Raw genomic sequence first — 50,640 nt, 5'->3', positions numbered from 1 at the left:
CGGCCGCCAGGGCGCGCCACGGCAGGCGGCGCGCGGGGGGCGACAGCGGCAGGCGCAGGGGCAGGGGTTCGTCCAGCACCGGATCGAGCAGGGCGTGCAGGGCGCGGCGCTGGGCCTGCCAGGCGTGGACGCGGGCCAGGTCCTGCGGGTGGGCGGCGAGGAAGGCGTCGACCTCGGCGTGGCGGCCGGGCGGCAGCTGGCCGTCGGCGTAGGCGTGCAGGTCGGCTTCGGTGATCGGGTTGCCGGCGTTGGGGACGGCGTGGAGGCGTTTGTCGTTCATGTCATTTCACGCGATGGAGCCGGCTGGCGGGTTCCTGGCCTTGCATCAGGGCGCCCAGCCGTTCGCGGGCGCGCGACAGGCGCGACATGACCGTGCCGATCGGCACGCCCAGCACCTGCGCGGTTTCCTGGTACGACAGGTCTTCCACGCACACCAGCAGCAGCACTTCGCGCTGCTCGGCCGGCAGGCCTTGCAGGCAGCGGTCCAGGTCGCGCACCTCCAGGTGGTCGGTCTGCGTGGCGCGCACCGGCACGTCGGGCAGGTCGCCCGCGCCGGCCTGTTCGGCCTGCCGGTGGTTGGCGCGCACGCCGTCGATGAAATGGTTATGCATGATGCCGAACATCCAGGCCCGCAGCTCGCCGCGGCGCTGCCAGCGCGAATAGCGGCTCCAGGCGCGTTCGAGCGTGTCCTGCACCAGGTCGTCGGCCCGGTGCGGGTCGCCCGTCAGCCCGCGGGCGTAGCGCCGCAGGCTGGGGATGCAGGCCAGGATCGCGGCTTCGTCGTCGGCGCGCATGGTCGGGCGTGGATGGGCGGCGCGGCCGGATCAGGGCTTGATGACGTGCCAGACGTCCTTGAAGTTGTCGCCGGTCTTGTCGCCCGGCTTGGCGTCCTTGGCGTACAGGTAGACGGGCTTGCCCTTGTAGGCCCACTGCTTGGACCCGTCGTCGCGGGTGATGATGCTGAGGTCGCCCGAGGCCTTGGCGTCGGCGGCGGCGGTGACCGGGGGCCAGATCTTGGCGCACTGGTCGTTGCAGGCGCTCTTGCCGCCGGCATCCTTGTCGAAGGTGTACAGGGTCATGCCGGCGCTGTTGACCAGGACGCCGTCCTGGGTCTTGACGGCCTGGGCGTGGGCGCCGGCCGAGAACAGGGCGGCGGAGGAGAGAACCAGGGCTGCGGCGATTTGAGTACGCATGTCGTGCCTCGTAGATGGGAAAGTGGGGGACTGCCCTCTACAGACGCCGGGCGGAACGGGAATATTCCGCCGCGGGACAAAAAATTGTGGAGGGCCGGGGATGACGATCCAACCGAGCCTCGCGCGGGCCCTGGGCAACGGCCGCCGTCAGGCGTGGCCGCTGGCGGGCGGGGCGGGTTCGTAGCGCATTTCTATTTCCAGGGCGGTCTCCTCCACGGGGGTGAAGCCCAGCGACTCGTAGAGCCGGCGGGCGGGGTTGCCCTTCAGGACGGACAGGGTGACCGGGGCGCCTTCGTCGTCCGCCTGCCGCAGCAGGCTCGCCAGCAGGCGCCGGCCCAGCCCCTGGCCCTGGAAGGCCGGGTCGATCTGGATCTGCACGACGCGCCAGCCGGCCGGGTCGCGGAAGGTCTTGAACAGGCCGGCCGGGCGGCCGTGCAGCCAGACGATCTGGGCGTCGTCGAAGTGGTAGCGGATGCGCGCCAGGTGATGCGCATCGTCCTGCGGCGCGCCGGCGCGCGCCAGGTGTTCGGTCATGGTCGCCTTGCGCAGCGACAGCAGGAACGGCAGGTCGTCTTCGGTGGCGGCTTGCAGCGCCAGGGAATGGGGGCTCATGGTGCGGCTTCAGGGTTGCTTGAGGGGACCACGCTTGGCGCTTTTGCCGGCCTGGTGGATGAGGTTATAGAGCTGTTGCGCCGCCGGCGCCAGGGGGCGGCCCCTGCGCGAGATCAAACCCAGGCTGCGGGTGACGCGCGGATGCTCCAGTTTGATGCCCGCCAGGGTGGGGTGGCCGGCCGGCGGCATCGCCAGCTGGGGCACCGCCGCCACGCCCAGGCCGGCTTCCACCAGGCCCAGCAGGGTCATGACGTGGCTGACCTCGAAGGCGCTGACGGTGCGCTTGCCGCTCTTGGCTAGGGCGTCGTCGATCAGCAGGCGGTTGCCGCTTTCCTTGGCCACGGTCATGAAGCGTTCCTGCGACAGCTCCTCCCACGATACGCTGCGGCGCGCGGCCAGCGGATGGTCGCGGCGCACCGCCAGCACGAAATCCTCGCGCAGCACCGCCTTGAAATCCACGTCCGGCTCCTGGGTGCCGAAAAAGCTGATGCCGAAGTCGGCGCGGCCGGTCACCACGCTGTTGAGCACGGTGTGGGCGGTCTCGTCGATGATGCGGACCCGTATCCGCGGAAAGCGCTCGGCGTAGTCGTGAATGATGGCGGGCAGGAAGTAATAGGCCACCGACGGCACGCAGGCCACGGTCACCAGTCCGCCGCGCTGCGCCGCCAGGTCGCCGATGCTGAGCACCGCGCGCTCCAGTTCGTCGATGGCGCCGCGGGCCCGTTCCAGGAAGATGCGGCCTACGTGCGTCAGCGCCACGCGGCGCGTGGTGCGTTCCAGCAGGCGCGCGCCCAGCAGGTCCTCCAGCTTGTCGATGCGGCGGCTCAGCGCCGGCTGCGACAGGTTCAGGTCTTCGGCCGCGGCGCGGAAACTGGCGCGTTCGGCCACGGCCACGAAGGCCTGCAATTCCTGCAAATCGAAATTGATGCGTGCCATGCATTAATCCATCCGTAAGTTGCAATTCAAATAATAGCCGCGCCGTCGCAGAATGCACCGCATGGAAACGATCATCCCTTGCGTACTGATGCGCGGCGGCACCTCCCGCGGCCCCTTCTTCCTCAGCGACTGGCTGCCCGCCGATCCCGCCGAGCGCGACCGGCTGCTGCTGCAGGCCATGGGCTCGCCCCACGCGCTGCAGGTCGACGGCCTGGGCGGCGGCAACTCGCTGACCAGCAAGGTCGCGATCGTGTCGCGCTCGACCCGGCCGGACTGCGACATCGACTATCTGTTCGCGCAGGTCTCGGTGGACCGCGCCAGCGTCGACACCCGTCCCAACTGCGGCAACATGCTGTCGGGCGCCGCGCCCTTCGCCATCGACGAGGGCCTGATCGCCGCCGCCGACGGCGAAACCGCGGTGCGGGTGCACAACGTCAACACCGGCGCCGTGATCGAGGCGGTGGTGCAGACGCCGGGCGGCCGCCTGACCTACGAAGGCGAGGCGCGCATCGACGGCGTGCCGGGCGTGGCCGCGCCGGTGCGCCTGAACTTCCTGGACGCCTGGGGCGCGGTCACCGGCCGCCTGTTCCCCTCCGGCCAACGGCAGGAAATCGTGGACGGCGTGGCCGTCACGCTGATCGACGCGGCCATGCCGATGGTGTTGCTGCGCGCCGCCGACTTCGGCCTGCGCGGCGACGAGTCGCCGGCCGAGCTGGACGCCGCCCCGGCGCTGCTGGCGCGCCTGGAGCGCATCCGCCGCGAGGCCGGCGCCCGCATGGGGCTGGGGGACGTATCGAACAGCGTCATTCCCAAGCCGGTGCTGCTGGCGCCCGGCGGCGATCCGGCCATCCTGTCCGTGCGCTCGCGCTATTTCACGCCGCACGCCTGCCACCGCGCCCACGCCGCCACCGGCGCCGTCGGCGTGGCGGCGGCCTTCCTCATGCCGGGCACCGTGGCGCATGATTGCGGCGGGCCCGCGCCCAGGGCGGGCTATCGCGGCGTGCGCATCGAGCACCCGTCGGGCGGCATGGACATCGACGTGAACCTGGATGCGGCCAGCGGCGAAGTGCGCGCCGCCGGCCTGGTGCGCACCGCGCGCAAGATCATGAAGGGCCTGCTGTACGTGCCGGGGCGCTATGGCGCGGCGCGGCAGGAGCAGGACGCCCGCCACCGGCTGGCCGCGCGCCAGCCGGTGGCGGCATAGACCGACACAAGACCCAGCGGTCCGCAGAGACCGCCCACAGAACCCTCTGGAGACATGACATGGCTTTCCCCACCCGCAGCACCCTGTGCGCCGCCGCCCTTTGCCTGGCCCTGGGCAGCCCGGCCGCGCACGCCGAATTTCCCGAACGCGCCATCACCATGGTGGTGCCCACCGCCGCCGGCGGCGGCAACGACACCCTGGCCCGCGTGATCGGGCAGAAGATGGGCGAACTGCTGGGCCAGACCGTCATCGTGGTCAACAAGCCCGGCGCGCAGGGCGCCATCGCCGCCGACTACGTGGCGCGCCAGCCGGCCGACGGCTACACCCTGATGCTGGGCTACATCGGCACGCACGGCATCAACCCGGCGCTGCAGAAGCTCAACTACGATCCGGTGCGCGACTTCACCGCGATCGGCATGGTGGCCGACTCGCCCACGCTGATGGTGGTGTCCAGCAGCATCGGCGTGCAGGACGTGCCGGGCCTGCTCAAGTACGGCCAGGCCCACCCCGACGGCCTGAGCTACGCCTCGGCCGGCCCGGGCACGGCGCCGGCGGTGGCGGGCGAGCTGTTCAACCGCGCCACCGGCGCGGCCATGCTGGAGATTCCCTACAAGGGCTCGGCCCCGGCCATGACGGACACGCTGGCGGGCGTCACCCAGGTCATGTTTCCCAGCCTGTTCAGCGCCTATCCGCACCTGAAGTCGGGCAAGATCCGCGCGCTGGGCGTGGCCGGCACGCGCCGCGCCAAGGTGCTGCCCGACATGCCGACGCTGGCCGAACTGGGCGTGCAGGGCGTGGACGTGGCGCAGTGGTACGCGGTGTTCGCGCCCGCCAACGCCGATCCGCAGGTGGTCGCCAAGCTCAACACCGCGCTCAATGGCGCGCTCAACGATCCGGCCGTGGCCGGCAAGATCGACGACCAGGGCGCCGAAGTGCGCACCAGCACGCCGGCCGAGCTCGCCGCGTTCGTGCGCGAGGAAGCCGTCAAGTGGAAGCGCCTGGCGTCGACGATTCACGCGGCGCTGTAAACAGCGCCAGCGGCGCGGCGTCGAAATGGCGCAGGTTCGGAAACACCAGCCGCAGGTCGTCCGCGCTGGCGCCGAACCAGCCGCCCAGCGCCGCGCCCAGCTGCTCCACCGCCAGCGTCGGCAGCAGCCGGCCGTTGTCGACGAAGCCGGGGCCGTCCGGCGCGATCTCGGGATGCGCGCCGTGGTAGCGGCCGCCGTTGACGGCGCCGCCCAGCACGAAATGATGCGCGCCCCAGCCATGGTCCGAGCCGTTGCCGTTCGACCCCAGCGTGCGGCCGAATTCCGAGGCGGTGAAGGTGGTGACCTGGCGCGCCACGCCCTGGCCCGCCAGCGCCGCCTGGAACGCCGCCAGCGCCTGGCCCAGCTCCTTGAGCAGGGCGGGATGGGTGTCGTTCAGGCCGGTGTGGTTGTCGTAGCCGTTCTGCGACACGAAGAACACCTGGCGGCGCGCGCCCAGCGCCTGGCGCGCGGCGATGATGCGCGCCACGATCTTCAACTGCTGCGCCAGCGGCGAGGCGAAATCGCCCGGCACCGCCACGCCCGACAAGGCCGTCCGCAGCCGCGCGTCGGCGTCGATCGACTGCGCCGCGATGCGTGACATCTCGCGCTCCATCAGGTGCTCGCGCGGTTGCGTGATCAGCTGGCGCAACAGCGCGGTGCAGGCGCTGGAGCCATACATGTCGCGCGTCAGCAGCTCGATGCGGGTCGAGCCGTTCACGCCGACCCGGTAACCCGCGACGTGGCGGCCCGCCAGCAGCACGGTGCTGCCGCCGGCGGTGATGCCGGTGAAGCTGCGCTGCGCGTTGATGTCGGCGTACAGGTCGGTCAGGCGGCCGGCCCAGCCGGAGGAAGCACCTTCCGGCGCCAGCGCCTGCCAGTACGATTGCTGGTCGTTGTGCGAGAACAGCTTGGGCGGCAGCGGCACGCGCGCGCCGATGTAGTCCGCCTTGCTGGTGGGCGTCACCAGCGGGCCGACGTTCAGCACCGCGGCCATCTCGCCGCGCTCGAACAGCGGCGCCAACGGCGCCAGCGATGGGGCCAGCGCGAACTGCGCGCCACCGGCGGCGGGCGTTGCGCCACGCAGCGCCGTGGCCTGCAGCGCCTCGCGCGGCAAGGCGATGTCGGTGCGCGCCGCGGCGTAGGCGCGATAGGCGGCGGGGTCGAACGGCACCAGCGTGTTGAACGGGTCGTTGCCGCCGTACAGGAAGACGCACACCAGCGCCTTGTAGTCTCCCGGCGGCGCCGACTGCGCGGCCGCCGCGCCCAGCGCCGCCAGGTTCAGCGCCAGCGGCGCCGCCGCATGGCTCGCGCCCAGGGCGCAGGCGCGCAGCAGGAATTCGCGGCGATCGGCTCTCATTTCTGCACCAGGTATTCGGGGCTGGCCGCCACCAGCGTGATGGCGGCGCGCACCCGGTCGAGCGGCCGTTCGCGCGGCAGGGTGTCGACCGCCCGCGCGATGGCCTGCGCCGTGGCCGCGCTGAAGGCGTCGCCCGCCAGCAGCAGCACGACCCGCGCCACCAGCGCATCGGCGTCGGCGGCCAGCGCGATCTCGGCGGTGTACGGGGTCTGCAGGTCTTCCCAGCCGCGATCGACGTAGATGGCCACGAAGTTCAGGTAGCCGGCGATGCTGGTTTCATCGGTGATCTGCAGTTCCGGCGCGACCAGGCCGCGCCGCGCCAGCTCGGTGACGGGCGGCGTGTAGCGCGGCCGGAAGAAATTGAACACGCTGGCCGAGCGCATCGGGCTCTGCGCCAGCCGGATGGTGTTGTCGGTGGTGTCGGGCATGGCCCAGGCGCCGTTGGTGGAGGTGGCGCCGAACGCCCGCGCCCAGCCGGAAAAACGCAGGATCGGCTCGCGCACCTTGCCCCAGCCCGGCGAGGCCAGATCGGGGTGGCGCGCCTCGTCGTCCAGCAGGATGGCGCGCACCACCGCCTTGAGATTGCCGCGCGCGCCGTGGCCGTCGTCGTCGAACACGGCCGCCACGCGGCCGACGTAGGCCGGACTCGGATTGCTGGTGACCAGCTGCTGGATCAGTTGCGTGCCGATGAACGGCCCTACGTTGGGATGCGCGCTGATCACTTCCATCGCGCGCTTGAGCGACAGGTGGCCGTCGGTGCCGGGCGGAATCACCGCGCCCAGGAAGCGCTTTTCGGCCAGCGAATGCAGCGCCGGATTGAGCGCCATCGGCCGGCGGTGGAACTGCACGTCGGTCTCGGGACCGTCCAGGTCCCAGCCGGTGAAGACCTTGGCCAGGCCCTGCACGTCGGCGTTGTCGTAGGTTTCCACCGGCGCGCCGTTGGCCAGGCGCGGCGTGCCGTCGCGGTTCAGTTCGACCAGGCCGATGCTGAACAGCTGCATCACCTCGCGCGCATAGTTCTCGTCGGGATGGCGGCCGGTGCGCGGGTCTTCCTTGCGGTTGCCGCGATAGGTCAGCATGCAGCCCATCGACAGGTTGCGGGTGACGGCTGTGAGCAGGTCCTGGTAGTTGCCGAAGGCATGCTCGGCCAGCAGGTCCATGAAGCCGGCGGCGCCGAACAGCGGCCAGTTGGCGGTGATCGACGCCACCCCGACCACGAAGATCTCCGACAGCGCGAACGCCACCCGGGTGCGGACCTGGTCCTCGGCGCTGATGAACTTGCGCCACAGCGTCGATTCGAGCGGCGCGTTGATGCCGTTGCCCTTGTAGGCCTCGGTGTCCTTGCCTTGCTGCAGCAGCCAGTCGAAATGGCTTTGCGAGGGCGGCAGCGCCAGTTGCGCGTCGAGCCATCCGGCGTAGCCGTCGCGCGCCACGGCGTCGATCAGCGCCGGCGTCGGGCCGAAGGTGGCCTGCGCCAAAAAGCGCGAGGCCTGGCCGGGCGTGGGCGGGCGGGTTTCAGCGGAAGCGGGCGGGGCCGCTCCGGACGGCGACGCGGACATGCAGGCAGCCCCGGGGTCGAATGCGAAAGCCTACGGTAGCGAAGCGCCAGGGGGGCTTCAAGACCGCCATTCGGACGAGGGACTAATCCTTTTGTACGAGGCGCGCGCGAGCGGCGCGCCGGCCCGCGCGGGGGCGGGCCGGGCCGCGTGGATTACAACGAACGGGTGATGCCGCCGTCGATGCGGATGTTCTGCCCGGTGATGTAGGACGAGGCGTCGGAAGCCAGGAAGGCGATCAGGTCGGCCACTTCCTCGGCGGTGCCGTAGCGGCCCATCGGGATGCGCACGCGCCGGTCTTCCTTTTCCGGCAGGCTGTCGATGAAGCCGGGCAGCACGTTGTTCATGCGCACGTTGTGCTCGGCGTATTCGTCCGCGAACACCTTGGTGAACGCGGCCAGGCCGGCGCGGAACACGCCGGACGTGGGGAACAGCGCTTCCGGTTCGAAGGTGGCGTAGGTCGAGATGTTGACGATGGCGCCGGATTGCTGGCGCTTCATGACCGGCGCCACCAGGCGCGCGATGCGCACCACGTTGAGCAGGTAGAACTCCATGCCCAGGTGCCAGTCGTCGTCGCTGATTTCCAGCAGCGGGCCCTTGGGGCCGTGGCCGGCGCTGTTGACCACGGCGTCGATGCGGCCCCACTGCTGCAGGGTCGCGTCCACCAGCCGGGCCAGGTCCTCGGGCGAGCGGTTCGAGCCGGTCACGCCCAGGCCGCCCAGCTCGGCGGCCAGCGCCTCGCCCTTGCCGGACGAGGACAGGATCGCCACGCGGTAGCCGTCGGCCGCCAGTTTGCGCGCCGCCGCCGCGCCCATGCCGCTGCCGCCGGCGGTGATGATTGCCACTTTATCCGTGCTCATGCGTCGTTCCCCAGGGTGTCGGAAAACGGCCATTGTAGGGGCGGGCGCGGCGGCCCCGCGCAGATCCCGCGAGGCCGGCAGGGGCGATCAGTCGACCAGCTTGAGCACGCCCTTCATCAGCGCGAAATGGCCGGGGAACGAGCAGAAGTAGGCGTAGTCCTGGCCGGCGGCCAGCTTGCTGACGTCGAAGGTGACCGAATCGGTCTCGCCGCCGCCGATCACCTTGGTGTGGGCGATGACGCGGGCGTCGTCCTTCTTGACGTAGTTGTTGTCCAGGCCGGCGGCCATGCCGTCGTTGACGGCGCCCTGCATGTCGGCCTGCTTGGTCAGCACCCAGTTGTGGCCCATGACGTTCTTGGCCAGCGTGCCGGGGTGCTTGAGGTTCACGGTGAACTGCTTGCAGCTCTTGCTGACCGTGATTTCCTTCTTGTCGAACTGCATCTGGTCGTTGCCGGCTATATCGATCGAGCATTCGGCGGCCAGCACCGGGGCCGAGACCAGGGCCAGGACGGTCGCGGCGCAGAGATTCTTCAACAGCATGTTCGTGCCTCCAGGGGGGACGGGGGAGAGGGGCCGCGGCGCCCGCAGGCGCGGTATCGCGGTGGTTTCCGTATTCTCGCCCCAGTCTACGCCCTTCGAGGCCGGGCAGCCGGCAGCGGGTTTGACGCAGCGCAAACCCGCGCCAGTGACTTGGCCTGGACCCGGCTAGCGCATGTCGAAGGCTTCCTGGTGCCAGTGGATGCGGCCGCGTCCCAGGCGCCGCAGTCCCTTGCGCAGCGCGGTCGCCAGCCCGGCGGGGCCGCAGTACCAGACATCGGCGACCCGACCGGCGGCCACTTCGCCCTGCGCCAGGGCGGCGGCGTCCAGCCGCTGGCCATCGGCCGCGCTATGCACCTGCAAGGTGACGTTGTCGAGCCGTTCGCAGCGTTGCCGCAGCACCTCCACGAACGGGTCGGCGCCGGCGTCGCGCACGCAATAATGCAGCCACACGGGCGACGGAGCGCGGGGCGCGTCGCGCGCCGCTTCCAGCCAGGCCAGGAACGGCGTGACGCCGATGCCGCCCGCGATCCACACCTGAGGGCCGGCGGCGGGATCGGCGGGGCGTTCGAAGCGGCCATAGGGTCCCTCGACCGTGACGGGCGCGCCCTCGCGCAGCGTGGCCGCCAGGCGTCGGGTGTAGTCGCCCAGCGCCTTGATCTGGAACGTCACGTCGCGGCGTCCGGGATGCGGCGCGCTGGCGATGGTGAACGGGTGCGCGCCCTCGCCGCGCTCGAAGGTGACGAAGGCGAACTGGCCGGCGGCGTGGCCGGGCCAGCGCGCATCGAGTTCACAGGTGACTTCGAGGATGTCACCGGGGCGCTGCGCCAGCGCCGTCACCCGGCCCGCCACGCGCCGGCCCTGGCCGACGCGGCCGGCCAGCGACAGCAACGCGGCCCAGGCTCCGCCCGCCATCAGCGGCAGCAGCAGCACGCCGGTCGGCCCGGTCCAGTAATAGGCCGGCGCCAGCGCCAGGGTGTGGAACGCCAGTATCAGATAGGTCAGCGGCATGGCGCGGTGGACGATGCGCCAGGCGTGGTAGGGAAAGCGACGCCACAGCGTGATGACCAGCATGGCCAGCAGCGCGTAGATCGTCCATTCGCCCAGGTCCTTGGCCAGGCCGCGCGAATCGGTCAGCATGGCCAGCACGGCGTCGCGCGCCGGCCGTCCTTCGATGCCGACCAGCGCCTTCAGCGGCGTGCTGGCCAGCTTGATCAGCCAATGCGCCGCGCCCGCGCCGATGGCCAGGATGCCGGCCCATTTGTGCAACCGGTAGACCTTGTCCATGCCGCCCAGCGGGCCTTCCAGCCAGGCCGGACGCAGCGCCAGCAGCATGATCAGCGACATCAGTCCGATCGACCAGACGCCAGTCAGATACAGGGCCTGCTGCCGCAGCGCCCAGGGCCAGGCGGCCCCGGATGCCGGTTGCAGCAGGAGGGCGTCGACCGCCCAGGCGCCGGTCAGCGCGAGCAGGAAGAGGCCCAGGGCGGAACGGGTTTTCATGGCGCTTGCCTCAGTCCTTGATACGGCTGCGCAACACCGCGCCGGTCTGCGCGTCCACGCGCAGCTTCACGCGCTGGCCCTGCGGGTTGTCGGCCTTGACGTCGTAGCCGCGCTGATGCTCCAGCTCGATCTCGGTGATGTTGCGGTAGCCCGCAGCGGTCAGCGTGTCGTAGATCTGGCGCACGGTCAGGATCTGCGCGGCGGGCGCGGCCTGGGCGGGAGCTGCGGCGGCCGGTGCTGCGGCGGGCTGGGGCGCGGTCTGCGCCAGCGCGGCGGTGCCGGCGAGGGCGGCGGCGCCGATGGCCAGGGCGGACAGGGTCTTGCGGATCGGGTTCATGCGGTTCTCTCCTGAAGGTCGAAGTCGGGCCGTGGATCGGCCATGACGTCATTATTCGGGCGGGCGCATGAACCCGTTCTGAAGCCGCCGTTCACCCGCCGTTCATGTTTGATCCGCTATAAATGAGACGCTTGTCTTCCCCTGTTTTTCCCCCGCGCGCCGGGTTACCCTGGACGCGTTCCCCTCACGGAAACCCCATGACCGCACGTTCGCGCATCGCACTCTGGCTGACCGGCTGCGCGCTGGTCCTGGCGCTGGCCGCCGGCCCGGGCGCGGGCGTGGCCGACGAGAGCGACCACGAGCAGGCGCGGCAGGCGCTGCAGGCCGGCAAGGTGCTGCCTCTGCGCTCGGTGCTGGACATCGTCGAGCGCGATTTTCCCGGCCAGGTGGTGAAGGTCGAGTTCGAGGAAGACGACGGCGTGTTCCTGTACGAGATCCGCCTGCTGCAGCCCGGCGGCAGCCTGGTGAAGCTGAAGATCGACGCGCGCGACGGCACCGTGCTGGGCATGAAGGGGCGCGACATCCAATTCAGGAACCGACACTGATGCGCATGCTTGTCGTCGAGGACGAACCGACCCTGGCCGCGCAACTGGCCGACGCCCTGCGCCACGCGGGCTACACCGTCGACACCGCGGCCGACGGCGCCACCGCCCACTACATGGGCGAGGTCGAGACCTACGACGTGGTGGTGCTGGACCTGGGCCTGCCGGTGATGGACGGCCTGACCGTGCTCAAGCAGTGGCGCGCCGCCGGGCGCGGCATGCCGGTGCTGATCCTGACCGCGCGCGCCAACTGGCACGAGAAGGTCGCCGGCATCGACGCCGGCGCCGACGACTATCTCACCAAGCCGTTCCACATGGAAGAATTGCTGGCGCGCGTGCGCGCGCTGCTGCGCCGCCACAGCAATCACGCCAGCGCGCAATGGCGCTGCGGCCCGCTGATGCTCGACACGCGGCTGGCCAAGGCCACCGTCGACGGCTTGCCGCTGAACCTGACCAGCCACGAATTCAAGGTGCTGGCGGTGCTGATGCAGCGCGCCGGCGAAGTCGTCTCGCGCGGCGAACTGATCGAGCACATCTACGCGCAGGACCACGACCGCGATTCCAACACCATCGACGTCTTCATCGGCCGCCTGCGCAAGAAGCTGCCGGCCGACACCATCGAAACGGTGCGCGGGCTGGGCTACCGGCTGGCCTGTCCCGCATGACGGCGGCGCGCGCGCCCGGCTCGCTGCGCTGGCGCCTGCTGGCGGGCACGCTGGCCTGGATCGCGGTCACCGTCGTGCTGGCCGGCTGGGGCCTGGCCAGCCTGTTCCGTCAGCACATCACCGAACAGCTGCGGGCCGAACTGGCGCTGCACATGAACCAGCTGACGGCGGCGGTCAGCGTGGCGCCGGACGGGCGGCCGACGGTGGCTTCGCCCCTGAGCGACCCGCGCCTGGAGCTGCCGCTGTCGGGCCTGTACTGGCAGATCGACCGCCTCGACGACAACGGCCGCGTGGCGGCCACCGGCGTGGCGCGCTCGCGCTCGCTGTGGGACCAGGTGCTGGCCTTGCCCGCGGCCGACAGCGCCGACGGCGTCTACGACATCGCCGGCCCGCAGGACCATCGCCTGAGCGCGTTGACGCGCCTGCTCAAGCCCGAGGACGCCGACGCCGTCACGCTGCGCCTGATCGTGGCGGCCGACCGCGCGGTGCTGGCCGAGCCGATCGAGCGCTTCAACCACATGCTGCTGCTGTCGCTGGGGGCGCTGGCCGCCGGCCTGGTGGCGGCGGCGGTGGTGCAGGTGGCGGTCGGACTGCGGCCGCTGGGACGGCTGCGGCGCCAGCTGGCGGCGCAGCAGGGCGGCAACAGCCTGCACATCGACGGCCGCTTTCCCAGCGAGATCCAGCCGCTGGTGGACGACTTCAACCGCGTGCTGGCGGTGAACGCGGACATCGTGCAGCGCGCCCGCACGCAGGCCGGCAACCTGGCGCACGCGGTCAAGACCCCGCTCACCATCCTGGGCAACGCGGCCGCGCGCGAGGATGGCGCGTTCGCCCGCCTGGCGCGCGAGCAGGTGGCGATGGCGCAGCGCCAGATCGACCATCACCTGGCGCGGGCGCGGGCCGCGGCGGCGTCGGGCACGGCCGGCGGGCGCACGCCGCTGCGGGCGCCGGTACAGGCGCTGCTGCGGGTCATGCAGCGGCTGTACGCGGCGCGCGGGCTCGAACTGGAAATGGCGGACTTCGCCGACGGCCTGGAATTCCGCGGCGAGGAACAGGACCTGCAGGAGATGGTCGGCAACCTGCTCGACAACGCCTGCAAATGGGCCGCGCGCCGCGTCCGCATCGGCGCGCGGGCCTCGGCGCCGGACCGCCTGCAGATCGTGATCGACGACGACGGCCCCGGCATCGCCGAGGACGAGCGCGAACGCATCTTCGAGCGCGGCGTGCGCATGGACGAGCAGCGGCCCGGCTCGGGCCTGGGCCTGGACATCGTGCGCGACCTGGCCGGCACCTACGGCGGCGAGGTCAGCGCCGGGCAGGCGCCGCTGGGCGGCCTGCGCGTGACGCTGACGCTGCCGGCGCTGCCGACCGGGGCCGGCGCGCGCTAGCGCACCAGCGTCACCGGCACGTCGGCCAGTTGCACCACCTGGTTGGCGACCGAGCCGATCAGCATGCCGGCCAGCGCGCCATGGCCGCGCGTGCCCATGACGATGCGCGCGCATTGATGCTGTTGCGCGTAGTGGGTGATCTCGACGGCGGGATTGCCGAATTCGACGTGGCTGGTGTAGTCGGTGCCGGTGACGTCGAGCAGCTTGCGCGCGTCGTCGGCGGCTTCCTGGCCTTCGCGCACGTAGTATTCGTCGATCATGTCCTGGGTGACCAGCCGCGACAGGCCGGCGCGGCCCTGCGGCGGGGTCTGGATGTTGAGCAGGTGGATGCGCGCGTCGCGCGCGCCCTGGGCCAGCTGGCGCGCGTGCAGCACGGCGCGGTTGGCATTGTCGGAGCCGTCAACCGGCACGAGGATATGCAGCATGGCGGGCCTCCTTATTTGACCAGGGTGACGGGCAGCGCCGTCAGGTGCAGGACCTTGGTGGCCACCGAGCCCATGAACAGCGCGGACGCCGATCCCAGCCCGCGCGTGCCCATGAAGATCTCGTCGGCGTCGATCTCGGCGGCCACGCGGGCGATGGTTTCCGCGGTGGCGCCGGTCTCGACGCGCTGGCCGAACGGCACGCCGGCCTCGGTCAGCAGCGCGCTGGCTTCGCGCAGCGCGGCCTGGCCTTCTTCCTGGTGGTAGGCGTCGATGTCCGCCTGCGACAGGCCGCGGCCGATCTTGCCGGCCTGCAGCGGAATCTGTACCGTCAGCAGTTCGACCCGTTCGACCGGGTCGTAGCCGCGCGCCTGGAGCATTGCCCGGACGGCATGCACGGCGTGTTGCGAGCCATCCACGGGGATCAGAATGCGTTTCATCGACGTCTCCTTGTTGTCCGCGAGCCGCGGCGATGCGCCGCAGTGTCTCCACTGTACGAAATTATCCCGCGCCAGGGGCGGCGGCGGGATGCGCGGAATCAAACGAAGCGGGATCGTCCGCGCGGGACGGCGTGCGTCCCGCGCGGGGAGGCGCGGCGGATGCATCGTCGGGATGGCCCGCCGGCGGCCTCAGCGCCAGCGCGCCGGGGTCTGCGCCGCCTCGGCCGGCAGGCCCAGCAGCTGGGCCGCCATGCGGCCCAGCGTGGCCGCGTCGCCGGTCGTCTCCAGCGTCACCGAGCCGGCGCCGTCCGTCGCCAGCAGCCCGCGCTCCTGCAATTGATGGCGCAGGCGGCGCGCCACCGGGCCGCCGGTTTCCAGCAGCGGCACGGACGCGCCCGCCTCGGCCTGGATCGCGTCGTGCAGGAACGGGAAATGGGTGCAGCCCAGCACCAGCGCGTCGGCGCCCTGCGCCAGCAGTTCGCGCACCGGCGGCGCCACCACGCGGGCGGCGGCGGGGCCGTCGATCTCGCCGCGCTCGACCTGCAGCACCCATTCGGGACAGGGCCGGAACAGGATGCGGATCTCGGGCGCCTCGCGCTGCACCAGCGCCGCGAACTTGGGGCTGGCCAGCGTGCCGGTGGTGGCGAAGACGCCGACCACGCCGCTGCGCGTCAGGTGCGCGGCCGGCTTGATGGCCGGCTCCACGCCGATGATGACCAGGTCCGGATGGCGCGCGCGCAGCAACGCAATGGCGGCGGCGGTGGCGGTGTTGCAGGCCACCACCATGGCCTTGGCCCGGCGCGACACGAAATAGTCGGCGATGGCCAGCGCGCGCTGCTGCACGGTCTCCTGGGTCTTCTCGCCGTAGGGCACGTGGGCGGAATCCGCCAGGTACAGCAGATGTTCCCGCGGCAGCGCGTCGCGGATGGCGCGCAGCACGCTCAGTCCGCCGACGCCGGAGTCGTATACGCCTATGGGGTGGGGGGCATGCATGGGGCAAGCAGCGAGAGCCAGGATGGCGCCCAGTGTAGCGCCCGGGGCCTGTTCACCCCGTGAGAGGCGCCTTTCCGTGTGAGCCGCCCCTAGTCCTCCGGCGTTTCGCGATGCGCGCGCACTTCCTCGATCAGCCGGCGGGTCGCGCCCGACAACGGCGCGTCGCGCCAGATCAGGGTGAGCGGGGCGCGCAGCTCCACCGGGCCGGTGACGTTGACGTACACCACGCCCTCGATGTTGACCCGGCGCAGCGAGGCCGGCACCAGCGATACGCCCAGGCCGGCCGCCACCAGGCTCAGGGTGGACAGCACGCGCGGCGCCTCCTGCGCCACCCGCGGGCTGAAGCCGGCGGCGCGGCAGCCCGAGATGATGGCGTCGTACAGGCCGGGGCCGCTGTGGCGGCGGTACAGGATCAGCGATTCCTCGGCCAGCTCCGACAGCGCGATGCGCTTGCGGCCGCGCCCCTTGACCATCGGATGGTCGGCGGGAAAGGCGGCCAGCATGGTTTCCTCCAGCACGCTTTCGACCGCCACGCCGCGGTCGGCGCCGTGCGCGCCGCGGATGAAGGCGACGTCGACCCGGCCGGCGCGCACGTCCTCCATCAGTTCGCCGGTGCTGCTTTCCTCCAGCACCAGCCGCACCTGCGGCGCGCTTTCGCGAAAGCGCCGGATCACCGATGGCACGAACGGGTGGAAGGCGGCCGAGCCGGTGAAGCCGACCGTCAGCCGGCCGGCCTCGCCCAGCGACACCCGCCGCACGCCGTCGACCGCCTGGTCGACCAGCGCCAGGATGCTGCGCGCGTCGGCCAGCAGGGCCCGGCCGCTTTCGGTCAGTTCCATGCCGCGCGGCAGCCGGTGGAACAGCGTGACGCCCAGCTCCTGTTCCAGCACGCGGATCTGCTGGCTGAGTGGGGGCTGGCGGATGCCCAGCCGGGCGGCCGCCTTGGTCAGGTGGGATTCCTCGGCCACCGCCAGGAAGTAGCGCAACAACCGCAGGTCGACGGATGCCATATGTATTGAATATGAATGTTTAACCAGTCATATATTAGACATTATCTTGTCGCGGGAGTAGGCTGCGAGCTATTCCTTCACTCCCGGCGCCGCCGCGCCGGCGCTTCGCGGACCGGCCCCGGCCACACCACAATGAACGCAGCAGCCCCTGATTCCCCCGATGCCGCCACGCGGCCGCCGCCCACCTGCGGGCAACTGTTCTACGGCTTCCTCATGCTCGGCCTGACCGCCTTCGGCGGCGCGCTGCCGCTGGCGCGGCGCATGGTGGTCGAAAAGCACCGCTGGCTGTCCGGGGCCGAATTCACCGACCTGCTGGGCCTGTGCCAGTTCCTGCCGGGCGGCAACATCATCAACCTGTCGGTGGCGCTGGGCATGAAGTTCCGCGGCCCGCGCGGCGCCTTCGCGGCGCTGATGGGCCTGATCCTGGCGCCGTCGGCCATCGTGGTGCTGCTGGGCATGGTCTACGACCGCTTCCAGAACGATCCGCACATCCAGCATCTGTTCGCCGGCCTGGCGGCCGCGGCGGCGGGGCTGCTGATCTCGATGGCGGTCAAGATCGGCGTGCCGGTGCTCAAGCGCCGCGACTGGCTGGCCGGCACGGTGGCCACCGCCTGTTTCATCGCCATCGCGGTGCTGCGCATTCCGCTGCTGCCGACCATGGCGGTGCTCACGCCCCTGAGCATCCTGCTGGTCTGGAGGCAACGTCGATGATCCAGACCCTGATCGCCCTCGCCATCATCTTTTCGCAGCTGTCGGTGCTGGCCTTCGGCGGCGGCAACACCATCCTGCCCGAAATGCAGCGCCAGGTCGTGGAGGTGCACGGCTGGATGACGGCCGCCGACTTCTCCGCGCTGTTCGCCCTGGGGCAGGCGGCGCCGGGCCCCAACCTGATGGTGGTCACGCTGGTCGGCTGGCACGTGGCCGGCTGGGCCGGCATGCTGGTCACCACCCTGGCCAAGTTCGGGCCGTCCTCGATCATCACCATCATCGCGCTGGGGCTGTGGGAGCGCTTCAAGGACCGCCCGTGGCGCGGCGTGATCCAGGCCGGCATCTTCCCGATGACGGTGGGGCTGGTGGCCGCCAGCGCCGCGCTGATCACCGAGGCCTCGGCCCACACCTGGCTGCTGGGCGCGATCACCGCGGTGGTGGCGCTGCTGGGCAGCGTGACGCGGATCCACCCGCTGTGGCTGCTGTTCGGCGGGGCGCTGGTGGGATTGCTCGCGATCGGTTAGCGTGGAGGCTCTTGCCACGCGTGGGAGCCCGCCATGACGCTGCCGGTCAAGGATCCGGATACCGACTCGACCCAGGCCGGCGTCGCGCCGCTGCCGTTTTTCCATGCGCACCAGCGCCTGGTGCTGTGCGGGCTGCTGTTCGCCGCGGTGGCGGTGGGATTGTGGCGCGCCGGGCTGGCGCCGAGCCGGGCCGGCCTGCTGGGCTTCGATCTCGCCGCGCTGGTGTTCCTGCTGCTGACCGGCGCGGCCTTCGGCAAGGCGACGCCCGCCACCATGCGGGTCCGGGCGCAGCAGGTCGATGTCGGCCGTAGCGCCGTGCTCTGGAGCAGCGTGCTGCTGTCGTGCCTGGTGATGCTGGCGCTGTGGATGGAGATGCGCGCCGCGGGCGGCCTCGAGGGCGCGGCCGACCTGATCGCGGCGGCCGCCAGCATCGTGCTGTCGTGGCTCTACATGAACATGATCTTCGCGCTGCACTATGCGCATGGCTACTACAGCCACCGCAACGGCATGCACAAGGGCCTGGACTTCCCGGGCAAGGAAGATCCCGACTACTGGGACTTCGCCTACTTCGCGCTGGTGCTGGGCATGACGTTCCAGGTCTCGGACGTGCAGATCGTCAGCCGCCGGCTGCGGCGCACGGCGCTGATGCACAGCGTCATCGCCTTCTTCTTCAATGTCTTCATCATCGCCATCAGCGTCAACGTGGCGGCGGGGCGGGCATGAAAAAGCCCGGCCGCGGTGCCGGGCTTTTTCATGGCCGGAAAGACAGTCGGCCCGCGCTCAGGCCGCGGCGGCCAGGCGCCACAGCGACGTGACTTCCTTCGAGCGCGCCGCGTACAGCGGATCGTCGGCATCCTTGGCGCGGCCATGGGTGGGCCGCGTGTCGATGCGCTCGACCACGCGCAGGCCGGCCTGCTCGATCATCTCCAGCAATTGCTCGCGGGTGCGCAGGCCCAGGTGTTCGGCCAGGTCCGACAGGATCAGCCAGCCCTCGCCGTTGGGCGTCAGGTGCGCAGGCAGGCCGTTCAGGAAGCCGCGCAGCATGCGGCTGTCGGGGTCGTAGACCGCGTGCTCGACCGGCGAGCTGGGACGGGCCGGCAGCCACGGCGGGTTGCACACGGCCAGCGAGACCCGGCCCTCGGGGAACAGGTCGGCCTCCACCACCTCGACCTGCCTGGACAGGCCCAGCCGTTCGAGGTTTTCGCGGGCGCAGGCCAGCGCCCGCGGGTCCATGTCGGTGGCGATGACGCGCTTGCCGCCGCGGCGCGCCAGCACGGCCGCCAGCACGCCGGTGCCGGTGCCGATATCGAAGGCCACGCTGCCGCGCGGCATCGGGGTGCGCGCCACCAGATCGATGTACTCGCCGCGCAGCGGCGAAAACACGCCGTAGTGCGGGTGGATGCGGTTGTCCAGCGCGGGAATCTCCACGCCTTTCTTGCGCCATTCGAAGGCGCCGATCAGGCCCAGCAGTTCGCGCAGCGACGCCACGTAAGGTTCGTCGGCGGGGCCGTGGGCTTCTTCGCAGGCCTGCCGCGCGTCCGGCGCGCGGCGCAGCGAAATGCCGTGGCCGGCGTCGAACGGAATCAGCAGCATGCCGAGGATGCGGGCGCGCTGCGACTGGATTTGCCGATGCTGGTTGAAGGCCTCCAGCATGCTTTCCACCGGCTTGCGCGGGCGCTTGTCGACGCGGCGCGTGATGGCCTGCAGCAACTGGCGCGCGTTCTGGAAGTCGCCGCGCCACAGCAGGCCCACGCCTTCGCACGCCAGGCGATAGGCCATGTCCGCCGTGGTGCGGTCGTCGGCCAGCACCACGCGCTTGGGCGGCGTGGCGCCGGATTCCGAGCGCCAGCGGGCGGTGTGGTGGGTCTGGTCAGGGGCCTCGCCCTCTGTCCAATGCAGTTCAGGCTGGGTCAACGGGACGCTCCGGGCAAGGCGGGCTTCAGGGGCAAGGCGGTCATGAAACGGGGAAATCCAGGGGAAGACAAAAGAAAAAGGCGCGGTCTGCCAATGTAGCAGCTTCGCGCCTTGGGGGGCGGCGGACGGCGCCTGGCGCCGCCCGTCGGGGCCGTATCAGTGGAACAGCACCACGGCCTTCTGCAGCGTGATCCAGATGCCCCAGGCCAGCGGGATGCCGACGCAGGCCCAGGCGAACAGCACCAGCGCCGCCGGCGTGCGGAAGGTCGAGGCGCCCACGCCGTGGGTCTCGGCCGCCGCCGCGCGTTCGTGCGCCAGGGCCTTCTCGCGCGCCAGTTCCTCGTCGGTCATGAAGTACTTGGGGTTCACCGGGCGGATCGCCAGGTTGCACAGGAAGCCCAGCACCAGCATGCCCGCCAGGATGTACATGGTGATGTCATACACCTGCGCCCGCGGCACGCCGATGGACAGCTGGTATTCGCGGATGTAGTTCACCAGCACCGGCCCGAAGATGCCCGCGGCCGACCACGCCGTCAGCAGGCGGCCGTGGATGGCGCCGACCATCTGCGTGCCGAACAGGTCCGCCAGGTAGGCCGGCACCGTGGCGAAGCCGCCGCCGTACATCGACAGGATGACGCAGAAGGCCGCCACGAACAGCGCCAGCGCGCCCATGTGCGAGGTCCACGGGATCGAGGCGTACAGCACGAAGCCCAGCACGAAGAAGATCAGGTAGGTCATCTTGCGGCCGAGCTTGTCCGACAGGCTGGCCCAGAAGAAGCGGCCGCCGATGTTGAACAGGCTGAGCAGGCCGGTGAAGCCCGCGGCGATGGCGGCGATCGAGGCCAGCTGGGCCTTGTCGAGCTGGCCAAAGCCCAGTTCCGGCTTGTTGATCAGGCCGCCGCCGAACACTTCCTGCAGCAGCGGCGAGGCCATGCCCAGGATGCCGATGCCGGCGGTCACGTTCAGGCACAGCACCAGCCACACCAGCCAGAATTGCGGCACGCCCCAGACCCGCTTCACGTGCACGTGGCCCTTGGTGATCATGGCGTTGTTGGCGTGCTTGGCGGGGGCGGTCCAGCCCTCCGGCTTCCAGCCGGTGGGCGGCACGCGGTAGCCGAGCGCGCCCGACATCATGAAGATGAAGTACACCAGCGCCATGGTCAGGAAGGTCTGCCACACGCCCGGCGAGGTGGGCGTGGCGAAGTGGCGCATCAGCAGGTCGGCCAGCGGCGCGCCGATCATGGCGCCGCCGCCGAAGCCCATGATGGCCATGCCGGTCGCCATGCCGCGACGGTCCGGGAACCACTTGATCAGCGTGCTGACCGGCGAGATGTAGCCCAGCCCCAGGCCGATGCCGCCGATCACGCCGGAACCGAGCCACAGCATCCACATCTGGTGCAGGTAGACGCCGAAGGCCGAGATCACCAGGCCGCCGCACCAGCACAGCGCCGACACCACGCCCGCCTTGCGCGGACCGGCGCGTTCCAGCCAGCCGCCCCACAGTGCCGCCGAGCAGCCCAGCAGCACGAAGAACAGCGTGTACATCCACCCCATGGTGGAGATCTTCCAGTCGCAACTGGTGGTGAACAGCTCGGCCACCAGGCTCATGTCGGGCGGGCAGGCCAGTGGCTGGGCGCCGCCGACCGCCTTGGACAGCGGCAGCCAGAACACCGAGAAGCCATAGGCCATGCCGATGCACAGGTGGATGGCCAGGGCGGCCGGGGGTACCAGCCAGCGGGAAAAACCCGGTCCGGCGATGGTGCGTTCCTTGTCCAGGAAGCCCGGCTTGGCGCCGGGCAGGTCGAGTGTTGCAGTGCTTTCCATGAGGTCTCCTCGGGGTGCGGCTTTATAGCGGCGTGGCCTGGAAAAATCCAGTCCCGCCGCTTCTTGTTGAACCCTTTGCTGCGGTAAAGCTTGCTGCGCTCGCGCGCCGGCTGGCGGCGCGCGGGTCGGTCGTGGTGCTGGCGCCGGTCAGGGCACCCGCGCCAGCGGGGTCAGGCGCTCGCGGTTCTGCGTGACCGCCTCCAGCACCAGGGGATGCAACTGTTGTTCGCCGGCGTCGCCATCGGGCTGCCGGGCCAGGAAGTCCAGCAGCTCGTTGCGCATGCGGGGCTCCCAGAATTTGTGGATATGGTTGGCCACGCCTTCCACCGCCTCGGGCCGCAGCGGCATGGCTTCGAAGAATTGGCCGATGCGGTTGGCCATGCGGATCAGGTTGCCGATTTCCATGCGTGTCAGGTCTGCGAAGTGATGCGTTCAGGGTGGGAATACAGGGTGGCGTCGTCGTTGCGCAAAAAGCCCAGCAGCGCGATGCCGGCGCTGTCGGCCAGCCGCACGGCCAGCGCGGTGGGGGCCGACACCGCCGCCAGGATGCCGACGCCGGCCGCGGCGGTCTTCTGCACCATCTCGAAACTGGCGCGGCTGGACACCAGCACCACGCCGTGCGCGGCGGACAGCCCCTGGCGCGCCAGCGCGCCCACCAGCTTGTCGAGCGCGTTGTGGCGGCCCACGTCCTCGCGCACCAGCGCCACGGCGCCGCTGGCGTCGGCCCAGCCGGCGGCGTGGGTGGCCCCGGTCAGGTCGTGCAGCGCCTGGCGCGAGCGCATGTCGCGCATCGCCCGCAACACCGCGCCCACCGGCAGCGGCGCGCCGGCCGGCACCGGCGCCACCGGCCGCAGCACCTCGGGCAGCGTCTCGACGCCGCACAGCCCGCAGCCGGTGCGCCCGGCCATGGCGCGGCGGCGCGATTTCAGCCGCGCCTCGCAGGCGCTGGAAATCTCGATCTGCACCACGATGCCGTCGCACTGCGGCAGCACGTCGATGCCGCGCACGTCGGCCACGCCGTCGATGATGCCTTCCGACAGCGAAAAGCCGACGGCGAAGTCCTCCAGGTCGGCGGGCGTGGCCAGCATGGTGGCGTGGCTGATGCCGTTGAACTCCAGCGCCACCGGCGTTTCCTCGGCCAGGTTGTCGCCTTCGGCGCCGGGCGCGATGGCGCCGGCCCGCACGCGGGTCACCTGGGCCGCCACGTGCTCGGGGCGGGAGGAGGGGGGAGGGGCGCTGTGGTCCATGGCGGGCTCGGCTGTCGGGTTATTTCCCCGACGTCACGGCTTCGTTCTCGCGCGAGCGCTCACGCAGCAGCTTCTGCTGGATGTCCGCGAAGCGCGACCATTGCCGCTGCCATTCCGACGGCTGGGACACGCGCGTGACCTGCACCGCCGTGACCTTGTACTCGGGGCAGTTGGTGGCCCAGTCGGAACTGTCGGTGGTGACGACGTTGGCGCCGGACTCGGGGAAGTGGAAGGTGGTGTATACCACGCCCGGCTGCACCCGATCGGTCAGGGTCGCGCGCAGCACGGTCTCGCCCGAGCGGCTCTGGATGCCGACCCAGTCGCCTTCGTTGACGCCGCGGTCCTCGGCGTCCTGCGGATGGATCTCCAGCACGTCCTCGCTGTGCCACATGACGTTGGGCGTGCGGCGCGTCTGCGCGCCCACGTTGTATTGCGACAGGATGCGGCCGGTGGTCAGGAGCAGCGGGAAGCGGCGCGTGCTGCGCTCGTCCGTCGGCACGTACTTGGTGATCATGAACTTGCCCTTGCCGCGCACGAAGGCGTCGATGTGCATGATCGGCGTGCCCTCGGGCGCGTCGTCGTTGCACGGCCATTGCAGGCTGCCGAGCTTGTCCAGCTTCTCGTAGCTGACGCCGCTGAAGGTCGGCGTCAGGCGCGCGATCTCTTCCATGATCTCGCGCGGGTGGCGGTAGTTCATGGGGTAGCCCAGCGCGTTCGACAGCGCCACGGTCACTTCCCAGTCGGACTTGCCGTTCTTCGGCTCCATCACCTTGCGCACCCGCGAGATGCGGCGCTCGGCGTTGGTGAAGGTGCCGTCCTTTTCCAGGAACGACGAGCCTGGCAGGAACACGTGGGCGTACTTGGCGGTCTCGTTCAGGAACAGGTCCTGCACCACGATGCATTCCATCGCCGCCAGCGACGCCGCCACGTGCTGCGTGTTGGGATCGGACTGCACGATGTCCTCGCCCTGGCAGTACAGGCCCTTGAAAGTGCCGCCCAGCGCGGCCTCGAACATGTTGGGAATGCGCAGGCCCGGCTCGGGCTGCAGCGTCACGCCCCAGTCCTGCTCGAACTGCGCCCGCACCACGTTGTCGGAAATGTGGCGGTAGCCCGGCAGCTCGTGCGGGAACGAACCCATGTCGCACGAGCCCTGCACGTTGTTCTGGCCGCGCAGCGGGTTCACGCCCACGCCTTCGCGGCCGACGTTGCCGGTGGCCATGGCCAGGTTGGCGATGGCCATGACGGTGGTCGAGCCCTGGCTGTGCTCGGTCACGCCCAGGCCGTAGTAGATCGAGCCGTTGCCGCCGGTGGCGAACAGGCGCGCCGCGCCGCGCACGGCCTGCGCCGGCACGCCGGTGATCTCGGCCATGGCTTCGGGCGAATTCTCGGGCAGCGACACGAAATCGCGCCATTCCTGGAACGCCTTGGTCTCGCAGCGCTCGGCCACGAAGGCCTCGTCGATCAGGCCTTCGGTGGCGATCACGTGGGCCAGCGACGACAGCAGCGCGGTGTTGGTGCCGGGCCGCACCTGCAGGTGGAAGTCGGCCTTGATGTGCGGCGAACTCACCAGCTCGATGCGGCGCGGGTCGATCACGATCAGGCGCGCGCCCTGGCGCAGGCGGCGCTTCAGGCGCGAGGCGAACACCGGGTGGCCGCTGGACGGATTGGCGCCCATGACAATGACCACGTCGGTGTGCATCACCGAGTCGAAGGTCTGGGTGCCGGCGGATTCGCCCAGCGTCTGCTTCAACCCGTAGCCCGTGGGCGAATGGCACACGCGGGCGCAGGTGTCGACGTTGTTGGTGCCGAACGCGGCGCGCACCAGCTTCTGCACCAGCCAGGTTTCCTCGTTGGTGCAGCGCGACGACGTGATGCCGCCGACCGCGTCGCGGCCGTACTGGCCCTGGATGCGGCGGAATTCGGACGCCGCGTAATCGATCGCCTCTTCCCACGACACTTCGCGCCAGGAGTCGGTGATGCGCTTGCGGATCATCGGCTTGAGCACGCGCTCCTTGTGGGTGGCGTAGCCCCAGGCGAAGCGGCCCTTGACGCAGGAGTGGCCGCGGTTGGCCTGGCCGTCCTTCCACGGCACCATGCGCACCACTTCCTGGCCCTTCATCTCGGCCTTGAAGCCGCAGCCCACGCCGCAATAGGCGCAGGTGGTGACCACCGAATGCTCGGCCTGGCCCATCATGATGACGGTCTTTTCCTGCAGGGTCGAGGTCGGACAGGCCTGCACGCAGGCGCCGCAGGACACGCATTCGCTCTCCAGGAACGGCTGGTCCTGCCCCGGCGACACGCGCGATTCGAAGCCCTTGCCCGAGATCGTCAGCGCGAAGGTGCCCTGGGTTTCCTCGCAGGCGCGCACGCAGCGGTTGCAGACGATGCACTTGGAGGCGTCGTAGGTGAAGTACGGATTGGACTCGTCCTTCTCGCTCTTGAGGTGGTTGGCGCCGTCATAGCCGTAGCGCACGTTGCGCAGGCCCACCACGCCGGCCATGTCCTGCAGTTCGCAGTCGCCGTTGGCCGGGCAGGTCAGGCAGTCCAGCGGGTGGTCGGAGATGTACAGCTCCATCACCCCGCGCCGCAGGTCGTGCAGCTTGGGCGTTTCGGTGAAGACCACCATGCCGTTCTCGGCCGGCGTGGTGCACGAGGCGGGATAGCCGCGGCGGCCCTCGATCTGCACCAGGCACAGGCGGCAGGAGCCGAACGGCTCCAGGCTGTCGGTGGCGCACAGCTTGGGGATGTTGATGCCGGCCTCGGCGGCCGCGCGCATCAGCGAGGTGCCTTCGGCCACGGTGATTTCCTGCCCGTCGATGGTCAGGGTGACGGTTTTTTCGGACACCCGCGCCGGGGTGCCCAGATCGCGGTCGCGCTTGATGACGGTTTCTAGCATGGCGGTCTCGGCTTCAGGCGGGGTGGACGGCGGATTGCGAGGACTCGATGCCGAAGTCCTGCGGGAAGTGGTTCAACGCGGACAGCACCGGGTAGGGCGCCATGCCCCCCAGCGCGCACAGCGATCCGCCCAGCATGGTGTCGCACAGGTCGCGCAGCAGGTGCACCTGCTGTTCGCGCTCCGGACCGCCGGCGGCGATCTTGTCCAGGGTCTCCACGCCGCGGGTCGACCCGATGCGACAGGGCGTGCACTTGCCACAGGATTCGATGGCGCAGAACTCCATGGCGTAGCGCGCCATGCGCATCATGTCGACGCTGTCGTCGAACGCCACCAGGCCGCCGTGGCCGATCATGGCCGAGATCTGGATATAGGCTTCGTAGTCCAGCGGCACGTCCCACTGCGATTCCGGCAGGTAGGCGCCCAGCGGCCCGCCGACCTGCACCGCGCGCAGCGGCCGGCCGGAGGCGCTGCCGCCGCCGAAGGTGTACAGCAGGTCGCGCAGGCTCAGGCCGAAGGCCTTTTCCACCAGCCCGCCCTGCTTGAGGTTGCCGGCCAGCTGGAACGGCAGCGTGCCGTGCGAGCGGCCCACGCCGTAGTCGCGGTAGTAGGCCGCGCCCTTGGCCAGGATGATCGGCACCGTCGCCAGCGAGATCACGTTGTTGATGACCGTGGGCTTGCCGAACAGGCCCGAGATCGCCGGCAGCGGCGGCTTGGCGCGCACCACGCCGCGCTTGCCCTCGATGCTTTCCAGCAGCGAGGTTTCCTCGCCGCAGATGTAGGCGCCGGCGCCCTTGCGCACTTCCAGGTCGAAGCGGCGGCCGCTGCCGTGCACGTCGTCGCCCAGCCAGCCGACGCTGCGCGCCCGGTCGATGGCGGCTTCGAGCGTGGCGATGGCGTGCGGGTATTCGGAGCGCACGTAGATGTAGCCGTAGGTCGCGCCCACCGCCAGGCCGGCGATGGTCATGCCCTCGATCAGCACGTAGGGGTCGCCTTCCATCAGCAGGCGGTCGGCGAAGGTGCCCGAATCGCCCTCGTCGGCGTTGCAGACGATGTACTTGCGGTCGGCCGGCGAGCCCAGCACGGTCTTCCACTTGATGCCGGTGGGAAAGGCCGCGCCGCCGCGTCCGCGCAGGCCGGACGTGACCATCTCCTCGACGATGGCGGCCGGCTCCATGGCCAGCGCGCGCTTCAGGCCCTGCAGGCCGCCGTGGGCGGCGTAGTCCTGCAGCGACAGCGGATCGATCACGCCGACGCGGGCGAAGGTCAGGCGTTCCTGCTGCTTGAGATAGGGAATCTCCTCGGTCAGGCCCAGGCGCAGCGGATGCTCGCCGCCCGCCAGCCAGCCGGCGTCGAACAGCGCCGGCACGTCCTCGGGCTGCACCGGCCCGTAGGCCAGGCGGCCCTCGGGCGTGGATATCTCGATCAGCGGTTCCAGCCACAGCAGGCCGCGCGAACCGTTGCGCACCACCTGCACGGCCAGGCCGCGCTCGTCGGCGGCCAGCTCGATGGCGGCGGCCACGGCGTCGGCGTCCATGGCCAGCGCCGCGGCGTCGCGCGGCACGTAGATCAGGGTGGGGGTGCTCATTGGCCGGCCTCCCGTGCGCGGTGCAGCAGGCGGTCGAGCTTGGCGGGCGTGACGCGGGCGTGCGGCTGGCCGTCCAGCATCACCGCCGGCGACTGGGCGCACAGGCCCAGGCAATACACCGGCTCCAGCGTGAAATCGCCATCGCCGGTGCTGGCGTGGAAATCACAGCCCAGCGCCTGGCGGGCGTGGGCGGCCAACTGTTCGCCGCCCATCGCCTGACAGGCCTCGGCGCGGCACACTTCCAGCGTATGGCGCGCCGCCGGTTCGCCGCGGAAGTGGGGATAGAAGGTGATGACGCCATGGACTTCGGCGCGGGACAGGTTCAGGGCCTCGGCGATGGTCTGCACCGCCTCGGCCGGAATACAGCCCAGTTCATGCTGGACCGCGTGCAGCACCGGCAGCAGCGGGCCGGGCTGATCCTTCAGCCGGGCCAGGATGCGGGCGGTGGCCGCCACCGCGGGGCTGGCGGACGCCTGGGCGGCGTCCAGGGCCATGGGGCCGCCACGGGCGCCGCCGGTGGAAGCCAGATCGGATTTTGCCTCGCGCTGACGCATGGCGGTCTCCTCCAGTAGTGCTGGGACCCCGTAGGGAGGGGGTTCTGTTGTGATGGGAAGTCAGGTCGATTTATATGCAAAGAAAAACATATAAACTTTCCATGCCCCGCGTTATTTGTGTACTCTAAACAGGTAATTAATCGCCTTCAATAAGAAATAAATGACATATAAGTTCCGAATCGGCCTGCGGCCGCAATGGACCTTGGGCGGAGACGACGGCGACCCCGTGCCGCTGCAGGACATGCTCGCGCTGCTGGCCGCCATCGACGCCACCGGCAACATCGCCGGCGCCTGTCGCGCCTGCGGCCTGTCGTACCGGCACGCCTGGGGCGTGCTGCGCCGCTTCGAGGGCATCTTCGGCACCCAGCTGCTGATCACCAACCGCCGCCAGGGCACGCAGTTGTCGGCCTTCGCGCAGCGCCTGCTGTGGGCCAACCGCCGCATCGAGGCGCGCCTGATGCCCACGCTCGACAGCCTGGCTTCCGAACTGCAGGAGGAACTGGCGCGGCTGCTGCCGGAAAACGATCCGCACCTGCGGCTGCATGCCAGCCACGGCTTCGCGGTGGAATCGCTGATGGAACACATGGGGGGACGCAAGCCCGGGCTGGAGCTGCGCTACCGCACCGCGATCGAGGCCCTGGCCTCGCTGGAACGGCACGAGTGCGACCTGGCCGGCTTCCAGGTGCCGCTGGGCGACTTCGAGGCGCCCATCATGGACCGCTACGCGCAGTGGCTGCACGCCGACGAGTACCTGCTGATCCACCTGGCGGTGCGCAATACCGGGCTGTTCGTCATGGCCGGCAACCCCAAGCGGATCCGTGGCATGACCGACCTGGCGCGCCAGGACGTGCGTTTCGTCAACCGCCAGATCGGTTCCAGCACGCGCTACCTGGTCGGGCTGATGCTGCAGCGCGCCGGCGTCTCGATCAGCGAGGTGCAGGGCTACGAGACCAACGAATTCACCCACATGGCGATCGCCGCCCACATCGCCAGCGGCATGGCTGACACCGGCGTCGGCGTGGAAACCGCCGCCTGCCGCTTCGGCCTGGATTTCATCCCGCTGGTGCGCGAGCGCTATTTCTTCGCCATCCGCAAGAGCGCGCTGGAGACGCCCGCCATGCGCGACCTGCTGTCCATCATGCGCAGCGCCGATTACGTCGGTTACGTCAGCCAGCTGATCGGCTACGACGCCCGCGATACCGGCCGCCTGCAGACCCTTGAAGAGGCATTTTCCTAGGCGCGCCGCCACGGGCGCCGGGCTATGATTGTTCCCATGAGCAAAGTGATCCTCCTGGCTGATCGCCGCACCGACCGTCCGGCGCCTGTCGCGCCGCCGGCCGCGGGCCAGCCCGCGCTCGACCGGCGCGCGCGGCCGCTGCGCGATCTGCGCATCTCGGTCACCGATCGCTGCAATTTCCGCTGTACCTATTGCATGCCGCGCGAGGTGTTCGACACCAGCTACGCCTTCATGCGCCATTCCGACCTGCTGTCGTTCGAGGAAATCACGCGGCTGGCCGGCGTCTTCACCCGCCTGGGCGTCGAGAAGATCCGCCTGACCGGCGGCGAACCGCTGCTGCGCAAGCATGTGGAAAACCTGGTGGGCCTGTTGTCGGGGCTGCGCACGCCCGCCGGCCACCCGCTGGAACTCACCCTCACCACCAACGGCAGCCTGCTCGAACGCAAGGCCGCGGTGCTCAAGGACGCGGGGCTGAAGCGCGTCACGGTCAGCCTCGACGCGCTGGACGCCAGCATGTTCCAGGACATGAGCGACAGCGGCTTCACGCCCGACGACGTGCTGCGCGGCATCGACGCCGCCGCCGCGGCCGGGCTGGCGCCCGTCAAGGTCAACATGGTGGTGCGGCGCGGCCTGAACGACGCGCAGATCCTGCCGATGGCCGAGCGCTTCCGCGGCAGCGGCCACATCCTGCGTTTCATCGAATACATGGACGTGGGCAACACCAACGGCTGGAACCTGACCGAAGTGGTGCCCAGCGAGGAAATACTGGCGCGCATCGGCGCGGCCTATCCGCTCGAACCGATCTCCACCGACGGCATGGGCCGCGTCGCCGAACGCTGGCGCTATCGCGACGGCGCCGGCGAGATCGGCGTCATCTCCAGCGTCACCCATGCCTTCTGTGGCGGCTGTACGCGCGCGCGCCTGTCGCCCGAAGGCAAGCTGTTCCTGTGCCTGTTCGGCCACGAAGGCCACGACCTGCGCGCGCCGCTGCGTGGCGGCGCCAGCGACGACGAGCTGGCCGCCATCCTCACGGGCATCTGGGCCGCCCGGGGCGACAACTATTCCGAACAGCGCGGCCGCAACATGGCCGACCCGGCCCGCAAAGTCGAGATGAGCTACATCGGTGGCTGAGACCTTGACCGCGTTCGACCGGCGGCAGGTGGCCGGCCTGATCCTGGCCGGCGGCCAGGGCTCGCGTATGCAGGGCTGCGACAAGGGCCTGGTCTTGCTGCGCGGCGAACCGCTGGTGGCGCACGTGGCGCGGCGCCTGGCGCCGCAGGTCGGGCCGTTGATCCTCAGCGCCAACCGCAACGCCGAGACCTACGCCCGCTATGGCCGGGTGGTGGCCGACGATACCGACGCATTGGGCGCCTGGCAGGGGCCGCTGGCGGGCCTTGCCGCGGGCTTGGCGGCGGCCGCGCCGTGCGAATGGCTGGTGGTGGCGCCGTGCGACACGCCGTTCCTGCCGGCCGACCTGGCCCGGCGCCTGATCGCGGCGGCGCAAGCGGCGGGCGCGCCGCTGGCCTACGCGCTGGCCGGCGGCCAGCGCCATCCGGCCTGCATGGCGCTACGCGCGTCGCTGTTGCCGGCGTTGCGCGACTACCTGGCGGCCGGCGAACGCAAGGTCGGCCTGTGGCAGTCGCGGGTGGGAGGCGTGGGCGCGCCGTTCGATAACGTACCTGGCGCGCCCGGCGCGTTCATGAACCTGAACACGCCCGAGGAGCTGGCGGCGGCCGAGCGCTACGCCAGCCAGTGACGCAGGTCGTAGTAGGGCACGCGGTCGCGGTCCTGCACCTGCACGTCGGCCGGCAGGCGCGCCAGCCCCGTCGACCACGGCAATGAACTGATCACCCCGGAACCCTGGTGGCCATAAGGCACCAGCTCGGCGTTGCCGTCATCGGCGGCGCGGCGCTGCACCCGCAGGAATTCCTCGCGGCTGTCCTGGCGCGGATGCTCGGTGCGCAGCGGCAGCCGGCTGACCGGCGGGAACAGTTCCTCGCGGCCCTGCATGCGGCGCACCAGCGGCGACACCAGCATGGCGAACACCGCGTAGGCGGACACCGGATTGCCCGGCAGGCTGACCACCGGCTTGTCGCCGATCATGGCCAGCGCCACCGGCTTGCCCGGCTTCATGCGCACCTTCCACAGCGACAGCTCGCCGCCCAGCGCGGCCAGCGCCGGCTTGACCAGGTCGCGTTCGCCGACGGACACGCCGCCCACGCTCAGCACCAGATCGCACTCGGCCAACAGCGCCTGGAAGGCGGCGCGCAGGTCGTCCTCGGTGTCGCGCGCATGCAGCACCTTGGCCGGTTCGGCGGCCATGCTGCGCACCAGCGCCGCCAGCATCGGGCCGTTGGAGTTGTAGATCTGCGCCGTCTCGCGCGCGCCGCCGGGCGGCACCAGTTCGTCGCCGGTGGTCAGGATGCCGACCCGCAGGCGGCCGTAGACCGGCACGCTGGCCAGGCCCTGCGAGGCCAGCAGCGCCACGTGGGCGGCCTGCAGCTGCGTGCCGGCGGCCAGCAGCGGGGCGCCGGCCAGGGTGTCTTCGCCGCGCTGGCGGATGTGCTGGCCGGGGCGCGGCTCGCGCGTGATCTCGACCTGGTCGTCGGCTTCGTGCGTGTCTTCCTGCATCACCACCACGTCGGCGCCGGCGGGAATCAGGCTGCCGGTGAACAGGCGGATGGCGTGGCCGGGCTTGAGCGGCTCGGGCGTGTCGCCGGCATAGCAGCGTTGCTGGATCGGCAGGCGCGCGCCCGGCTGCCAGTCGGCCAGGCGCAGCGCGTAGCCGTCCATGGCGCTGTTGTCGGCCGGCGGGATGTCCACGGTGGCGTCGAGGTCGGCCGCCAGCACGCGTCCGGGCGCCTCGTCCAGGCCGACGTGTTCGCGGCGGGCGAGGGGGGCGGCGGCGTTGGCCAGCAGGGTCTGGGCTTGGTCGAAATCCAGCATGGGCGTCAGTGGTCTTGGTCGCGGGGTTGGAGGTGCGTGGCGAAATTGCAGGGGCGGTGGCCGCTGTCCAGCTGTTCGCGGATGATGCGGTTCCAGGCGGTCTCGCAGGCGTTGTTGGAACCGGGCAGGCAGAACAGCAGGGTCCGGTTGGCCGAGCCGGCGAAGGCGCGCGACTGGATGGTCGAGCTGCCGATTTCCTCGTAGGAGAGCTGGCGGAACAGTTCGCCGAAGCCGGGGATCTCGCGGTCCAGCAGCGGCAGGATGGCCTGCGGCACGTGGTCGGCGTGGGAGAAGCCGGTGCCGCCCGTGGTCAGGATGACCTGCACTTCGGGGTCGGCGATCCAGTCGCTGATGACGCGGCGGATCTGGTAGACGTTGTCCTTGGAGATGTCGCGCCGCACGCATTGGTGGCCGGCCTGCGCCAGGCTGTTGGCCAGCAGGTTGCCGGACGTGTCGTCGCCGGCGCTGCGGGTGTCGCTGACCGTCAGCACGGCGCAGGCCAGCGAAACGGGGGAGGCGTCGTTCATGGAGTCTCCTTGGGGGGCGGGGTGTCGGCGTCCCAGGACTGCGTGCGGTCCTGGTCGGATTGGCGTTGTTCCACCCAGAAGCTGTCGCCACCCGCCAGGGTTTCGCGCTTCCAGAAGGGCGCGCGGGTCTTGAGCGCGTCGATGATGAATTCGCAGCCGCGGAAGGCGTCGCCGCGATGGGCGCTGGCCGCGGCCACGAACACGATCTGGGCATTGCGCGTCAGCGCGCCGACCCGGTGCACGATCACCGTGCCGTCCAGGTTCCAGCGCGCGCGGGCGGTGGCGGCGATGTCCTCGAGCTCGCGCTCGCACATGCCGGGGTAGTGTTCCAGGTAGAGCGTGTCGGTGGGCGTGTCCGGCGCGTAGTCGCGCACGTAGCCCACGAAGGTGACGATGCCGCCCACGCCCGGCCCGGCGCTGGCGCGCAGGGCGGCGGTGAGCGCGGCGCCGTCGAAGTCGGCTTCCTGCACGATGACCATGGCGCTCAGCCTCCAGTGACGGGTTCGAACACCGCCACCTCGTCGCCGGCGCGTATCGGCGCCGACGGCTTGGCGTGGGTCTGGTTGATGGCCAGCTTCAGGCGGCCGGCCGGGGCCAGCTGCGGATAGCGTTCGCCGAGCGCGGCCAGCAGTTGCGCGCCGGTGGACTCGCCGTCCAGCGGCCAGGCCTCGGAGCGCTTGCCGACCAGTTCGGCGACGCGGGCGAAGTACAGAAGATTAATCGTTGCGCCATTCACCGCTTTTGCCTCCCGCCTTGTACTTCAGGCGTACGTGTTCGATGACGATGCCCTTGTCGGCCGCCTTGCACATGTCATAGATGGTCAGCGCGGCGACGCTGCACGCGGTCATGGCTTCCATTTCGACACCGGTCTTGTAGCTGGTGCGGCAGGTGGCCAGGATGTCGATGCGGTGCGCGTCGTCGTCCAGCGCGAATTCGACGCCGACGAACGACAGCGGCAGGCTGTGGCACAGGGGGATGAGCTCGGCACAGCGCTTGGCCGCCAGGATGGCGGCGACGCGCGCGGTGTTGAGCACCTCGCCCTTGCCCTGGCCCGGCTGCGTCAGCAGGCCGTAGGCGACGGCGTTCATGCGGATGCTGGCGGCGGCGACGGCCACGCGTTCGGTGTCGGTCTTGCCGATGACATCGACCATGCGGACCTGGCCGGCTTCATCCAGGTGACTCAAGGTGGGGGCGGGCGTGGACATGGGAATCGGGATCGAGAATTGTTAATGATTGAAAAGAGCGGTCCCGGCAGGCCGTGGCGGGCCGCTGATACGCCTATGATAGACGAGCCGCCGCCGGCCGCGCCTTGAGGAAAGATAAGCCCGCCGCGGTTCGCCTGTTCTTGCGCCCCTGCGGGGGCTTTTTCGCTTTTGGCGGCCCGCTGCAAAAAGCCCCCCCAATTTGCTCGAAGGACGCGATAATGGCCTTCAATTCGTACCAGGAGACGCACAATGCCCTTGCGGATGCCCAAGTTCCGGTTCACCCGCCGCTTAGGCAAGATCCTCTTGGGCGTCGTGGCCGTGGCGCTGATCCTCTGTGGCATCGCGGCGTGGCAAGTGCCCAAGGTCCTGCACAACGTGCTGACCCAGGACGTGGCCAAGATGCTGGGCCGCGACGTCGCCGTCGGCAAGATCACCTTCAATCCCTTCACCTTGACCGTGCGCGCGCGCGATCTCGCCGTGGCCCAGCCCGGCTCGCAGACGCCGCTGTTCACGGCCTCGGAAGTGAACGTCAGCGCCGCCTGGTCCTCGCTGTTCTGGTTCGCGCCGGTGGTCGACCGCTTCACCCTGCGTTCGCCCACGCTGTCGATCGTGCGCGAGGACGTTACCCGCTTCAACTTCTCCGACGTGCAGCAGCGCGTGGCCGAGATGACGGCCACCAAGCCCGACGAGCCGCCCAAGCCCGATGAGGGCCTGCCGCGCTTCTCGCTGAACAACATGGTGATCGAGGGCGGCGTCGTGACGCTGGACGACAAGGTCACCGGCCGCAAGCAGGTGATCGACGAGCTGGCCGTGGGCGTGCCGTTCATCTCCACCTTCGGCTACGCCACCGACATCGACGTGCAGCCGCGCCTGCACCTGCGCATCAACGGCAGCCCGTTCGACCTGACCGGCGTGGCGCGGCCCTTCGACAAGGTGCCGTCGTCGACGCTGCGGGTCGCCTTCACCGGCCTGCAACTGGAAAAATGGGCCGACGTCTGGCCCATGCCGCTGCCGTTCAAGCTCGAGCGCGCGCTGCTGGACTCGAACCTGCAGATCGTGTTCGAGCAGCCCAAGGACGCGCCGCCCAAGATCCGCGTGGTCGGCGACCTGGGCCTGCGCCAGTTCGACCTGCGCGACAGCGCCGGCGAGAGCCTGGCGGCCTGGAGCGCGCTGACCGTCAGCCGCCTCGAACTCGAACCGATCGCGCGCCAGGTCTATGTCGGCGACGTCGGCCTGTGGGCGCCGCAGGTGTACGCGCGCCGCTACAGCAACCAGCATTTGAACTGGCAGGACGTGGTCGACAAGCTCAAGCAGCTGGGCGGTCCGGCGCCGGCGGCCCAACCCGCCGCGACGACCGCCGCCAAGCCGGGGACGCAGCAGGGCGCGCCCGCCGCGAATCCCGCGGTCCCGGCGACGGCGGATCCTGCCCAGGCCGCCAAGCCTGCCGCGACCGATCCCGCCCAGGCCGCCAAGCCTGCCCCTGCGGGCGCCACTGCCGACACGCCGCCCGCTGCTGATGCCCCGCCCAAGCCCGCCGCGCCGGCCGAATGGAAGGTGACGCTGGACGCCTTCAACATCCACGAAGGCGAGCTCTACGTCACCGACGCCATCAGCAAACTCGACTACACCCTGACCGGCCTGGCCGTCACCGTCGAAGGCGTGGCGCTGCCGCAGGTCAAGGGCGAACCCATCAATCTCTGGCTGACCGTGGACAACAGCACCGATGGCGGCTGGATCCGCGCCAAGGGCCCGCTGGTGCTGCAGCCGCTGTCGCTGGAACTGGCGGTGCGCATGGGCAACGTCGCGCTGGCGCCGTTCGCGCCGGCCGTGCGCAGCCTGTCGCCGATCCTGTTGCAGGACGGCCGCCTCGGGCTGACCGCGCAGGTGCACGTGCTGGACAAGAACGGCGTCATCGATGCGTCCGCCACGGGCGTGCGCGCCGAGCTGGCGCAATTCAAGGCGCGCGATGAAACCCTGAACCCCGCGCTCGACGTGGCGCTGCAGCAACTGGTCGTCACCGCCGACCGCCTGGCCATGGGCCCGGGCGCCAGCAACTTCACGCTGGCCGCGGCCGGCATCCAGGGCGGCGGCAAGCTCGACCTGAAGGGCGCCTTCACGCCGCAACCGCTCACGCTCAAGACCTCGGTCGACCTGTCCGGCCTGAACGTCGCGTCGTTCGCGCCGTACTTCGCTTCCAGCCTGAACGCCACCGTGCGCGCCATCACGCTGGGCGCCAAGGGCGACGCCGAGTTCGCGGCGGCCAACGGCAGCGCGCCGATGAAGGCCGGCTGGAAGGGCGGCGTCGAGGTCACGGACGTCGACCTGCAGGACCGCGTCAACAAGGACGACTTCCTCAACTGGAAGCGCCTGGGCTTTTCCGGCATGAACATTGCGGTGGCCGGCGAGAAGATCGTGGCCGGCCTGGGCGACATCGCGCTCGATGACTTCTATGGCCGCATCCTGTTGAACGCCCAGGGCCGCCTGAACGTCATGGACCTGGTGGCCGCGCCCGGCCAGGCCGGCGGCTCCATCACCCAGGACACGCAGACCCCCGGCCGGCGCGCCGAAGCGCCGGCGCCCGCGGCCAAGGGCGGCGGCATGCCCGACATCTCGCTCAACAGCGTCACCCTGACGCGCGGCCGCATGACCTTCACCGACCGCTTCGTCAAGCCCAACTACGTGGCCGAGCTGTCCAGCATCGACGGCTCCATCACGGCCGTGTCGTCCACCAACCCGCAGCCCGCCAAGGTCAAGGTCACCGGCCGCGTCTACACCACCGCGCCCCTGTCGATCAGCGGCGTGGTGCAGCCGTTCGCCAAGTTCCTGTCGCTCGACCTGAAGGCCTCGGCCAAGGGCGTGGACCTGCCGCGCTTCAACACCTATTCGGCCAAGTACGTCGGCTATCCGATCAAGCGCGGCAAGCTGTCGGTCGACCTGGAATACAAGATCAAGGACCGCGCGCTGCAGGCCACCAACCACGTGGTGCTGAACCAGCTCACCTTCGGCGACAAGACCAACAGCCCCGACGCCACCAAGCTGCCGGTGCTGCTGGCCGTGGCCCTGCTGAAGGACTCGCGCGGCAACATCGACATCAACCTGCCGATCTCCGGGTCGCTCGACGATCCCGAGTTCTCGGTCGGCGGCATCGTCGTGCGGGTGCTGCTGAACCTGGTGGTCAAGGCCGTCACCTCGCCCTTCAGCCTGCTGGCGTCGGCCTTCGGCGGCGGCGAGGAACTGTCGTACGTGGAATTCGCGCCCGGCAGCGCCGTGCTCACCGAGGATACGCAACAGCGCATCGAGACCCTGACCAAGGCCCTGGTGGACCGCCCCGCGCTCAAGATGGACCTGAGCGGCCGCGCCGATCCCAAGACCGACCTGGACGGCCTGCGCCAGGCCTGGGTCGATGCCCAGATCCGCCTGGCCAAGGCCCGCGACGTCGCCCCGCGCGGCAAGAAGCCGAATCCGGCCGGCGTCGAGGTCTCGGGCGCCGAGCGCGCCAAGTACCTGGAAAAGGTCTACGACGACACGGACATCAAGGACAAGCCGCGCAATTTCATCGGCATGGCCAAGTCCGTGCCGCCGCAACAGATGGAGGAGATGCTGCGCGCCGCGGCCCCGGTGGGCGACGAGCAATTGCGCCAACTGGCCGACGCGCGCGCGCAAGCGGTGTATGAGAAGCTGCAAGCCCAGGAAGGACTCGCGGATCGCGTGTTCATCGTTGCCCCGCAACTGGACGCCGATGGCATCAAGGACGAGGGCTTGCCCTCGCGCGTGGACTTCTCCCTGAAGTGAACCCGGCGGCCCGCCAGGACGCGCCCGCGTCCGGCGGCCGTCCTTTGCCCGGAGATGCATGATGAAAGACCAGGACGCGCATTTCGACAGCCTGCTGCCGCCCCTCAAACTGGACCGGCGCGGCTTCATCGCCACCACCGTCGCGGCCGGCTTCTCGCTGGCCGCCGGCCCCGCCGTGGCCCAGACCGCCATCAAGACCGACGCCAACGGCCTGACCGCCGGCAAGGTGGACATTCCCACCACCGACGGCAAGATGCCCGCCTACCGCGCCGCGCCCGCCGGCAAGAAGAACCTGCCGACGCTGCTGGTGGTGTCGGAGATCTTCGGCGTGCACGAGTACATCCAGGACGTCTGCCGCCGCCTGGCCCACCTGGGCTACCTGGCCATCGCGCCCGAGCTGTTCGCGCGCCAGGGCGATCCGTCCAAGTACACCGAGATCCCCAAGCTGCAGGCCGAGATCATCAGCAAGGTGCCCGACAAGCAGGTGCAGGGCGACCTCGACGCCACCGTCGCCTGGGCCGCCGCCAACGGCGGCAGCGACGACAAGCTCGGCATCCTCGGCTTCTGCTGGGGCGGCCGCCAGGTCTGGCTCTACGCCGCCCACAACCCCAAGCTCAAGGCCGGCGCCGCCTGGTACGGCCAGTTGGGCGGCGACCCGAGCGAACTCAAGCCCAAGTCGGTCCTGAGCCTGGTCAACGACCTCAAGGCCCCGGTCCTGGGCGCCTACGGCGGCAAGGACGCCGGCATCCCCCTGACCGACGTCGACAAGATGCGCATCGAACTCGCCAAGGGGCCCGCCGCCGCCAAGGCCTCCCGCATCGACGTCTACCCCGAAGCCCCTCACGCCTTCCACGCCGACTATCGGCCGAGTTACCGCAAGGCCGAGGCGGAGCAGGCTTGGCAGAGGATGCTTGACTGGTTCAAGCAGAATGGGTTGGGTGGGTGAGGCGTTACGGTTGTTCTTCGTAGGCCGCCCCTGGCGGCGGTCGGGCAGGCGGGGCGCGCCCACGATTGCGGTCCGGAGCGTTCGCTCCGGACTGCCCCGTTGTCATCTTCGTTGTCGCCTTCGGCGACTGCCTTCAGATTCCCTCGGGCGCATCGAGGTTGCGCCCCGCCTGCCCGACCGCCGCCAGGGGCTACCGACATCTGCATGGGTGAGGCCGCTCGGGCGGAGGGAGGGGAGAGAGTTTGCGTCGCCCGCCAGGACCGGCTGCGCGGGCAGCCGGTCCTGGCATACGCTTTAGCGGTGCGTCGTGAGAGCGGCGCTGCGCGCGGCTGGAGGGTGCGGCACGAGGGAGATACAGGTCAAGCGCCGCGACCCTTCATGTCGCACGGGAACGTGAACGCGCGAACACGCGACGCAGTTTCAAAGCCAGTTGCCCACAAGCTCCAAAGCCAATTCCACAAGCTCCAAAGCCACGTCGCCCACAAGCTCCAAAACCAAGCCTGCCCACGCGCGCAGCGTTCATCCTGGCCTGCAAGACCCCGCGTAAGCCAAAAAAGGCCGCCCGCGCGGCCGCCTTTTGGCGGGCCCCGCAAACCCCTCCCACCCCCCGTTGACGTGGCCAACCACGCCAAGCACCCCTCTCGCCCCAGCAACGCGGGAACCAAGACATCATGAGCCCGGCGGGACGGCGCAGGCGGAGGGCGGGGCGTGTAGATGCGCCCGACGGAAACCGTAGGGAGCCGAAGGCGGACGAGGTTGAGGACGGGGAAGTCCGGAGCGAACGCTCCGGACCGCAATCGTAGCCCCGCCCTCCGCCTGCGCCGTCCCGCCGGGCGGCTCAAGAACTCAAATCCCCGCCCAAAAAAAAGCGATCACTTCTCCGCACTCTCCCCCGGCAACCCATCACTAACCTCAGCCAACGCCGCCTTCATATCCTCATAAGAAATCACCCGCTCATTCTGAAAACTCCCCAGCACCCCCCGGCACCCGTCGACCCCGGAACGCTTCATCTCTTCCATCATCCGCGTCCCGTCCGCGAGCCCCTTCTCGTAAAGCCCGTCATAGCCAGCCGCCGAGAACCCGTATTCCTTGGCATACCGTTCCAGGTTCTTGCGCGAGGTCGCCTGGTGCTGCGCCAGGTCGGGTTCGGACGCGCCGCACGATCGCGCCGCGCCGTTGGAGGCGCCCGCCGCCACCACGAAGGATTCGAACTGGGCCTGCTCGGCCGCGTCGGGCGCGGCCCAGGCCGGGGTGGCCAGGGCCATCGTCCAGGCCAGGCCGATCAGCATCTTGCGCATCGGTTTGTCTCCGCAAAGCGCCCGCGCGCGGCCATCGCGCCCGGGCATTGAACACGCCCACATTATGGCAACGATCCCCATGCCGCCTCGCGTATGGAGTCGTTTCAGACTGTGCGGGTTTTTTTCCCGATCTGTCCGCCGGGCCAGCAAGCGCAACGGACACGAACTATGATGAGGGCTGTGGGGCACATCCGCCCCAATGCAACACCCCCAACACTGGAGATTCCCCATGAGCATCAAAGTCGGCGATCGCGTGCCCGACGGCACCCTGACCGAATTCATCGAAACCGAAAGCGAAGGCTGCTCGCTGGGCCCCAACGCCTTCCAGGTCGCCGACCTGACCCGCGGCAAGACCATCGCCCTGTTCGCGCTGCCCGGCGCCTTCACGCCGACCTGCTCGGCCAAGCACCTGCCCGGCTACGTCGAGCAGGCCGCCGCCCTCAAGGCCAAGGGCGTGGATGAAATCTGGTGCGTGTCCGTCAACGACGCCTTCGTCATGGGCGCCTGGGGCCGCGAACAGAAGACCGACGGCAAGGTCCGCATGCTGGCCGACGGTTCCGCCCTGTGGACCAAGGCCCTGGGCCTGGAGCTGGACCTGATCCAGCGCGGCATGGGCGTGCGCTCGCAGCGCTACTCGGCCCTGATCGTCGACGGCGTGGTCAAGCACCTGAACGTCGAAGGCCCCGGCAAGTTCGAAGTCAGCGACGCCGCGACCCTGCTGTCGCAAGCCTGATTTCCCCCCGCGCAGTCCCTGTTTCATCGCTCAATGCGCGGGCCGCCCTGGCGGCCCGCGTCGCTACTCCCCGGCAGGGGTAGCCAGACGCCATGCTCGCAACCATCTCTTCTTTCTCGTCGCTGTATTTCGCGACCCTGCTGATGCTCATCGGCACCGGCCTGTTCAACACCTACATGGGGTTGAGGCTGACCGCGCAGTCCGTCAGCGAGGTCTGGATCGGCACCCTGATCGCCGGCTACTACCTGGGCCTGGTCTGCGGCGCGCGATTGGGACACAAGCTCATCATCCGCGTCGGCCACATCCGCGCCTTCGTCGCCTGTGCCGCCGTCGCCACCAGCATGATCCTGGCGCAGACGCTGGTCGACTCCATGCCGCTGTGGCTGGTGTTCCGCGTCATCTCCGGCATCGTCATGGTGACCGAGTTCATGGTCATCGAAAGCTGGCTCAACGAACAAACCGAAAACCACCAGCGCGGGCGCGTGTTCTCCGTCTACATGGTGGTGTCCGGCCTGGGCACCGTGCTGGGCCAGCTGGCCCTGACCGCCTACGCCACGCTCGACCTGCGGCCGCTGACCCTGGTGGCCATGTGCCTGGTGCTGTGCCTGGTGCCGATCGCCGTCACGGCCCGCTCGCACCCGCCCACGCCGCTGCCGGCCGCGCTCGACATCCGCTTCTTCATGCGCCGCGTGCCGCTGTCCATGACGGTGCTGTTCGTGGCCGGCAACCTGTCCGGCGCCTTCTACGGCCTGGCGGCCGTGTACGGCGCCAAGCACGGCCTGACGACCTCGCAGGCCGCCGTGTTCGTGGCCGCCGCCGTCACCGCCGGGCTGCTGTCGCAATGGCCCATGGGCTGGCTGTCCGACCGCATCAACCGCGCCGGCCTGATCCGCTTCAATGCGCTGTTGCTGGTGATCTTGCCGACCGTCATGTGGGGCTGGCTGACCTTGCCCTATTGGGCGCTGGTGGCCATGTCCTGCGTCTTCGGCATCCTGCAGTTCACCCTGTATCCGCTGGGCGCCGCCTTCGCCAACGATCACGTCGAATCCGAGCGCCGCGTCAGCCTGTCGGCGGTGCTGCTCATGACCTACGGCGTCGGCGCCTGTGTCGGCCCGATGATCGCGGGCCTCTTGATGTCGCTGGCCGGCCCCAGCATGTATTACGTCTTCATCTCGGCCTGCGCGCTGATCCTGGTGTGGCAGGTGCGCCCGACGCGCGTCACCGGCGCCCACCAGGTCGAGGAAGCGCCGGTGCATTTCGTGCCGATGCCGGACACGCTGCAAAGCTCGCCGGCCGCCGCCGTGCTCGACCCGCGGGTGGATGTGGAAAACGATATCGGCATCGAGATGGTGCAGCCGGACCCCTCGGCCGCGCCAGCCACGGCGCCGGTGGAAGGCGCCGGGGCGGTGGATCCTCCCATCGCGGCCATGACCGCCGCGGCCGAACCGGCGCCGGCCGAGCCCGACGCCGAGGATCAGGCGGCGCGGCAGCCCCGCACCGGCACCTGAGCGCCGGCGCCCGTCACCACGGGGTCATCAGCAGGATGGCCCCCAGGGCCAGCGCCAGGCCCGCGCCGTTCAGGCGCGTCAGGGGCTCGCGGAACGCCAGCGCTCCGACCAGCGTGCCCAGCGTGATCACGCCCATGTTCATGGACGCGAACACCAGCGCGGGATGCTCGGGCAGCGCCTGGTGGGCGCGGATGTAGGTGAGGATATTGCCGAAGTTCACCACGCCCAGCGCCACGCCCGCCGCCAGATGGCGCGGCGCCCAGGCGGCCCGGCGCCACAGCAGGTAGAGCAGCATCAGCGCGCTGGCCAGCGCGAAGGCCAGCAGCAGGCCGCTGGCGAAGGCGGTGCCGGCGCGCGCCACCTGCTTGAACAGGATGTCGACCACGCCATAGGCCACCCAGACCGACAACGGCCACAGCCACAGCGCGCGGCGCGCGGCGGCGTCCGTCTCGGGCGCCTGCGCCGCGGGCAGGGCGGCCGGCCGCCGCAGCAGGCAGAACAGCGCGGCGAAGGCCAGCGCGATCGCGCCCAGCTTGCGGCCGCTGACCGGCTCGCCGAACAGCAGGAACGCCGCCAGCAGCGGGATGAACAGCGACAGCCGCTGCGCCGCGTCGCTGCGCACCACGCCGGCATGGCGCACGGCCAGCGCCATCGCCATGAAGCCGCTGGGCAGCAGCAGGCCCAGCGCCACCAGCACCAGCCACGGCGTCTGCGGCGTCAGCAGCGCGGCCGGGTCTGGCCGCAGCACCGTCCAGCAGAGCAGGGCGGCGACCGCGTGGTTGACCATGATGGCCTGGCGCACGTCCACCTGCCAGCGCCGCGCCAGCTTCAGCATCGCCGCCACGGCGACGCTGCAGACGACGCTGGCCAGCAGGTAGAACAGGCCGGGGCTCAGCGTCACGCCGAGAGATCCTGGTGCGCATGGTGGGGGTTGTGCTGGCCGGCGTCGATGCGCATGCCCAGGCGTTGCAGCAGGCGCTGGTCGGCCTCCATGCGCGGATTGCCGGTGGTCAGCAGCACGTCGCCGTAGAACATCGAGTTGGCGCCGGCCATGAAGCACAGCGCCTGCATGGCGTCGTCCATGGCCTCGCGGCCGGCCGACAGGCGCACCATGGCGCGCGGCATGGTGATGCGCGCCACCGCGATGGTGCGCACGAACTCGAACGGATCGAGCGGCTCGACGTCGGCCAGCGGCGTGCCTTCCACCCGCATCAGGTTGTTGATCGGCACCGACTCGGGGTAGGGCTCCATGTTGGCCAGCTGCGCGATCAGGCCGGCGCGCTCCTGGCGCGATTCGCCCATGCCGACGATGCCGCCGCAGCAGACGTTGATGCCGGCGTCGCGCACGCGGTCCAGCGTGTCGAGGCGGTCCTGGTAGGTGCGGGTGGTGACGATCTTGCCGTAGAACTCGGGCGAGGTGTCCAGGTTGTGGTTGTAGTAGTCCAGACCGGCCTGCTTGAGCTGTTCGGCCTGGCCCTCGCGCAGCATGCCGAGCGTGACGCAGGTCTCCAGGCCGAGCGCCTTGACCGCGCTGACCATCTCGGCCACGGCCTCCAGGTGGTGCGGCTTGGGGCTGCGCCAGGCGGCGCCCATGCAGAAGCGCTGGGCGCCGCCTGCCTGGGCGGCGCGGGCGGCGGCCAGCACTTCGTCCAGCGGCATCAGCTTTTCCGCTTCCAGGCCGGTGTCGTAGCGCGACGACTGCGAGCAATAGCCGCAGTCCTCGGGACAGCCGCCGGTCTTGATCGACAGCAGGCTCGACAGCTGGATGCCGTTGGGATCGAAGTGGGCGCGGTGCGTCTGCTGGGCGCGGAACACCAGGTCCATGAACGGCAGGGCGTAAAGCTCCATCACGGCGGCGCTGCTCCAGGCGGGCGCGGGCTGCGCCTTGGGCGGCTTGGGAACGGGAATGTAGGCGGTCTGCATCAACGGACTCCAGAAGGCTTGCGGGGCTCTGCCGGACCCGTGGACGGGACGGCCAGATCGGCGGATCGTAAGAACCTGCGCAGGGTTTGCGCAATCTGGGGTGTGATGCGGATTTTGGCGGCTAGTTGGCTGGAGTTTTGCCGAAAATGGCGATTTTTGGCGGCGGGCGGAATCTAACGCGGCGGCATCTTCGCGCAGCGCGATCCCCTCATTATTTTGATTCAATTTGTAAATTCAGGCGGCCTGCCTCAGCCCGCGCCGGATTTGCCCCGGGAGCGCGGCTTTTCATGCCCGGTGATGCCGCGGTCGCGGGCCCAGACGATGGCCGCGCTGCGCCGGTGCACGCCAATCTTGCTGTAGATGGTGGCCACGTGATTGCGCACCGTGTTGCGCGACAGGCGCAACTGGCGGGCGATCTCGTCGTCGCTATGGCCCTGGCACAGCAGGCCCAGCACCTCGCGCTCGCGCGCCGTCAGCTGCGCCAGCTCGGCCACGTCGCGGGCCGCCGGCGCCGGGGCGCGCAACTGCGCCAGCTTCTCGATGATGCCGCGGCTGAACCACGAGGTGTCCTGCATCACCGCCTCGATCGCGGTCAGCAGTTCGGTCTCGCTGCGCTTGCGTTCGGTGATGTCCTGCATCACCAGCAGCACGCGGCGCTCGCCGCCGATCATGACCGGCTCGGCCGAGGCCAGGCAATCCAGAAGGGCGCCGTCGGGCGTGGCCAGCGCGGCTTCGCGGTTGCGGATGCTCTCGCCGCGCGCCAGGCTGTCGGCCATGCCTTCGAACGGGCGCAGGCCCAGGGCGGTCAGTTCCTGGCCCGCGCCGTCCTGCGCCGACACGCCCACGGCCTGCGCGAAGGCGTCATTGATATCCAGCGCGCGCAGCGATTCGCCGTCGCACAGCGCCATCGGCACCGGCGCCAGCCGGAACGCCTTGGAGAAGCGCTCCTCGCTCTGCTGCAGGGCCTCCTCGGTGCGCTTGCGCTTTTCCAGGTCGATGAAGGTGAACAGCATGCACGGTTCGTCCTGCATGTCGATCGGCTGGCCGGCGACGATGACGAAGCGCGCGCCGCCGTCCGCCAGCCGCACCACGCCTTCGCGCTGGCTGATGGTCAGGCCCGCGTTCAGCTTGGCCACCGCGTCCTCCTTGTCATCGCCGCCGTCAAGCACGTCCAGCTCGTAGGCCGATTTGCCCAGCACGGTCTCGCGCGTCAGGCCGGTCATGTCCAGGAAGCCCTGGTTCACCTTCACATAGCGCAGGTCGGACAGGCGGCAGATGAGCGCCGGCGCGGGATTGGCGGCAAAGGTGCGCTCGAAGCGCTGCTCGGCGTTGAACTGGCCGGTCTGGTCATCCAGGATCAGCACGCGGAAGTCCGCGCCGTCGCCTTCGAGCAGCAGGCCGCGCGCGCGGATGTTGCGCAGGAAGTCGGCGTCGTCCTTGCGCGTCAGGTCCAGCAGCAGGTCGTCGAACGCGACCGCGGCGGCCAGGCGGTCGAGCGGATACTGCTTGGCCGGCACGCGGTGATGGTTGCGGTAGGTCAGCGCATAGCGTTTGCGGTAGCCGGCGGGCGTCTGCCCCAGCGCCTCCAGCGTGTCGACCCCGTGCAGCGCCAGCGCGCTGGCGTTGGCCCAGGCGATGCTGCCATCGGACTCGAGCAGGATGATGCCTTCGTTCAAGCCTGCGATGATGCGTTGCAGGTGCTGGCGGTGTGCGTGCGGGGCGGCGTTGCTGGCGGTCACGTGGGCCTCTTGGCTTGGCTGGCACAAGCGCACAGGATGCGATGCGAAGCGCGGCCTGTCCAGAGGATAAACGGACGAGACGGGGGAAGGGGGCGGCACGGCGCTTGCTGCCGCGCAAAGCAAAAAAGCTCCGGAATCCGGAGCTTTTGGCGGGCGCCTTCTGGCGCAGTGCAGGAAGACTCCTGCGGAACAACTGGTCTTGCGGCTTGCTGGGATGCACACAAGATGCTTGGCGGAGCGGACGGGGCTCGAACCCGCGACCCCCGGCGTGACAGGCCGGTATTCTAACCAACTGAACTACCGCTCCGCAGCGGTTTACAACAACACTTGGCAGCACACCATCTTGTCAGGACGGCTTTGCAGATCCGGTCGGCGAGCCAGCGAACTGGCGTCCCCTAGGGGATTCGAACCCCTGTACTCACCGTGAAAGGGTGATGTCCTAGGCCTCTAGACGAAGGGGACCGGAACGTGCAACTGCTCAAACTACTGTACTACTTACTGCTTTACTGGTGGAGGTAAGCGGGATCGAACCGCTGACCTCTTGCATGCCATGCAAGCGCTCTCCCAGCTGAGCTATACCCCCCAGATTCCCCGCTGTTCCAACCTGCAAACAACAAGGCTTACACCCTATAAATGCAAAAAGCTCCAGGGACGGAGCTCTTGAAAGGCACTGCGTAGAGCGCTTTTGGCGGAGCGGACGGGGCTCGAACCCGCGACCCCCGGCGTGACAGGCCGGTATTCTAACCAACTGAACTACCGCTCCGCAGCGGCTTACTCAACTACTGTGTCACTTCAACTGCATCTTGTACTGCTGCCAGTAAACTGGCGTCCCCTAGGGGATTCGAACCCCTGTACTCACCGTGAAAGGGTGATGTCCTAGGCCTCTAGACGAAGGGGACTTGGACTTGCTGGTTTTACTGCTGTACTAATCTTCGCTTTGGACTGGTGGAGGTAAGCGGGATCGAACCGCTGACCTCTTGCATGCCATGCAAGCGCTCTCCCAGCTGAGCTATACCCCCGTTCTTCTAATCAACTCCTGCCACGTTTTACGTTTTTTCCGATCACTTTCGTGGTCGTTTTTCGTATCTCGTTGCCGGTTTTGTTTAGTGCCGTTGGCGAAGAAACGAGATTATGCACGAACTAATTTCGGCGTGCAAGTCGGTTGGGTGCAAAAAATGAAAAAGTTGCGTTGAAATCGCTTTCAAGGGGACGCATGCGTGGTCGCGCCGGCCGCGCGGCAAGGGTGTCAGTCGTTTCCGGAACGCCGCGCCCGAGGCGCACAACACCGGAAAATCAAAGGCTTGGACGAGTGCTATCGTGACTGTTGCGGGGACCCGGGCGGGATCCGCCATGACGTTTTGCCGGCAGGAGATTTTTTTCGCATGAGCACCACGACTTCTTTTCCGACGCGCCCGCTGGGGCGCAGCGATATGTCGATCACGCGCATCGGCCTGGGCGCCTGGGCGATGGGCGGCAATGCCTGGGCCATCGGCTGGGGGCCGCAGGACGACGCCGATTCGATCGCCGCCATCCGCCTCGCGGTCGATCGCGGCATCAACTGGATCGACACCGCCGCCGTCTATGGACTGGGCCACGCCGAAGAGGTGGTGGGACGCGCGCTGGCGCAGATGAGCGCAAGCGAACGGCCCTACGTCTTCACCAAATGCGGCCTGACCTGGTCGCCCGAGCAGCCGCAGGCGACTCCGCGGCGCAACGGCGCGCCGGCCAGCATCCGCCGCGAAATCGAGGGATCGCTGCGCCGTCTGGGCGTCGAGCGCATCGACCTGTACCAGATGCACTGGCCGGCCGGCGACGGCACGCCGCTGGAGGCCTATTGGCAGGAATTGCTGGACCTCAAGCGCGAAGGCAAGGTGCGCGCGGTCGGCCTGTCCAACCACAACCTGGCGCAATTGCAGGACGCCGAGGCGCTGGGGCACGTGGAGTCGCTGCAGCCGCCGTTCTCGGCGATCCAGCGCGGCGCGGGCGCCGACCTGATTCCCTGGTGCGCGCAGAACGGCACCGGCGTCATCGTCTACAGCCCGATGCAATCGGGGTTGCTCAGCGGCGGTTTTTCGGTCGAGCGGGCGCAGGCGTTGCGCGCGGACGACTGGCGTTCGCGCAACGCTGAATTCCAGCCGCCCTGCCTGGCGCGCAATCTGGCCCTGGCCGAAGCGCTCAAGCCCATCGCCGAACGCCACGGCACGACCCAGGCGGCGGTCGCCATCGCCTGGACCCTGGCGTGGCCGGGCGTCACCGGAGCCATTGTCGGCATGCGCAACGTGGCGCAGGTCGACGGCGTGCTGGGCGCGGCGGAACTGGAGCTGGACAGTGACGACATGGCGCGCATCGCTGACGCCATCGAGCTGACGGGCGCGGGAGTGGGGCCGCTGCGGCCGGTCGACGACAGCGGCGCGCTGCCCGCCAATCTGTTGCGCTAGGGCCCGTGCACACGACAAGGAGCCTCGCACAGGCCCCAGTGTCTGATCACGCCAAACAGGAAAGCGTCGGCCGGGCAGCGCCGGACCAGGCCAGGCCTGGCCCGGTTCAGGCTCAGTTGCGGCGCGGGCGGTTGATGCCGAAGGCGGCGATCAGCGCAAGGCCGATCAGCGCCAGCGCCGACTTGTCGCCGAATCGGGCATAGGGCGTCAGGCCCGCCATGCCCTGTACCGACACCGGCAGCACGCCGGGCCGCAGCGGCGCCAGCTGGGCCGCGACATGGCCCTTGGCGTCGATGGCCGCGGTGATGCCGGTGTTGGTGGCGGTCAGCATGGGACGCGCGGTCTCGATCGTGCGCAGGCGCCCGATCTGCAGGTGCTGGCGCAAGGCCCAGCTATCGCCGAACCAGCCCAGGTTGCTGACGTTCACCAGGATGGTGGCGCCCGGTTCGCCGTTGGGACCGGACTGCAGCGCGGGCAGCAGGTCCGGACCGAACAGGTCTTCGTAGCAGATGTTGAAGGCGATGTGCTGGCCGCCCACCGCGAACGGCGTCTGACGCTCGGCGCCGCGGTCGAAATCGCCCAACGGGATGTTCAACATCTCGACGAACCAGTGGAAGCCCGGCGGCACATATTCGCCCCAGGGCACCAGGTGGCGCTTGTCGTAGCGCATCGCGGTGGCGCCGCTGATCAATTGCGAGGCCGGCGTCTGGCCGTCGAAACCCAACACGCTGTTGGTGTAGCGGTCGCGGCCGTTGACCACGTCGTGGACCGGCGCGCCCATGGCGATCACGGCATTCTGGCGCGCGGCGACCTCGCGCCAGATTTCCCAGACGCGCGGATCGAGCTGGTCCTGGAAGACCGGCAGCACGGTTTCCGGCAGGATCACCATCTGCGGCGCCGGCACGCCGGGCGCGGGCGGCATGGCCGCCAGTTCCAGATGGCGGCGCAGGCTCTGATCAAGCAGCGCCGGATCGAATTTCTGCGACTGCTCGATGTTGCCCTGGACCAGGCGCACGTTCAGCGGCTCGCCGCTGGGGGCCGACCAGTCGATGCGCGACAACGGCCAGCCGGCGGCGGCCAGCGCCAGCGCCACGCCGGCGGCCAGCGCGTGGCGGCCGTCGCGTGGTTGCTTCTGCTGGCCCGCGGGACGCCACAGGCTGGCGATGGCGGCGGCGGCGAAGGCCGACAGCAGGGCCATGCCATGCACGCCCAGCAGCGGCGCCCAGCCGGCGATGGGACTGTCGACCTGCGCGTAGCCGATGTTGAGCCACGGGAAGCCGGTCAGCAGCACCGCGCGGATCCATTCGAAGCCGGCCCACAGCGCGCCCCAGGCCAGCGTGGCCGACAGCACCCGTCCCGGCGTCGAGTCGGCGGCCAGCGGCGTGTAGCGCCGCGCCAGCGCGCCGGCGGTGGCCGGGAACAGCGCCAGGAAGGCCGACAGCGCCAGGACCGCGGCGACCGCCAACGGCGCGGCCAGGTCGCCGTAGCGGTGCAGGCTGATGAAGATCCAGTACAGCCCCAGCGCATAGGTGGCGAAGCTGAACAGCCAGCCGCGCAGCCACGCCTGGCGCGCCGACGGCGCGTACAGGGTGACGCGGGCGGCCACCGCCAGCGCCAGGATCTGGGTGATGGCCAGGGCCCAGTCCGGCAGCGGACCGGGCGCGAAGGTGAGGGCGTGGACGGCGCCGGCCAGCGTCAGGCCGGCCGCGCCCAGCAGGAGCGGACCGCGGGCGGCGCGGCTCATGCGTCGGTATCGGGCGGGACGCCGCGCGACGGCGCCACGCGCTTGACTCGCAGCCAGATGGCGCGGCGGGCATCGCCGCGCGCCACTTCGAGTTTCAGGCCGTCGATCTCGGCGACGTCGCCGCGGCGCGGGATGCGGCCGAGCTGGCCGCCCATCCAGCCGCCGACGCTGTCGTACTCGTCGTCGGGCAGATGGCAGCCGAACACGTCGTTGAAGTGCGAGATGTCGGTGGCGGCCAGCACGCGCCACTGGTTCTCGCCCTCGGGGAAGATCGAGTCTTCCTCGGTTTCGTCGAATTCGTCCTCGATGTCGCCGACGATCTGTTCCAGCACGTCTTCCATCGTTACCAGGCCGGAGATGCCGCCATGCTCATCGATGACGATGGCCTGGTGGTTGCGGCTGGCGCGGAACTCGTGCAGCAGCACGTTCAGGCGCTTGGATTCCGGGATGAACACGGCCGGACGCACCAGCGTGCGCACTTCGATGCCGGGTTCCAGCATGCAGCGCAGCAGGTCCTTGGCGAGCAGGATGCCGATGATGTTGTCGCGGTCGCCTTCGTAGACCGGGAACCGCGAGTGCGCGGTTTCGATCACGTTGGCCACCAGGTAGGGGATGGGCTGCGTGACGTCGAGCAGGTCCATGCGCGAGCGCGGGACCATGATGTCGCCGACGGTGCCTTCGGACACGGCCAGCGCGCCCTTGATCATCTTGTAGGACTCCGCGTCCAGCAGGTCGCGGTCATGCGCGGCTTCGAGAACGGCCTTGATGC

At 69.7% G+C, this 50,640-nt stretch carries 49 protein-coding genes and 6 tRNA genes (1 of these 55 only partly in view); 16 read left to right on the top strand and 39 right to left on the bottom strand.

Features of this window, described 5'->3' with window-relative positions; translation table 11 throughout:
- The 5 genes from H0523_RS10145 to H0523_RS10125 form a co-directional block, all read right to left on the bottom strand.
- On the bottom strand, positions 1-280 hold a 280-nt coding region (locus tag H0523_RS10145), incomplete at its 3' end, for an anti-sigma factor family protein (RefSeq protein WP_371741530.1).
- Between the two features lies 1 nt (position 281).
- The gene (locus H0523_RS10140; RefSeq protein ID WP_006390948.1) at positions 282-794 is read right to left on the bottom strand and encodes an RNA polymerase sigma factor; all 513 of its coding nucleotides are present in this window, start codon (positions 792-794) and stop codon (positions 282-284) included.
- Positions 795-824: 30 nt separating this feature from the next.
- The gene (locus H0523_RS10135) at positions 825-1,193 is read right to left on the bottom strand and encodes a COG4315 family predicted lipoprotein (protein ID WP_054428606.1); all 369 of its coding nucleotides are present in this window, start codon (positions 1,191-1,193) and stop codon (positions 825-827) included.
- Between the two features lie 147 nt (positions 1,194-1,340).
- Positions 1,341-1,805: a GNAT family N-acetyltransferase gene (locus H0523_RS10130; protein ID WP_054428605.1), complete on the bottom strand. Its 465-nt coding sequence runs from the start codon at positions 1,803-1,805 to the stop codon at positions 1,341-1,343.
- 9 nt (positions 1,806-1,814) lie between these two features.
- Complete coding sequence (locus H0523_RS10125) at positions 1,815-2,741, bottom strand: LysR family transcriptional regulator (protein ID WP_054460429.1); 927 nt, start codon at positions 2,739-2,741, stop codon at positions 1,815-1,817.
- A 61-nt stretch (positions 2,742-2,802) separates the two neighbouring features.
- Between H0523_RS10125 and H0523_RS10120 the strand changes: the two genes are divergently transcribed.
- Together H0523_RS10120 and H0523_RS10115 are read left to right on the top strand one after the other, a co-directional pair.
- On the top strand, positions 2,803-3,945 hold the full coding sequence (locus H0523_RS10120; protein ID WP_054429220.1) for a 4-oxalomesaconate tautomerase: 1,143 nt from the start codon (positions 2,803-2,805) through the stop codon (positions 3,943-3,945).
- Positions 3,946-4,004: 59 nt separating this feature from the next.
- Complete coding sequence (locus H0523_RS10115) at positions 4,005-4,973, top strand: Bug family tripartite tricarboxylate transporter substrate binding protein (RefSeq protein ID WP_054428603.1); 969 nt, start codon at positions 4,005-4,007, stop codon at positions 4,971-4,973.
- Here H0523_RS10115 and H0523_RS10110 read toward each other — a convergent pair.
- The 6 genes from H0523_RS10110 to H0523_RS10085 all read right to left on the bottom strand — a co-directional run bounded on the left by H0523_RS10110 (position 4,930) and on the right by H0523_RS10085 (position 11,123).
- A complete protein-coding gene (locus H0523_RS10110) occupies positions 4,930-6,330 on the bottom strand; it encodes a DUF1501 domain-containing protein (protein WP_054460431.1) in 1,401 nt (466 codons plus the stop codon). The genes H0523_RS10115 and H0523_RS10110 overlap by 44 nt on opposite strands.
- Positions 6,327-7,889, bottom strand: a complete 1,563-nt coding sequence (locus H0523_RS10105; protein WP_054460433.1) for a DUF1800 domain-containing protein — start codon at positions 7,887-7,889, stop codon at positions 6,327-6,329. The genes H0523_RS10110 and H0523_RS10105 overlap by 4 nt, the downstream gene beginning before the upstream one ends.
- Before the next feature lie 152 nt (positions 7,890-8,041).
- Complete coding sequence (locus tag H0523_RS10100) at positions 8,042-8,746, bottom strand: SDR family oxidoreductase (protein ID WP_054460435.1); 705 nt, start codon at positions 8,744-8,746, stop codon at positions 8,042-8,044.
- Between the two features lie 87 nt (positions 8,747-8,833).
- Entirely contained in the window at positions 8,834-9,286 is a 453-nt protein-coding gene (gene azu, locus H0523_RS10095) for an azurin (protein WP_054428600.1), read from the bottom strand.
- A 165-nt stretch (positions 9,287-9,451) separates the two neighbouring features.
- Positions 9,452-10,786 (bottom strand): ferredoxin reductase family protein, encoded by a 1,335-nt coding sequence (locus tag H0523_RS10090; protein ID WP_054428599.1) that lies wholly within the window; start codon positions 10,784-10,786, stop codon positions 9,452-9,454.
- 10 nt (positions 10,787-10,796) lie between these two features.
- Complete coding sequence (locus tag H0523_RS10085; protein ID WP_054428598.1) at positions 10,797-11,123, bottom strand: PepSY domain-containing protein; 327 nt, start codon at positions 11,121-11,123, stop codon at positions 10,797-10,799.
- Between the two features lie 197 nt (positions 11,124-11,320).
- Between H0523_RS10085 and H0523_RS10080 the strand changes: the two genes are divergently transcribed.
- The 3 genes from H0523_RS10080 to H0523_RS10070 are packed head-to-tail and all read left to right on the top strand — an operon-like array spanning position 11,321 to position 13,718.
- Complete coding sequence (locus H0523_RS10080; RefSeq protein WP_054428597.1) at positions 11,321-11,668, top strand: PepSY domain-containing protein; 348 nt, start codon at positions 11,321-11,323, stop codon at positions 11,666-11,668.
- Positions 11,668-12,330 carry a response regulator transcription factor gene (locus H0523_RS10075; RefSeq protein WP_054428596.1) on the top strand — a complete coding sequence of 221 codons (663 nt, stop codon included), beginning with the start codon at positions 11,668-11,670 and terminating at the stop codon, positions 12,328-12,330. The genes H0523_RS10080 and H0523_RS10075 overlap by 1 nt, the downstream gene beginning before the upstream one ends.
- Positions 12,327-13,718: an ATP-binding protein gene (locus tag H0523_RS10070; RefSeq protein ID WP_054428595.1), complete on the top strand. Its 1,392-nt coding sequence runs from the start codon at positions 12,327-12,329 to the stop codon at positions 13,716-13,718. The genes H0523_RS10075 and H0523_RS10070 overlap by 4 nt, the downstream gene beginning before the upstream one ends.
- Here the strand turns inward: H0523_RS10070 and H0523_RS10065 are convergent.
- From H0523_RS10065 to H0523_RS10050, 4 genes are all read right to left on the bottom strand, one after another.
- A complete protein-coding gene (locus H0523_RS10065) occupies positions 13,715-14,143 on the bottom strand; it encodes a universal stress protein (RefSeq protein WP_054428594.1) in 429 nt (142 codons plus the stop codon). The genes H0523_RS10070 and H0523_RS10065 overlap by 4 nt on opposite strands.
- 11 nt (positions 14,144-14,154) lie before the next feature.
- Entirely contained in the window at positions 14,155-14,580 is a 426-nt protein-coding gene (locus H0523_RS10060) for a universal stress protein (protein ID WP_054428593.1), read from the bottom strand.
- A 189-nt stretch (positions 14,581-14,769) separates the two neighbouring features.
- Positions 14,770-15,573: a glutamate racemase gene (gene murI, locus H0523_RS10055; RefSeq protein WP_054428592.1), complete on the bottom strand. Its 804-nt coding sequence runs from the start codon at positions 15,571-15,573 to the stop codon at positions 14,770-14,772.
- Between the two features lie 89 nt (positions 15,574-15,662).
- On the bottom strand, positions 15,663-16,583 hold the full coding sequence (locus H0523_RS10050; RefSeq protein ID WP_054428591.1) for a LysR family transcriptional regulator: 921 nt from the start codon (positions 16,581-16,583) through the stop codon (positions 15,663-15,665).
- A gap of 132 nt (positions 16,584-16,715) precedes the next feature.
- Between H0523_RS10050 and H0523_RS10045 the strand changes: the two genes are divergently transcribed.
- From H0523_RS10045 to H0523_RS10035, 3 genes are read left to right on the top strand one after another with little or no spacing between them, the layout of a single operon-like run.
- Positions 16,716-17,294: a chromate transporter gene (locus H0523_RS10045; protein ID WP_035359414.1), complete on the top strand. Its 579-nt coding sequence runs from the start codon at positions 16,716-16,718 to the stop codon at positions 17,292-17,294.
- On the top strand, positions 17,291-17,815 hold the full coding sequence (locus H0523_RS10040; protein WP_054428590.1) for a chromate transporter: 525 nt from the start codon (positions 17,291-17,293) through the stop codon (positions 17,813-17,815). The genes H0523_RS10045 and H0523_RS10040 overlap by 4 nt, the downstream gene beginning before the upstream one ends.
- A gap of 33 nt (positions 17,816-17,848) precedes the next feature.
- Positions 17,849-18,538 (top strand): DUF1345 domain-containing protein, encoded by a 690-nt coding sequence (locus tag H0523_RS10035; RefSeq protein ID WP_054428589.1) that lies wholly within the window; start codon positions 17,849-17,851, stop codon positions 18,536-18,538.
- Between the two features lie 57 nt (positions 18,539-18,595).
- Here H0523_RS10035 and H0523_RS10030 read toward each other — a convergent pair whose 3' ends face one another.
- From H0523_RS10030 to H0523_RS10000, 7 genes are all read right to left on the bottom strand, one after another.
- The gene (locus H0523_RS10030; RefSeq protein ID WP_054428588.1) at positions 18,596-19,729 is read right to left on the bottom strand and encodes a methyltransferase; all 1,134 of its coding nucleotides are present in this window, start codon (positions 19,727-19,729) and stop codon (positions 18,596-18,598) included.
- Between the two features lie 156 nt (positions 19,730-19,885).
- Positions 19,886-21,553 (bottom strand): OFA family MFS transporter, encoded by a 1,668-nt coding sequence (locus tag H0523_RS10025; RefSeq protein ID WP_054428587.1) that lies wholly within the window; start codon positions 21,551-21,553, stop codon positions 19,886-19,888.
- 147 nt (positions 21,554-21,700) lie between these two features.
- Complete coding sequence (locus H0523_RS10020) at positions 21,701-21,958, bottom strand: formate dehydrogenase subunit delta (protein WP_006390923.1); 258 nt, start codon at positions 21,956-21,958, stop codon at positions 21,701-21,703.
- 5 nt (positions 21,959-21,963) lie between these two features.
- Complete coding sequence (gene fdhD / locus H0523_RS10015; RefSeq protein ID WP_054428586.1) at positions 21,964-22,800, bottom strand: formate dehydrogenase accessory sulfurtransferase FdhD; 837 nt, start codon at positions 22,798-22,800, stop codon at positions 21,964-21,966.
- Between the two features lie 19 nt (positions 22,801-22,819).
- The gene (fdhF, locus tag H0523_RS10010; RefSeq protein ID WP_054428585.1) at positions 22,820-25,696 is read right to left on the bottom strand and encodes a formate dehydrogenase subunit alpha; all 2,877 of its coding nucleotides are present in this window, start codon (positions 25,694-25,696) and stop codon (positions 22,820-22,822) included.
- Between the two features lie 13 nt (positions 25,697-25,709).
- On the bottom strand, positions 25,710-27,281 hold the full coding sequence (locus H0523_RS10005; RefSeq protein ID WP_054428584.1) for a formate dehydrogenase beta subunit: 1,572 nt from the start codon (positions 27,279-27,281) through the stop codon (positions 25,710-25,712).
- Entirely contained in the window at positions 27,278-27,835 is a 558-nt protein-coding gene (locus H0523_RS10000) for a formate dehydrogenase subunit gamma (RefSeq protein ID WP_054428583.1), read from the bottom strand. Before H0523_RS10000 ends, H0523_RS10005 begins: the two co-directional genes overlap by 4 nt.
- A 160-nt stretch (positions 27,836-27,995) precedes the next feature.
- Here H0523_RS10000 and H0523_RS09995 point away from each other — a divergent pair, with 160 nt between their 5' ends.
- Genes H0523_RS09995 through mobA form a run of 3 tightly spaced genes read left to right on the top strand, consistent with a single transcriptional unit; the run spans position 27,996 to position 30,828 of the window.
- Positions 27,996-29,072: a substrate-binding domain-containing protein gene (locus H0523_RS09995; RefSeq protein WP_054428582.1), complete on the top strand. Its 1,077-nt coding sequence runs from the start codon at positions 27,996-27,998 to the stop codon at positions 29,070-29,072.
- 36 nt (positions 29,073-29,108) lie between these two features.
- Complete coding sequence (gene moaA / locus H0523_RS09990) at positions 29,109-30,203, top strand: GTP 3',8-cyclase MoaA (RefSeq protein ID WP_054428581.1); 1,095 nt, start codon at positions 29,109-29,111, stop codon at positions 30,201-30,203.
- On the top strand, positions 30,196-30,828 hold the full coding sequence (gene mobA / locus H0523_RS09985) for a molybdenum cofactor guanylyltransferase MobA (RefSeq protein ID WP_082404287.1): 633 nt from the start codon (positions 30,196-30,198) through the stop codon (positions 30,826-30,828). Before moaA ends, mobA begins: the two co-directional genes overlap by 8 nt.
- Here the strand turns inward: mobA and H0523_RS09980 are convergent.
- From H0523_RS09980 to moaC, 5 genes are read right to left on the bottom strand one after another with little or no spacing between them, the layout of a single operon-like run.
- Positions 30,813-32,018, bottom strand: coding sequence for a molybdopterin molybdotransferase MoeA (locus H0523_RS09980; RefSeq protein ID WP_054460439.1), 1,206 nt, complete (start codon positions 32,016-32,018; stop codon positions 30,813-30,815). The two genes, mobA and H0523_RS09980, sit on opposite strands and share 16 nt — an antisense overlap.
- 5 nt (positions 32,019-32,023) lie before the next feature.
- Entirely contained in the window at positions 32,024-32,545 is a 522-nt protein-coding gene (moaB, locus tag H0523_RS09975) for a molybdenum cofactor biosynthesis protein B (protein ID WP_054428579.1), read from the bottom strand.
- Positions 32,542-33,024 carry a molybdenum cofactor biosynthesis protein MoaE gene (locus H0523_RS09970; protein WP_054428578.1) on the bottom strand — a complete coding sequence of 161 codons (483 nt, stop codon included), beginning with the start codon at positions 33,022-33,024 and terminating at the stop codon, positions 32,542-32,544. Before H0523_RS09970 ends, moaB begins: the two co-directional genes overlap by 4 nt.
- A 5-nt stretch (positions 33,025-33,029) precedes the next feature.
- The gene (locus tag H0523_RS09965; RefSeq protein ID WP_006390912.1) at positions 33,030-33,281 is read right to left on the bottom strand and encodes a MoaD/ThiS family protein; all 252 of its coding nucleotides are present in this window, start codon (positions 33,279-33,281) and stop codon (positions 33,030-33,032) included.
- Complete coding sequence (gene moaC / locus H0523_RS09960; RefSeq protein WP_054428577.1) at positions 33,262-33,750, bottom strand: cyclic pyranopterin monophosphate synthase MoaC; 489 nt, start codon at positions 33,748-33,750, stop codon at positions 33,262-33,264. Before moaC ends, H0523_RS09965 begins: the two co-directional genes overlap by 20 nt.
- 249 nt (positions 33,751-33,999) lie before the next feature.
- Between moaC and H0523_RS09955 the strand changes: the two genes are divergently transcribed.
- Both H0523_RS09955 and H0523_RS09950 read left to right on the top strand, forming a co-directional pair.
- Positions 34,000-37,542, top strand: a complete 3,543-nt coding sequence (locus H0523_RS09955) for a DUF748 domain-containing protein (protein ID WP_054428576.1) — start codon at positions 34,000-34,002, stop codon at positions 37,540-37,542.
- A gap of 61 nt (positions 37,543-37,603) precedes the next feature.
- Positions 37,604-38,488, top strand: coding sequence for a dienelactone hydrolase family protein (locus tag H0523_RS09950; RefSeq protein WP_054428575.1), 885 nt, complete (start codon positions 37,604-37,606; stop codon positions 38,486-38,488).
- An 872-nt stretch (positions 38,489-39,360) separates the two neighbouring features.
- Here the strand turns inward: H0523_RS09950 and H0523_RS09945 are convergent.
- The gene (locus tag H0523_RS09945; RefSeq protein ID WP_054428574.1) at positions 39,361-39,786 is read right to left on the bottom strand and encodes a hypothetical protein; all 426 of its coding nucleotides are present in this window, start codon (positions 39,784-39,786) and stop codon (positions 39,361-39,363) included.
- Positions 39,787-40,015: 229 nt separating this feature from the next.
- Between H0523_RS09945 and H0523_RS09940 the strand changes: the two genes are divergently transcribed.
- On the top strand, positions 40,016-40,519 hold the full coding sequence (locus H0523_RS09940) for a peroxiredoxin (RefSeq protein WP_006390907.1): 504 nt from the start codon (positions 40,016-40,018) through the stop codon (positions 40,517-40,519).
- Between the two features lie 92 nt (positions 40,520-40,611).
- Entirely contained in the window at positions 40,612-42,027 is a 1,416-nt protein-coding gene (locus tag H0523_RS09935) for an MFS transporter (protein ID WP_054428573.1), read from the top strand.
- A gap of 13 nt (positions 42,028-42,040) precedes the next feature.
- On the opposite strand, the gene H0523_RS09930 is transcribed toward H0523_RS09935, so the two are convergent.
- The 9 genes from H0523_RS09930 to H0523_RS09890 form a co-directional block, all read right to left on the bottom strand.
- Positions 42,041-42,922: an EamA family transporter gene (locus tag H0523_RS09930; RefSeq protein ID WP_054429218.1), complete on the bottom strand. Its 882-nt coding sequence runs from the start codon at positions 42,920-42,922 to the stop codon at positions 42,041-42,043.
- 2 nt (positions 42,923-42,924) lie between these two features.
- The gene (gene bioB, locus H0523_RS09925) at positions 42,925-43,950 is read right to left on the bottom strand and encodes a biotin synthase BioB (protein ID WP_054428572.1); all 1,026 of its coding nucleotides are present in this window, start codon (positions 43,948-43,950) and stop codon (positions 42,925-42,927) included.
- 248 nt (positions 43,951-44,198) lie between these two features.
- Positions 44,199-45,689 carry a helix-turn-helix transcriptional regulator gene (locus H0523_RS09920; RefSeq protein WP_054428571.1) on the bottom strand — a complete coding sequence of 497 codons (1,491 nt, stop codon included), beginning with the start codon at positions 45,687-45,689 and terminating at the stop codon, positions 44,199-44,201.
- 230 nt (positions 45,690-45,919) lie between these two features.
- Positions 45,920-45,996: transfer RNA gene (locus tag H0523_RS09915), tRNA-Asp, on the bottom strand.
- Between the two features lie 79 nt (positions 45,997-46,075).
- Positions 46,076-46,151, bottom strand: a tRNA-Glu gene (locus H0523_RS09910).
- Between the two features lie 45 nt (positions 46,152-46,196).
- A tRNA-Ala gene (locus H0523_RS09905) sits at positions 46,197-46,272 on the bottom strand.
- Between the two features lie 103 nt (positions 46,273-46,375).
- A tRNA-Asp gene (locus tag H0523_RS09900) sits at positions 46,376-46,452 on the bottom strand.
- A 60-nt stretch (positions 46,453-46,512) separates the two neighbouring features.
- A tRNA-Glu gene (locus H0523_RS09895) sits at positions 46,513-46,588 on the bottom strand.
- Between the two features lie 44 nt (positions 46,589-46,632).
- Positions 46,633-46,708, bottom strand: a tRNA-Ala gene (locus H0523_RS09890).
- A gap of 363 nt (positions 46,709-47,071) precedes the next feature.
- Between H0523_RS09890 and H0523_RS09885 the strand changes: the two genes are divergently transcribed.
- Positions 47,072-48,127 (top strand): aldo/keto reductase, encoded by a 1,056-nt coding sequence (locus H0523_RS09885; protein ID WP_082385797.1) that lies wholly within the window; start codon positions 47,072-47,074, stop codon positions 48,125-48,127.
- Between the two features lie 112 nt (positions 48,128-48,239).
- On the opposite strand, the gene lnt is transcribed toward H0523_RS09885, so the two are convergent.
- Together lnt and H0523_RS09875 are read right to left on the bottom strand one after the other, a co-directional pair.
- On the bottom strand, positions 48,240-49,871 hold the full coding sequence (gene lnt / locus H0523_RS09880) for an apolipoprotein N-acyltransferase (protein ID WP_054428570.1): 1,632 nt from the start codon (positions 49,869-49,871) through the stop codon (positions 48,240-48,242).
- On the bottom strand, positions 49,868-50,640 hold the 3' portion of the coding sequence (locus H0523_RS09875; RefSeq protein ID WP_054428569.1) for a CorC family transporter. The gene runs 118 nt beyond the window's last position; the window shows 773 of its 891 coding nt (coding positions 119-891); its start codon lies beyond the right edge, outside the window; its stop codon occupies positions 49,868-49,870. Before H0523_RS09875 ends, lnt begins: the two co-directional genes overlap by 4 nt.

Origin of the sequence: Achromobacter insuavis, assembly GCF_902859645.1 — a bacterium.
In the GTDB taxonomy this organism is placed as follows: Bacteria; Pseudomonadota; Gammaproteobacteria; order Burkholderiales; family Burkholderiaceae_B; genus Achromobacter; species Achromobacter insuavis.
The sequence above is the reverse complement of the archived record's forward strand: the minus strand, read 5'-3'. Positions and strand labels throughout refer to the sequence as shown.

What these genes read in the sequence shown, in the direction of transcription:
- H0523_RS10140 (WP_006390948.1), bottom strand. Translation starts at nt 794, where the DNA reads ATGCGCGCCGACGACGAAGCCGCGATCCTGGCCTGCATCCCCAGCCTG.
- H0523_RS10135 (WP_054428606.1), bottom strand. Translation starts at nt 1,193, where the DNA reads ATGCGTACTCAAATCGCCGCAGCCCTGGTTCTCTCCTCCGCCGCCCTG.
- H0523_RS10130 (WP_054428605.1), bottom strand. Translation starts at nt 1,805, where the DNA reads ATGAGCCCCCATTCCCTGGCGCTGCAAGCCGCCACCGAAGACGACCTG.
- H0523_RS10125 (WP_054460429.1), bottom strand. Translation starts at nt 2,741, where the DNA reads ATGGCACGCATCAATTTCGATTTGCAGGAATTGCAGGCCTTCGTGGCC.
- H0523_RS10120 (WP_054429220.1), top strand. Translation starts at nt 2,803, where the DNA reads ATGGAAACGATCATCCCTTGCGTACTGATGCGCGGCGGCACCTCCCGC.
- H0523_RS10115 (WP_054428603.1), top strand. Translation starts at nt 4,005, where the DNA reads ATGGCTTTCCCCACCCGCAGCACCCTGTGCGCCGCCGCCCTTTGCCTG.
- H0523_RS10110 (WP_054460431.1), bottom strand. Translation starts at nt 6,330, where the DNA reads ATGAGAGCCGATCGCCGCGAATTCCTGCTGCGCGCCTGCGCCCTGGGC.
- H0523_RS10105 (WP_054460433.1), bottom strand. Translation starts at nt 7,889, where the DNA reads ATGTCCGCGTCGCCGTCCGGAGCGGCCCCGCCCGCTTCCGCTGAAACC.
- H0523_RS10100 (WP_054460435.1), bottom strand. Translation starts at nt 8,746, where the DNA reads ATGAGCACGGATAAAGTGGCAATCATCACCGCCGGCGGCAGCGGCATG.
- azu (WP_054428600.1), bottom strand. Translation starts at nt 9,286, where the DNA reads ATGCTGTTGAAGAATCTCTGCGCCGCGACCGTCCTGGCCCTGGTCTCG.
- H0523_RS10090 (WP_054428599.1), bottom strand. Translation starts at nt 10,786, where the DNA reads ATGAAAACCCGTTCCGCCCTGGGCCTCTTCCTGCTCGCGCTGACCGGC.
- H0523_RS10085 (WP_054428598.1), bottom strand. Translation starts at nt 11,123, where the DNA reads ATGAACCCGATCCGCAAGACCCTGTCCGCCCTGGCCATCGGCGCCGCC.
- H0523_RS10080 (WP_054428597.1), top strand. Translation starts at nt 11,321, where the DNA reads ATGACCGCACGTTCGCGCATCGCACTCTGGCTGACCGGCTGCGCGCTG.
- H0523_RS10075 (WP_054428596.1), top strand. Translation starts at nt 11,668, where the DNA reads ATGCGCATGCTTGTCGTCGAGGACGAACCGACCCTGGCCGCGCAACTG.
- H0523_RS10070 (WP_054428595.1), top strand. Translation starts at nt 12,327, where the DNA reads ATGACGGCGGCGCGCGCGCCCGGCTCGCTGCGCTGGCGCCTGCTGGCG.
- H0523_RS10065 (WP_054428594.1), bottom strand. Translation starts at nt 14,143, where the DNA reads ATGCTGCATATCCTCGTGCCGGTTGACGGCTCCGACAATGCCAACCGC.
- H0523_RS10060 (WP_054428593.1), bottom strand. Translation starts at nt 14,580, where the DNA reads ATGAAACGCATTCTGATCCCCGTGGATGGCTCGCAACACGCCGTGCAT.
- murI (WP_054428592.1), bottom strand. Translation starts at nt 15,573, where the DNA reads ATGCATGCCCCCCACCCCATAGGCGTATACGACTCCGGCGTCGGCGGA.
- H0523_RS10050 (WP_054428591.1), bottom strand. Translation starts at nt 16,583, where the DNA reads ATGGCATCCGTCGACCTGCGGTTGTTGCGCTACTTCCTGGCGGTGGCC.
- H0523_RS10045 (WP_035359414.1), top strand. Translation starts at nt 16,716, where the DNA reads ATGAACGCAGCAGCCCCTGATTCCCCCGATGCCGCCACGCGGCCGCCG.
- H0523_RS10040 (WP_054428590.1), top strand. Translation starts at nt 17,291, where the DNA reads ATGATCCAGACCCTGATCGCCCTCGCCATCATCTTTTCGCAGCTGTCG.
- H0523_RS10035 (WP_054428589.1), top strand. Translation starts at nt 17,849, where the DNA reads ATGACGCTGCCGGTCAAGGATCCGGATACCGACTCGACCCAGGCCGGC.
- H0523_RS10025 (WP_054428587.1), bottom strand. Translation starts at nt 21,553, where the DNA reads ATGGAAAGCACTGCAACACTCGACCTGCCCGGCGCCAAGCCGGGCTTC.
- H0523_RS10020 (WP_006390923.1), bottom strand. Translation starts at nt 21,958, where the DNA reads ATGGAAATCGGCAACCTGATCCGCATGGCCAACCGCATCGGCCAATTC.
- fdhD (WP_054428586.1), bottom strand. Translation starts at nt 22,800, where the DNA reads ATGGACCACAGCGCCCCTCCCCCCTCCTCCCGCCCCGAGCACGTGGCG.
- fdhF (WP_054428585.1), bottom strand. Translation starts at nt 25,696, where the DNA reads ATGCTAGAAACCGTCATCAAGCGCGACCGCGATCTGGGCACCCCGGCG.
- H0523_RS10005 (WP_054428584.1), bottom strand. Translation starts at nt 27,281, where the DNA reads ATGAGCACCCCCACCCTGATCTACGTGCCGCGCGACGCCGCGGCGCTG.
- H0523_RS10000 (WP_054428583.1), bottom strand. Translation starts at nt 27,835, where the DNA reads ATGCGTCAGCGCGAGGCAAAATCCGATCTGGCTTCCACCGGCGGCGCC.
- H0523_RS09995 (WP_054428582.1), top strand. Translation starts at nt 27,996, where the DNA reads ATGACATATAAGTTCCGAATCGGCCTGCGGCCGCAATGGACCTTGGGC.
- moaA (WP_054428581.1), top strand. Translation starts at nt 29,109, where the DNA reads ATGAGCAAAGTGATCCTCCTGGCTGATCGCCGCACCGACCGTCCGGCG.
- H0523_RS09980 (WP_054460439.1), bottom strand. Translation starts at nt 32,018, where the DNA reads ATGCTGGATTTCGACCAAGCCCAGACCCTGCTGGCCAACGCCGCCGCC.
- moaB (WP_054428579.1), bottom strand. Translation starts at nt 32,545, where the DNA reads ATGAACGACGCCTCCCCCGTTTCGCTGGCCTGCGCCGTGCTGACGGTC.
- H0523_RS09970 (WP_054428578.1), bottom strand. Translation starts at nt 33,024, where the DNA reads ATGGTCATCGTGCAGGAAGCCGACTTCGACGGCGCCGCGCTCACCGCC.
- moaC (WP_054428577.1), bottom strand. Translation starts at nt 33,750, where the DNA reads ATGTCCACGCCCGCCCCCACCTTGAGTCACCTGGATGAAGCCGGCCAG.
- H0523_RS09955 (WP_054428576.1), top strand. Translation starts at nt 34,000, where the DNA reads ATGCCCTTGCGGATGCCCAAGTTCCGGTTCACCCGCCGCTTAGGCAAG.
- H0523_RS09950 (WP_054428575.1), top strand. Translation starts at nt 37,604, where the DNA reads ATGAAAGACCAGGACGCGCATTTCGACAGCCTGCTGCCGCCCCTCAAA.
- H0523_RS09945 (WP_054428574.1), bottom strand. Translation starts at nt 39,786, where the DNA reads ATGCGCAAGATGCTGATCGGCCTGGCCTGGACGATGGCCCTGGCCACC.
- H0523_RS09940 (WP_006390907.1), top strand. Translation starts at nt 40,016, where the DNA reads ATGAGCATCAAAGTCGGCGATCGCGTGCCCGACGGCACCCTGACCGAA.
- H0523_RS09935 (WP_054428573.1), top strand. Translation starts at nt 40,612, where the DNA reads ATGCTCGCAACCATCTCTTCTTTCTCGTCGCTGTATTTCGCGACCCTG.
- bioB (WP_054428572.1), bottom strand. Translation starts at nt 43,950, where the DNA reads ATGCAGACCGCCTACATTCCCGTTCCCAAGCCGCCCAAGGCGCAGCCC.
- H0523_RS09885 (WP_082385797.1), top strand. Translation starts at nt 47,072, where the DNA reads ATGAGCACCACGACTTCTTTTCCGACGCGCCCGCTGGGGCGCAGCGAT.
- lnt (WP_054428570.1), bottom strand. Translation starts at nt 49,871, where the DNA reads ATGAGCCGCGCCGCCCGCGGTCCGCTCCTGCTGGGCGCGGCCGGCCTG.